This window comes from Metapseudomonas boanensis (genome assembly GCF_018704125.1).
In the GTDB taxonomy this organism is placed as follows: Bacteria; Pseudomonadota; Gammaproteobacteria; order Pseudomonadales; family Pseudomonadaceae; genus Metapseudomonas; species Metapseudomonas boanensis.
Genome location: NZ_JAGTIS010000016.1, coordinates 1 through 56,570, shown reverse-complemented (window position 1 = coordinate 56,570; position 56,570 = coordinate 1). Strand labels below are relative to the sequence as shown.

Here is a 56,570-nt window from a genome sequence, read left to right as displayed (position 1 = left end):
CCCACTTCAAACCGCCGCCTTGAAGTGGCGGGCGTAGCGCGGGCAGAGCTCGTCGCGCTTGAGCAGGATGAATACATCCGCTACTTGGAAATCAGGGTCCCAGCAGGGCTCGCCACAGATCTTCGCCCCCAGGCGCATGTAAGCCTTGAGCAACGGCGGCATTTCAGCAATCACGTTGCCCGGCAGCTCCAGCTCCGGCAGCGGATTCTTGGGCTCGGCACGCAAGTGTTCGGTGCGGAGATAGCGTTCGCGCAGACGCTGCATGATCGCCTGGACCTGGACGCCGCCATCCTGCATCGGGATGCTCGCGCACCCCATCAGGTAGCGATAGCCGCCTTCATTGAGGATTTCAGCCAATTCGCCCCAGAGCACCGCAATGGTGGCGCCATTGCGATAAGCCGGATCGACGCAGGTGCGACCGATCTCCAGCACCGGCCCTTGCAACTCGCCCAGGCCATCGAGGCGGAACTCCTCTTCACTGTAGAAGCGGCCCAGGTCGTGGGCGGCCCGATGGTCGAGCAGGCGGGTCGTGGCCACCAGCTCGCCGCTGTCCAGGTCGCGTACGCCGATGTGCAGGCAGTGTGGATCGTAGTCATCCATGTCGAGGCCGAACTCGGCACCGTTCAACTTGGCATCGAACTCCGCGCTGAACACGCGGTAGCGCAGCGACTGAGCCTCCCGCATGGCAGCGATATCCTTCAGGCGCTCGGCCTGCAGGCGACGTGGGCTTTTCCCGTTGGGTGCGACGCTGTCGCGGGTCATGGCGATCTGGGTCATGAATAAGCCTCCGTTGGCCGACTCGATCCCGGTTGCAGCCGGACGATCTTGTTGTGCAAGCTCAGGCTAGGTAGACCCGGTGTCACCCCCATGACGTTCGCATGATGCTTGTATGACAACCCCTTAGGAGCCCCCCATGCCCTGGCAACGCCTGTTCGAGATCACCGATCGCCAGCCCCTGAACCCGGTCCTGGATGATGCCTACGGCGAGTTGCTGGAACGCCTGGGCGAGGTGACGCCATTTGAGCTGGCCGTGCTGGGCGGTCGCCTGGCGGCAACACCTGGCATGGCTTTTCTCGCCGGTTACCAGGGTGCGCTACGGCTGCTCTGGCCCTCCGCACCGCAGAGCCTGGGCGCGTTGTGCGTGACCGAGAACCGCAGTGTGCGCCCGACGGACATGCAGACGCGGCTCGACGGCCTCAGCTTGAGTGGACGCAAGGACTTCGTGACCGCCGCCAATGCTGCTGACTGGCTGCTGGTGGCGGCGCGCGAGGAAGCCGTTGGCGAGTCACCTCGCCTGGCCCTGGTGGTGGTACGCAACGGTGCCCCTGGCGTACGCATCGAGCCGCTGAAGCCATTGCCGCTGATGCCGGAGGTGCCCCATGCACGCCTGCTTCTGGAAGGCGCCCATTGCGAGCGCCTGGCGGGCGACGGCTGGGATGCCTACGTGAAGCCCTTCCGCAGCCTTGAGGACCTCCACGTACTGGCCGCGCTCTGTGCGTGGCTACATGGCGTCGGCCGCGAATGCGCCTGGTCGCAGGCGCTGCAGCTGCGCCTTCTCGGCCTGCTGGCCGGAGCCGCTGAAGTCGCTCGGCAGTGCGCCAACATGCCCGCCATGCATGTGTTGCTTGCGTCGCTGTTCGCCCAGTTCCAGGCAATCAAGGGCGAACTGGACGCGGCGTTTGCCAGCGGACCTGAAGCATGGGCGAAGCTCTGGAAGCGCGACCAGGGTGTGCTGGACATCGCCAGCGGCCCGAGGGCGAAGCGGCTGGAGAAGGCGCTGTCGTCGTTAGGGCTCGGATGAGAGCTTGAGTTGCAGGATGGATGGATACCCATCTAGGGGCGATTGATGGGTCGTCCCCCGCTATCCGGTGCCTTGATCTGGATCAGCACTCGTCTTTCAGAAATGCCTTACATCTGCGCGTCGTTTTTTCATCTGAGGTTTCCATGCGCCGCGAGCCTATCGTGCTGTTCGACAACGGCACCCATCAATGCCTGATGTTCGACGATCTGGTCAGCGGCGAAGGCGTGCAATCCAACCAGTTCCTGATAACCGACAACGAGCAGTACCTGCTGCTCGACCCGGGCGGAGACCTGACCTACACGCCGCTGTCCCTTGAGCTTTCCAAGCACATCCCGGTGCAGGACCTCACCTTCATCTTCGCCTCACACCAGGACCCGGACATCATCGCCTCCCTGGCCAAATGGCTGCTGCATACCCGCGCCCGAGTGATCTGCTCCAAGCTCTGGGCGCGCTTCCTGCCGCACCTCACAGCCAACTACCTGGCCATCAGCCACGGCATCTCCACCTATGACCGGATCATCGCCCTCCCCGACCGTGGGGAATCGATCACACTGGGCAAATGCAAACTGAAGGCAGTACCGGCGCACTTCCTCCATTCGGTGGGCAACTTCCAGCTCTACGACCCGGTCAGCCGTATCCTCTTCTCCGGCGATATGGGGGCATCCCTGGTGGAAGACGCCACTCCCGTGCGCGACTTCGTCAACCATGTACCGAACATGGAGGGCTTTCACCGCCGCTATATGGCCAGCAACAAGATCTGCCGGCTCTGGGTCGATATGGTGCGAGGGATGGATGTGGAAATGATCGTCCCGCAACACGGTCGCCCCTTCGTGGGCCGCGAGATGATCAGCGCCTTCCTCTACTGGATCGAAAACCTCGAGTGCGGTATGGACCTGATGGGGCCTGAAGACTACCGCCTGCCGCGCTAGCTCCCCTGGTTCCCCCTGCACCGTGGGACGCTTCTGAGTCGTCCTGCATTGAAGTGATTCGCCATCCCCCTGCAATTCCAGGCCATTGCGCCCCGGTTCCACCCTGTGGAACCGGCTTTCGTTGTCCTCCTTACCCGCTCGCGGTTATCTGATGGCCAGCCGCGCCGGTGCCGACGCATCCGCGGCCTTGCCGGTACGCGCCCAGGGGCGCCTGGTCGGCAACATCGCCCTGCACTGGCCAAGGGATCAGGACAGTGTCGAGCGGGTACGCCAACGCCATCTGGTCGATCTGGCCGGAGCTATCGATCAATTGCAGCACAGCCTCGGCTGATACTTGGCCGAGACGCGTCAAAATTCGTTAGCCTTCACTAACTTCCCACCATTGAAAATCAGCCACTCACAATGCTTTAGCGTGCGAGTAAACAATCATTTCCTTGAAATTTGATCATCCGCGATTCCGCGTGGTGGAACTCAATTCAATTGCCCTTTATTCCCCCGAATCGACAATAGGCCACACCCGTTTATACGGCCTTTCCATCATTCAAGAAGAATAAGAAGGTGATGAAATGCGGATTGCGCAAAAGTGCCTCGCAGGCCTGGCCTGCTTGAGCGCCATAGGGCGTGCGAGTGCGGATGCATTCATCGGCGACAGCCGAACTTCCCTACGTTACAGCCAGTTCTACTGGAAAGAAAACAATGGAGACGGCGTAGGGCCGACGCGTAACGAATGGGTGCAGGCAGCCTTGTTCAACTTCAACTCTGGCTGGTATCGGGACGTACTGGGCTTCGACTACAGCTATGGCCTGGCGGACGATCTTTATGTCGGCAGCGAAGCCAACAATATCAGCGACCTGGAAGCCGACGATTCGGTGCAATCGCCCCACGGCATCGCCAAGCCGGTCGAAGCGTACCTGCGCGGTCGCCTAGCCGGAGAAGGCGGTGAACTGCAACTGGGGGCCGGCAAGAAGAGTCGTCGCTACGCGCAATACTTCGATGACCCCATATCACGCATCCTGCCTCCCTCGACCCTGGGCCTCGACCTCGACTACACACTTGGCGGGCTGGCACTGCGCTTCAGCCATATCAACGGCCTCAGTGCCCGCAACGAGTCGGGTTGGGTTATGCAATGCCCTGGGGTAGCCGCCTGCAGGTCGAATACTCCGAGTCGGAGGACTCCCTCAGGGTGGCCTCGGTCAAACTGCAGCACAGTATCCAACTGGCCCCCGGGGCAGTACCTCGATCTTTACGCCACCCAGGGTATGCAGGAGGACGCTGGCGATCGCTTCGAATACGAGGGTGTGCGCGGGCTTTACGAGGCTGAGAGTTCGCATGATGCGCGTTACCTCGACCTGTCGGCGAAATACCGTACGGACCATTTTCATGCCGGAATTACCTACAACAAAGTGCGTGGCGATGATTTTGATCGACTTTTCTTCAGCAAGGATCATGGAACCTGGAACAGCAGCGCCAAGTTGTTTTACTTCTTTGGACTGGAAGAAGAAGAAATGTTCAAACTGATGGGCGGAATGGACTTTTCCTTTTTCGGTCTTCCGCAACCAAGACTGGATACCCACTACGCATTCTCCGACCACGCCGCTGGTTATGACGAATTCTCACGCAGGAGTTCCAAAGCTTACTTCAGTACAACTTCGAGGGATATTTGAAAGGTCTGAACGTGGCGTGGCTGCACAACGAATTCCGCACCAAGGGCGAGCCGGACGGGATATCCCGCTTCAATACCTCATTCGGACCGGCGGGCATCATTACCCACAATGGCAATCGGATTTACCTGAATTACGTTTACCAGTTCTGATGTCAGGCGAAGGTAGATGCGGTGCTGCAGGTCGGCGGGCTCCGCTACGCTCAGCGCCAACCTTGTATCTACGAGAAGCTGCAGGCAGGTTGCACGATCGGCCGCCTCTCCCGTTAACGGGAGAGGCGGTAGGGGGAGGGATAAAGGGGCGTGAAGGCTGGAGATCCCGCCTTCAACGCGTATTGATCTGCTGCTGCAGGTTCAGCATCTGGGTCTGCAGGGCACTGATGTTACGGGTCATCTGCGCACGGAAGGCATCGAATTCTGCCGTGCTGGCGCCTTGGGCCTGGGCCGGGCGGTTGTCCAGTTGGCTACGCAGCACCAGCAGGTCCTGCTCGAGGCTCTTGATGGCCTGGTTCGGGTTGCCCTGCTTCTTCAGCACGTCCAGGTCGCTACCGAGGCCCTTTAGACGCTCGTCGAGTCTGGCCAGATCCCCCTGCGACGACTTGAGCCGGGACTGCTCTTCAGCCAGCGCCCTCAACTTGCCATCCACTTGGCCCGCGGCGCCTTGCTGGGCACGGAAGTCGGAAGCCAGTTGATCGACGCGCTTGCCCTGGTTACCGACTTGGGCGGCAACGTTCTGCTGTTGCTTGCTGAGCTCCACCACCTTGTTCTGCAACTGTCTGATCTGCAGCTTCAGCGACTCACTGCCGCTGGTGACGTTGGACTCGGTGGCGACCACCTTGCCGTTGATGTCCTGGATGCGACCGGCGGCCTCCTCGCTGATGCGAGCGAAGCTTTCCTGGGTGGCCACCAGCTGCTGCTCCATCAGGCTGATCTGCTGAAAGCTCCACCAGCCCAGGCCACCCAGGGCGATCACCAGGGCACCGATCAAGGCCCAGAGTGGGCCAGTGCTGGCGCTCTTCACCACCATCGGGCTGTTGGCGGGATGACCATAACTACTGGAACCCAGCGGCGCGGCTGCCGCTGGGTGATGGCCGAACTCGTCGCGATCATGGGCGTCAGTAGTCAGGCTGGGGATATCATCCACATCATCAAGGGCATCGTTACGCATGGGGGAACCTTCAGAGAAAAACGCAGAAACACGATTGAGCGGCAGTATACCGATTCGAAACCTGCCCATCAGCGTCGCGCCAAGCCAGTGCAAGACGCACCGCCTAGGGGCAGCGCTTTTAAATCGACCTCCGGATCGCCGCACGGTTCCGATCTCCGACAGGTGGTACGCCCCTTGCTAGCCACTTGCCGGTGCGGCCAGGGCACAGCGGGCCGACCTGAATGATTCCGACAAACCCTGCCCCTTCAGCAGAAGAGCGCAGCGTGCTTCAACCATAGGGGGAAGACGAGTGGAACTGACCAAGGCTGTCCTGGATTGCATGCAAGCACTGCGGCGTCAGCTACGAGACGAACAGTCCGTCGATATCCGCCTCAGCCAGCCTGACGCCATCCAATCGATGGTCAATGCCTGCGCTGAATCGCAACTGGAGGCCACCCGTGCACTGGGCGAGCGCCTCAGCACACTGACGGGCATCAGGCTCAAAGCGCCCCCACCGAGCGAGGAAGAACTGATCCGCAAGTACACCCAGTACGCCGGCCCGCTCCGCGGTTAGGCGCTGCCCATATGGCACTAAGGCTGCAGGGCTTTCCACCAGCCACAGAACTCATCCAGCGCGGTCCAGATGCTTACCTGCGGGTCATAGCCCAGGTGCTGCCGTGCGCGACTGATGTCGAGGGAGAAGTCCCGTGCCATAACCGCAACGCCAAGACGGAACAGCGAAGGTTCTGGCCGCCCCGGCAGCAACTTGCAGACGGTCTCGTTAAGCAGCGCGGCGCTGTATGCCACGCCGAACGGCAGATGCCGGGTGACCGGCGGAACGCCCAACTGACGCAGCACATAGTTGACCACGTCCCATAGGGGCACCGGCTTGCCATTGCTGATGTTGTAGGCCTTGCCGAGCGCAGGCGCCGCCGCCAGCAGGCCGCTGAGCAGGACGTCATTGAGGTTCTGCACGCTGGTGAAGTCGACCTTGTTCAGGCCATTGCCGATGATCGACAACCGCCCTTTGCGCTGCATGGCGATCAGCCTGGGGAAGATACTGGTATCCCCGGCGCCGGTGACGAAGCGCGGGCGGAAAGCCATGACCTCAAGGCCGAACTCCTCGGCGGCGAAGACTTTCTGCTCAGCCAGGTATTTAGTGGCGCCATAGTGGTCGGAGAACCGCTTGGGCACCTGCTCCTCTTTAAGGCCCACGTGGGACTTGCCATCGAAATAGATGGATGGCGACGACAGGTGCAGCAGGCGGCGAACCCGCTGCTTCAGGCACGCCTCGACGACGTTCTCGGTCACTTGAACGTTGGCCTGGTAGAACTGCGGGTATCTGCCCCACACGCCCACCGCGCCGGCACAATGCACCACGGCCTCGACATCCATGCAGAGCCGCTGCACCAATTCAGGATCGGACAAGTCGCCCTGCATGAACTCTGCGCCCCGCCGGACCAGATGTTCCGTCGCTTCAGCACGGCGGCCGTTGACCCGCACGCTCAGCCCTTGTTCGAGGGCGAAACGGGCAAAGCGCCCGCCAATGAAGCCACTCGCCCCTGTAACCAGAATCTTCATCGATCACTCCCAGGCTTTTATCATTGTGCTCGCGACTCTAGCAGCCACGTCGCGCCGCGAACGTGGCATCGCGAGCCAATCCTGCGACTCTGAACACCCCGCGCGAGCAATGTTCCGCACGCCTGGGTCGACGGGCAGTCATGCCGGACGTGGCACCAACCAGCGGCCTGCAGCCCTGGCCAGGTGGTCGGTAAGGATGCCGAGCAGATCGCCCCCATGCCGCCAATGGTGCCAATAGAGCGGCACATCGATGGGTTTGCCGGGCAGCAGTTCCCGCAACTCGCCACGGGCCAGTTCCGCGCTGACCTGCAGCTCCGGCACCAGGCCCCAGCCCAGGCCGCCTTCGGCCAGGCGCACGAACCCTTCCGAGGAAGGACACAGGTGGTGGATGAAGCTGCCCTCAACCCCCAATGACGCCAGATAACGGTGCTGCAGCAGATCGTCCGGCCCGAAGACAATGGCCGGTACGCGGGTCAGGGCTTCCGGTGTCACCCCCTGTGGAAAATGCCGCTCGATGAAGGCAGGGCTGGCCAGCGCGCGGTACCGCATGGCGCCCAGCATCAGGCTGCGTGCCCCGGCCACCGGTCGTTCGGCGGCACAGACACAGGCCGCCACCTCGCCTGCCCGCATGCGCTTGAGGCCGACCTCCTGATCCTCCACCACCAGATCAAGCAGAACCTGCTGCTCCGCACAGAAGTCACCTACCGCGTGGGCCCACCAGGTAGCCAGGCTGTCCGCATTCAGGGCAATGCGCAGGCGCTCCGGCGCCCCGCCCTCCTCCAGCGCAGGAACCTGGCGTTGAAGGTCACGCTCCAGCAGCCGCACCTGTTGCACATGGTTGAGTAGCCGCGTGCCCACCTCGGTGGGCGTGGGCGGCGTAGCGCGCACCAGCACCGGCTGGCCCACGCGTGCCTCGAGCAGCTTGATCCGCTGCGAAACGGCCGACTGCGATAGCCCCAGCAATTGAGCGGCACGCTCGAAACCACCCTGCTCCACCACGGCGGCCAGGGCAGCCAACAATTTGTAATCGAACAAATCAGTTTTCCTAATGGGAGATCAGCATGATTTGTTTTCCTTATACAGGGCAACGCCACACACTCGCCACATCCAACCTCATTCACGACAGGACATGCCCATGGCTGGCGAGACCTCTCTTTCAATCCTGATCCGCAGCATGGAGCCCCGGCTCAACCCCGGGGAATACGTCTACTGCACGCTGGAGGGGCCAGAACAGCTGCAAGGTAACCAGCCTGTCGGCAGCTTCCGGGAGCGCGAAGGGCTGACGGTGATCCTCCCTCGCGAAGACGCCGACCGCCTGGACCTGGCCTACGACTATGTCGCTGCCTGGATCACGCTGGAGGTCCATTCCTCGCTCAGCGCCGTGGGCCTGACGGCCGCCTTCGCCGCCGCCCTGGCCCAGGCGGGCATCAGCTGTAACGTGGTGGCGGGCTACTTCCACGACCATTTGTTCGTCGCCAGCCGCGATGCCGAGCGGGCGCTGTCCACGCTCCGCGCGCTCGCCGCCCACGCCCAACCGGAGTGATCGCCATGTGGCAAAGCTATATCAACGGCCTGCTGATGGCCGCCGGCCTGATCATTGCCATCGGCGCGCAAAATGCCTTCGTCCTGGCGCAGAGCCTGCGCCGTGAGCATCACCTGCCGGTAGCCGCACTTTGTGTGGTCTGTGATGCGCTGCTGGTCAGCGCCGGGGTCTTCGGCCTGGCCACGCTGCTGGCGCAGAACCCGCTGCTGCTGAACATCGCCCGCTGGGGTGGCGCCGCGTTCCTGCTGTGGTACGGCGTACAAGCGTTGCGTCGCGCCATCAGCCCCACCGCCTTGGGGCAAGGAGCCGAAACCGGCCCTCGCTCGCGCCGAGCCGTTCTTCTTGCAGCGCTGGCGGTGACCCTGCTCAACCCTCACGTTTATCTCGATACCGTCCTGCTCATTGGCTCGCTCGGGGCTCACCAGACGGTGCCAGGCGCCTACGCCCTGGGCGCGGCCAGCGCCTCGCTGGTGTGGTTCTTCGCCCTCGCCCTCGGTGCGGCCTGGCTCGCCCCCTGGCTGGCGCGCCCCGCCACCTGGCGAGTGCTCGACCTCACCGTTGCCCTGATGATGTTCGGCATGGCCGCCCAACTGATGCTCGGCCAGTAAGGCTCAAGACCGCGCCACGACCGTCTACTCGATGGCCGTGGAGCGGCCTTTTCCACACAGTTGCTGCGTGGATATGCCCCAGGTCGGGTGCTATGATCCGGGGCTTGCGGCAAAAAGGGGAGCAACCCCAGCCGCACCTTTCGGCCGACCGTGAACGGCCCCGCGCGAGACGCACCGACCTGACCTGAGTAGGAGATCCATCATGGCTTTCGAATTGCCGCCGCTGCCTTACGAGAAAAACGCCCTCGAGCCGCACCTGTCCGCCGAGACCCTGGAATACCACCACGGCAAACACCACAACGCCTACGTGGTCAACCTGAACAACCTGGTGCCGGGCACCGAGTTCGAAGGCAAGAGCCTGGAAGAGATCATCAAGACCTCCTCCGGCGGCATCTTCAACAACGCGGCTCAAATCTGGAACCACACCTTCTACTGGAACTGCCTGAGCCCGAACGGCGGCGGCCAACCCACTGGCGCCCTGGCTGATGCGATCAACGCAGCCTTCGGCTCCTTCGACAAGTTCAAGGAAGAGTTCACCAAGACCGCCATCGGCACCTTCGGCTCCGGCTGGGCCTGGCTGGTCAAGAAAGCCGACGGCTCCCTGGCCCTGGCCAGCACCATCGGCGCTGGCGTACCGCTGACCAGCGGCGACACCCCGCTGCTGACCTGCGACGTCTGGGAACACGCCTACTACATCGACTACCGCAACCTGCGTCCTAAGTACGTCGAGGCGTTCTGGAACCTGGTCAACTGGGACTTCGTAGCCAAGAACTACGCAGCCTGAGTCCAGCGTGACCCCTGAAGAAACCCGGCCTATGCCGGGTTTCTTCATATTTGGCATGCACAAATGGAAATTCACGCGCCAACCTCAAGCTAGGCGAGTATCGAACCGGCATGGCACAGGGAGACCAGTCGAGATAATGCGACACGTAGTGGCATTCTGACGCTTGCCCTTTGACGGCCACACCGTGTTTGCCAATACTCACAGCGGTCTGACGCCAGGCGGCATCGAACAAGGAATCTCCTTTTGAAGTTGGATCTCAAACACAGCTTGTCCATGAAGCTGTTGCGCGTGGTGCTGCTATCGGCCTTGGTGGTCGGAGTCGTATTGAGCTGCGCCCAGATCGTGTTCGATGCCTACAAGACTCGCCAAGCGGTAACCAGCGATGCCCACCGAATCCTCGGCATGTTTCGCGATCCCTCCACCCAGGCGGTGTACAGCCTGGATCGCGAGATGGGCATGCAGGTCATCGAAGGCCTGTTCCAACACGAATCGGTACGCCATGCCTCAATCGGCCATCCCAAGGAGCCGATGCTGGCGGAGAAGGAAAGGCCGCTGACGAACCTGCCGACCCGCTGGCTCACCGACCCCATCCTCGGCAAGGAACAGACCTATACAACCCAGTTGGTCGGGCGCAGCCCGTACAGCGAATACTACGGCGACCTCAGCATCACCCTGGATACAGCCCCCTACGGCCAGGACTTCGTCGCCAGTTCGGTGATCATCTTCATTTCCGGTGTATTGCGAGCCCTGGCCATGGGCCTGGTGCTCTACCTCGTCTACCACTGGCTCCTGACCAAGCCACTGTCGAAGATCATCGAGCATCTCACCAGCATCAACCCTGACCGCCCCAGCGAGCACAAGCTGCCGATGCTCAAGGGCAACGAAAAGAATGAAATCGGCCTGTGGATAAGCACGGCCAATGAGCTGCTGGCTTCCATTGAGCGAAATACCCACCTGCGCCGGGAAGCCGAGAACAGCCTGTTACGCATGGCCCAGTACGACTTCCTGACCGGATTGCCGAACCGCCAGCAATTGCAGCAGCAACTGGACCACATCCTCGAAGACGCCGGTCGCCTTCAACGCCGCGTCGCAGTGTTGTGCGTCGGCCTTGACGACTTCAAGGGCGTCAACGAGCAGTTCAGTTACCAGACCGGCGATCAGTTGCTGATCGCCCTCGCCGACCGGCTACGCGGCCACAGCGGCCGTCTCGGCGCCCTGGCCCGCCTAGGTGGCGACCAGTTCGCCCTGGTCCAGGCCGATATCGAGCAACCCTATGAAGCCGCCGAACTGGCGCAGAGCGTGCTCGACGACCTGGAAGTCCCTTTCTCACTCGAACAGCAGGAAGTCCGCCTGCGCGCCACCATCGGTATCACCCTCTTCCCCGAAGATGGCGACAGCACCGAGAAGCTGCTGCAGAAAGCCGAACAGACCATGACCCTGGCCAAGAGCCGCTCGCGCAACCGCTACCAGTTCTATATCGCCAGTGTGGACAGCGAAATGCGCCGCCGGCGCGAGCTGGAAAAAGACCTGCGCGAAGCCCTCAAGCGTGGCGAGATGCATCTCGTCTACCAACCCCAGGTGGACTATCGGGACCACCGCGTCGTCGGCGTCGAGGCACTGCTCCGCTGGCAGCACCCGCAACAAGGCCTCGTGCCGCCAGACCTGTTCATCCCCCTGGCCGAACAGAACGGCACCATCATCGCCATCGGTGAATGGGTGCTGGACCAAGCCTGCCGCCAATTGCGCGAATGGCACGACCAGGGCTTCAGCGAACTGCGCATGGCCATCAACCTGTCCACCGTGCAGTTGCACCACGCTGAATTGCCGCGTGTCGTGAACAACCTGCTACAGGTCTATCGTCTGCCACAACGCAGCCTGGAGTTGGAGGTCACCGAAACCGGCCTGATGGAAGACATCTCCACCGCCGCCCAACACCTGCTGAGCCTGCGCCGCTCCGGAGCGCTGATCGCGATCGATGACTTCGGGACTGGCTACTCCTCACTCAGCTACCTGAAGAGCCTGCCGCTGGACAAGATCAAAATCGACAAGAGCTTCGTCCAGGACGTGCTGGAAGACGAGGACGACGCCACCATCGTGCGCGCCATCATCCAGCTTGCCCGCAACCTGGGTATGCAAGTGATAGCCGAAGGTGTGGAGACGGCAGAGCAAGAGACCTACATCATCGCCCAGGGCTGTAACGAAGGTCAGGGCTACCTCTACAGCAAACCATTGCCCGCCCGCGAACTGACCCTCTACCTCAAGCAGGCCCGGCGCCTGTCCAACGCAGCTTCCAACCCCGCCACGCTATGAATGCTCCCTGACGGACAGTTCCATATGGGGGCGAACTCATTGGTCAAGCAGGCCACGGCCCTGCTCTACAGAAGCCCAGTCACCCGCAATAGATAAACAGTCACTACCGCGCCGCCCACGCAAAGCAGAGCGCCAAACAACGCCTGCCAGCGGAAGTGCCGGGCCAGCACATCCTCGCCATGACTGGACAGCAGGAATGGCTGCGCTTCGGCAGGACGGCGCAAATGGTTGAGTGCCGGCGCTGTGCTCGCGTGCCGATGGCGATCCTCCGCTTCCAACTGGGCCGCCAGACGTACGCGGTTCCATTCAGCTTCTCCGAGTTGGCCGTCTCCATCGCTGTCGAAACGCTGCAGCAGTCCGGAAAAGTCGCTCTTCCACTCGCGAATCACCGCGCCTTGCGCCACCGCCAGGTCCAGGCCCTTACGCCCACCACCACTCGTACGAAAATCACCAATGGCGTAAAGCGGCTCGCCTACGTGCAGGCGCTCCTCCGTATAACGGTACTCGCCCCCACTCGATAGCCAGGCGCCGCTGCCGAAAGCAGCGGCGCCCGCTCGAGGATGCCGCTGGCTGCCCTTCCAGACTTCACGAGTGGCCGGGCGCACCTCGGCCCCCCTCGGGTCGATCAGGCATTTGCCGGTTGCGTCGGCCAGGCATAGCCAGGCATCGCTCACACCGCTTTCCAGCACCCGCCAGCTCTTCCTCTTGCCGCTCTCGGAGTATTCCTCGATGCGAAAGCGCCACCAGAGGCACGGCTTGCCAGTCAGCGGCGCGAGCAAGGGGGCATCTCCCTGCTCATGGAGCACGCCATACAGCTCCACGTACCCTTGGGCAGCCGAACGGATCTTCGAGGTCGGGGTATCCAGCAACAAGCGGGCCTGTGCCAGTCGACGCAAGCACCACCAGCCACCCCCCGCGAATGCCCCCAGGCTGAAGCCAAGGCTGATAGTCAGGCCCGCGATATCCACAGGCGGACTCAACCGAACAGCGACTTGAGGTCGACGTCGGCCTTCTCGGCCTCGCTGAATTCCAGCAGTTCAGCGGCCTTGAAACCGAACAGACCGGCGATGATCACATCCGGGAACTGCTCGATGCGCACGTTATTGAGGTTGACCGCCTCGTTGTAAAGCTCACGGCGGTCGGCGATACCGTTCTCCAGTCCGCTGATGCGCTGTTGGAGGAACTGGAAACTTTCGTTCGCCTTGAGCTGTGGATAATTTTCCGCCAACGCGAACAACTGCCCGAGGCCCGCCCGCAGCCCACTCTCGGCCTGGCCAAGGGCACCGATATCACCCTTCTCGCGGGCACTGGCCACGGCGTTACGCGCGGCGATCACCCGCTCCAGGGTGGTGCGCTCATGCTGCATGTACTGCTTGCAGGTCTCCACCAGCTTCGGCAGTTCATCGTGGCGCTGCTTGAGCAGCACCTCGATGTTCGACCAAGCCTTGCCAACACCATGCTTCAAGCGCACCAGCGCGTTGTAGAGGATCACTGCGTAGGCGGCAGCGAGCAGCAACACCACGATCAGGGCAACACTGGTCAGACTCATGCAGGCTTCTCCTTGAACGCTGCGGGACCTGGGATTCGAGGCATTCTAAGGGCAAGCAGGACGCCGTGCAGAGTCCCGGTGCACAAGTGCTGATCTCGGCTCAAACCCAAGTCTTTCCAAAAATGAAAATCTTTCGCATTATGTTGCGGTTTTCACGTGCCCCCATATGGCCATCACCTCAGACGCAAAGGATCTCTCCATGATTCGCATGCCCCTGGCTACCGCCAGCCTGCTCGCTGTCGCCATCTCGCTCGCCGGCTGCGGTGACGACAAAGAGAAAGCCGCAGCTCCGCAAGCCGCCGCCCCAGCCGCTACCAGCAGCGCACCAGCCGCCGCCAATATCGACCAGGCCGAAGGCAAAAAGATCGTCAGCCACTACGCCGACCTGGCCCTGGCCGTGTTCACCGACGCCCACAGCACCGCGGTGAACCTGCAGAAAGCCGTCGACGCTCTGCTCGCTACCCCCAATGCTGGCACCCTGAACGCTGCTCGCGAAGCCTGGCTGGCTGCCCGCGTCCCGTACATGCAGAGCGAAGTGTTCCGCTTCGGCAACCCGGTTGTGGATGACTGGGAAGGCCAGCTGAATGCCTGGCCGCTGGACGAAGGACTGATCGACTACGTTGCGGGCGACTACCAGCATGCCCTTGGCAACCCGGGCGCTACCGCGAACATCATCGCCAACACTGAGATCCAGGTTGGCGAAGACAAGATCGACGTCACTGAAATCACTGGCGAAAAACTGGCCAGCCTCAACGAGTTGGGCGGCTCCGAAGCCAACGTCGCCACCGGCTACCACGCCATCGAGTTCCTCCTTTGGGGTCAGGACCTCAACGGCACCAAGCCCGGCGCGGGCAACCGCCCTGCCACCGACTACGTGGTCGGCAAAGGCGCTACTGGCGAGCACAACGAGCGTCGTCGTGCCTACCTGAAAGCCGCCACCGACCTGCTGGTCGCCGACGCTGAATACATGGTCGGCCAGTGGAAAACCGGCGTCGCCGACAACTACCGCGCCAAGCTGGAGGCCGAACCGGTCGAGTCCGGCCTGCGCAAGATGCTCTTCGGCATGGGCAGCCTGTCCCTCGGCGAATTGGCTGGCGAGCGCATGAAAGTCGCGCTGGAAGCCAACTCCACCGAAGACGAGCACGATTGCTTCAGCGACAACACCCACAACTCGCACTTCTACAACGGCAAGGGTATCCGCAACGTCTACCTGGGCGAGTACAAGAAGGTCGACGGAACCACCCTGAGCGGCCCGAGCCTGTCGTCCCTTGTCGCCAAGATCGACTCACCGACCGACACCACCCTGAAGGCCGACCTGGAAGCTACCGAAGGCAAGCTGCAGGCCCTGGTCGACAGCGCCAACAAGGACGTGCACTTCGACCAGTTGATCGCCGCCGACAATACCGCCGACCAGCAACTGGTGCGCGATGCCATCGCCGCCCTGGTCAAGCAGACCGGTGCCATCGAGCAGGCTTCGGCCAAGCTCGGCATCACCGACCTGAAGCCGGACAACGCCGATCACCAGTTCTGATCGACGCTGCGGTGACCAAAAGCGGATGCGGCTCAGTGCCGCATCCGCTTTTTTGTGCTCGAAGAAATGACCTCCCGCACCTGAGGGGCGAATTCACTTGCGAAAGGCCGCGCAGCGGCCCTGGCCGAGTTCTGAAGGGCAGCCCTGAAGGCTGATTCGCGGACAAAATCGCTCCCACAAGCCAGTCCTGGCACCTATAAGTAAACGCAAATCCCTCTTATTCAAATCCCCTCAGCCTGATAAGCTTGCGCGCCTGAATTTTCGCCGTCCGAGTCTCACCCATGCTCGTTCCACCGGCCCTTCGCCGCCTGTCGCCCCTGCTCCTGGTCATCGGCCTCAGCGCCTGCGACGACGCGCCGAAGTTCGCCCAGGCCGAACCAGGCGAAGCACTTTCCGGCGGCACGGCAACCGTCCGCCAGTTCGACCGCAATGCCTTCTCCATGCCCTCGGCCAATCTCTCGCCGACGCGCCGCCTGGACTTCAGCGTGGGCAACAGTTTCTTCCGCAATCCCTGGGTGATCGCACCCGCTACCACTATCGCCCGCGATGGCCTGGGACCGCTGTTCAACACCAACGCCTGCCAGAACTGCCACGTCAAGGACGGCCGCGGCCACCCGCCCGGACCAAACGCCGGCAATGCCGTTTCCATGCTGGTGCGCCTGTCGATCCCGGCAGATTCATCAGCGGAACACGCGCGGATGCTCGAGCGCCTCGGAGTGGTGCCCGAGCCGGTCTATGGCGGCCAGCTGCAGGACATGGCCAACCCCGGCGTATCGTCTGAGGGCAAGATTCGCATCGAGTACGAAAGCCTGCCGGTGAGCTTCGCCGACGGCACCCGCGTCGAGCTGCGCAAGCCGCGCCTCTCCATTACCCAGCTGGGCTACGGGCCCATGCAGCCGGATACGCTCTTCTCTGCCCGTATAGCTCCGCCGATGATCGGCCTGGGTCTGCTGGAAGCCATCCCCGAATCGGCCATCCTCGCCAATGCCGACCCCGAGGACCGCAACGGCGACGGCATTCATGGTCGCCCCAACCAGGTCTGGGACGATGCCGCAGGCAACACCGTACTCGGCCGCTTCGGCTGGAAGGCCGGCCAACCCAGCCTCAACCAGCAGAATGCCCACGCCTTCTCCGGCGACATGGGCCTGACAACTGCCCTGCTGCCCCGTGACGACTGCACACCTGCGCAGACGGATTGCCTGACGGCCGTGAATGGCGGCGAGCCCGAGGTCAGCGACAACATCCTCCGCCTGGTGCTGTTCTACAGCCGTAACCTCGCCGTGCCAGCACGACGTGATGTCGAAGCACCGCAAGTCCTGGAGGGTAAAGGCCTGTTCCACCAGGCGGGCTGCCAGGGCTGTCACACACCAAGCTTCACCACGGCGGCGGATGCTGCCGAGCCTGAACTGGCCAACCAGCTCATCCGCCCTTACAGCGATCTGCTCCTGCACGACATGGGCGAAGGTCTCGCCGATGGCCGTGACGAATTCCGGGCAGGAGGCCGCGACTGGCGGACGCCGCCTCTGTGGGGCGTCGGCCTCACCGAAACCGTCAATGGCCATACCCAGTTCCTCCATGACGGCCGCGCACGCAACCTGCTCGAGGCTATTCTCTGGCACGGAGGCGAGGCCGAAGCGGCCAGGCAGCAGGTCCTGCAATTCGATGCCAGGCAGCGCGCCGCGCTGCTGGCCTTCCTGAATTCCCTTTAAGGAGCCCCGCAATGTTCCGACCCAAACTGTTGCTCTCCAGCCTTGCCGCCCTCGCCCTCGGCGCCTGCGCGCCACAAGACCCACAGGCGCAGACCGCTGCCGCCCTGGCCAAGCAGGTGATCCTGCCGACTTACAGCCGCTGGGTGGAGGCGGACCAGCAGCTCGCTGCCAGCGCGCTGGCCTTCTGCTCCGGCAAGGAGGATCTGGATAAGGCTCGCGCGGACTTTCTCGCCGCGCAGAAGGCCTGGGCCGAACTGCAACCACTGATGATCGGCCCGCTGGCCGAGGGCAACCGCGCCTGGCAGGTGCTGTTCTGGCCGGACAAGAAAAACCTGGTTGGCCGTCAGGTCGAACAACTGATCAAGGCGCAGCCGCAAGTCGATGCGGCCGCCCTGGCGAAATCGAGCGTGGTAGTGCAGGGCCTGTCCGCCTACGAGTACATTCTGTTCGACAGCAACCTGGACATGGCCGACGGCGCCCAAAAGGCCCGCTATTGCCCGCTGCTACAGGCCATCGGCGAGCGCCAGAAGATCCTTGCCGAAGAGATCCTGGCGCGTTGGAACGCCAAAGACGGCATGCTCGAGCAACTCAGCACTTTCCCCAACACGCGCTACGCGGATTCCCACGAAGCCATCTCCGAGTTACTGCGAGTCCAGGTCACCGCCCTGGATACCCTGAAGAAGAAGCTTGGCACCCCGCTCGGCCGCCAGACCAAAGGCCTGCCGCAGCCGATGCAAGCCGAGGCCTGGCGCAGCCACAGCTCGCTGAGCAACCTGGCCGCCAGCCTGGACAGCGCCGAAAACCTCTGGCGCGGTGTCGACGGCCCAGGCATCCGCAGCCTGCTTGGAAGTGACCAGAAAGACCTGGCTGAACGCATCGACGCTGCTTACGCTGACGCCGAGAAGCAGCTGACCAGCCTGCAGAAGCCGCTCACCGACCTGCTCGCCGACGAAGCCGGACGCACACAGGTGAACGTTTTCTACGACAGCCTGGACAAGGTCCAGCGCCTGCACTCGGGCGACCTGGCCCGCGCCTTGGGCGTGCAACTCGGCTTCAATGCCAACGACGGTGACTGAGATGCTGCGCCGCCAGGTTCTCACTCTTGCCAGCCTGCTGCTGGGCGCTGTGACGCTCGGCGGCTGGACCTTGAGCCGCAAAGGCAGCTCGCCCTTGCTGCTCTCCGCCCGCGATGACGCCGATGGACATCACTACGTGGTGGGCTACCGGCTGGACGGCACTCAGGTCTTCGCCACCCGCGTCGCCCAGCGCTGCCACGACATCGTCGAGCATCCGAGCGAGCCGGTAGCACTTTTCGTCGCCCGTCGCCCGGGAACCGAGAGCTACCTGGTCGACCTGCGCGATGGGCGCCTGCTGCAGACCCTGCAATCGCAGCCGAACCGTCACTTCTACGGGCATGGGGTGTTCCACCGCAACGGCGAGTGGCTCTACGCTACCGAGAATGACACCACTGATCCTGGCCGCGGTGTACTCGGCCAGTACCGCTTCCAAGACGGGCAGCTTGTTCACAGCGGCGAACTCTCCACCCACGGTCTGGGGCCGCACCAGGTCGCCTGGCTGCCCGATGGGGAAACCCTGGTGGTAGCCAATGGCGGCATTCGCACTGAAGCCGAAAGCCGTGTCGAGATGAATCTCGATGCTATGGAGCCAAGCCTGGTGCTGATGCGCCGGGACGGCAGCCTGCTTTCCCGGGAAACCCTGCCGCAGCAGATGAACAGCATCCGCCACTTGGCAATCGGTGCCGACGGTACTGTCGTCGCGGGTCAGCAATACATGGGCGAGGCGAGCGACCATGCCGACCTGCTGGCCATCAAGCGGCCTGGGCAACCCTTCCTACCCTTCCCGCTCGGCGACGAGCAGCGCCTGGCGATGAACCAGTACACCGCCAGCGTGGCAATCCACGATGACCTGCGCCTGGTTGCATTGACGGCACCGCGCGGCAACCGTTTCTTCATCTGGGACCTGGACACCGGAGCCATTCGGCTAGATGCACCCTTGCCGGATTGCGCCGGGGTCGGCGCGGTCAGGGACGGTTTCGTCGTGACCTCGGGCCAGGGACGCTGCCGCCTCTATAATTGCCAAAGCGAAACGATTGCCGTCACCCCGCTTCAATTACCAGCCGGTCTCTGGGACAACCACCTGCACCTCGCCTGATCCACCAGGAAGTCCGCTGCCGGGGCTTCCTGGGACATCAAATCCGCACAAATGCCTCGCCTCGGAGCTGAAGCGGCATTCCTGGCCCGTCAATCAGAAAACACGAAGATCCACCTACACTGCCTGCATCGATCCTTCACGATCTCCGGCGATTATCGCCTTCAAGGCTGGCCAAACCCCCAATTCGCAACGTTCCGAAATTTCTTGGCTTTGACTTGAATTGGGACTAGGACTAAGGTGCAAACCTCGCCTATTCCCAGGCCTCATTTTGCCCTGCCAAGGAACCGGAATATGTTGCTCCGCCGCATGCTCATCATGCTGGGCGTGGTTGCCCTCGTGGTGCTCGCCCTCGCCGCCTACAAAGGATTCTCGATCTACAAGCAGGTCCAGACTTTTTCGGCCCCACAACCGCCGATCAACGTTTCCGCCGAGAAGTCGGTCGAAGTCCCCTGGCAAAGCCGCCTGCCGGCTATCGGCAGCCTCAGGGCCCTGCAAGGCGTAGACCTGACCGTGGAAGCCAGTGGCACCGTCCAGGACGTGCTGTTCCTGTCTGGCGAGAAGGTCAAGCAGGGACAACCCCTGATCCAGATGGACAGCGATGTCGAAAAGGCCAGCCTGGCCACGTCTGAAGCGGAACTTAGCCTGGCCCGTGTCGAGTTCGAACGCGGTCGCAGCCTGGTGAGCAGGCAGAACATTTCCAAGAGCGAGTTCGACCGCCTGGCGTCCGAACTGCAAGCGGCTACCGGAAAGGTCGGCCAACTCAAGGCCCTGCTCAGCAAGAAACGCATCGTCGCCCCCTTCACTGGCACCATCGGTATTCGCCAGGTTGATGTAGGCGACTTCCTCTCCTCTGGCACCATCATCGCCACCCTGCAGGACCTGAGCACCCTGTTCGTCGACTTCTACTTGCCGGAGCAGGCTGCTCCGCAGCTGGCCGTCGGGCAGAGGGTACGCATCAGCGTCGCAGCCTTCCCGGGCGAAGTCTTCGAAGGCGACATCGCCGCGATCAACCCGAAAGTGGAAGAGGCCACACGCAACCTGCAGGTCCGCGCGGTGCTGCAGAACCCGGACGGCAAACTGCTACCCGGCATGTTCGCCAACCTGGAAGTGCTGCTGCCCGGGGAACACCTGCGGATCGTGGTGCCGGAAAGCGCCATCACCTACACGCTCTATGGCAACTCGGTGTATGTGGTCGGCGAAGAGAAGGATGCCGAAGGCAAGTCGAGCCTTGTGGTCGAACGCCGCTTCATCGAAACCGGCGAACATCGCGATGGCCAGGTCGTCGTGCTCAAGGGACTGAAATCGGGCGAGCAGGTGGTCACCTCCGGCCAGCTCAAGCTGGACAACGGCTCTCACGTCGCCATCGTCCCTGACCAGAGCCTGCTGGCCAAACCTGACAATCAAGCCCGCGCCGAGCACTGACGGCTGCGCGCGAAGGAATTGCATATGGCTTTCACAGATCCTTTCATCCGTCGGCCTGTATTGGCGACCGTGGTCAGCCTGCTGATCGTGCTGCTGGGCATGCAGGCCTTCAGCAAGCTGGTGATCCGCCAGTACCCGCAGATGGAAAACGCCCTGATCACGGTAACCACGGCCTACCCCGGCGCCAACGCCGAGACCATCCAGGGCTATATCACCCAGCCGCTGCAACAGAGCCTGGCGAGCGCCGAAGGCATCGACTACATGACCTCGTCGAGCCAGCAGAACCTGTCGATCATCCAGATCTACGCCCGTATCGGCGCCAACTCCGACCGCCTCTTCACCGAGCTGCTGGCCAAGGCCAACGAGGTGAAGAACCAACTGCCGCAGGACGCCGAGGACCCGGTGCTGTCCAAGGAAGCCGCCGACTCCACGGCTCTGATGTACATCAGCTTCTACAGCGATCAGCTATCCAACCCGCAGATCACCGATTACCTGTCGCGGGTCATCCAGCCGAAGCTGGCCACCCTGCCGGGCATGGCCGAGGCGGAGATCCTCGGCAACCAGGTATTCGCCATGCGGCTCTGGCTGGACCCGGTGCGCATGGCTGCGTATGGCATCACTGCGAGCGACGTCAACGATGCCGTGCGCAAGTACAACTTCCTGTCCGCCGCTGGCGAGGTGAAGGGCCAATACGTGGTGACCAGCATCAACGCCGCCACCGACCTCAAGTCCCCCGAGGCTTTCGCGGCCATTCCGGTGAAGACGGAGGGCGACAGCCGCGTGCTGGTGCGTGACATCGCACGCGTGGAGATGGGCGCGGAGAATTACGACTCGATCAGCTCATTCGACGGCATTCCGTCCGTCTATATCGGCATCAAGGGTACGCCCAGCTCGAACCCCCTGGACGTGATCAAGCACGTGCGGGCGCTCATGCCGGAGCTGGAGGCTCAGCTGCCGCCGAATCTGAAGGTGTCCATCGCCTACGACGCCACCCGCTTCATCCAGGCCTCCATCGACGAGGTGGTGAAGACCCTGGCCGAAGCGGTGCTGATCGTCATCGTGGTCGTGTTCCTGTTCCTCGGCGCCTTCCGTTCCGTGCTGATCCCGGTGATCACCATCCCCCTGTCGATGATCGGCGTGCTCTTCTTCATGCAGTTGATGGGCTACTCGATCAACCTGCTGACGCTGCTGGCCATGGTGCTGGCTATCGGCCTGGTGGTGGACGACGCGATCGTGGTGGTGGAAAACATCCACCGACACATCGAGGAGGGCAAGACGCCGTTCGATGCCGCTATCGAAGGTGCACGGGAGATCGCCGTGCCGGTGGTCTCGATGACCATCACCCTGGCAGCGGTATACGCGCCAATCGGCTTCCTCGAAGGCCTGACTGGCGCGCTTTTTCGCGAGTTCGCCTTGACCCTGGCCGGTGCGGTGATCATCTCTGGCATTGTTGCGCTGACCCTTTCGCCGATGATGTGCTCCAAACTGCTGCGTCACGAAGAAAACCCCTCGGGGCTCGCACACCGCCTGGACATGATCTTCGAGCGCCTCAAGCACCGCTATCAGCGTGCGCTGCACAACACTCTCAACACACGCCCGGTGGTAGTGGTGTTCGCGGTGATCGTGCTCTGCCTAATCCCGGTGCTGCTGAAGTTCACCAAGAGCGAGCTGGCCCCGGACGAAGACCAAGGCATCGTCTTTCTCATGGCCAAGGCGCCGCAGCCGACCAACCTGGATTACCTGAACCGTTACACCGAGCAATTCGTGGAAATCTTCAAGGCCTTTCCCGAGTACTACTCCTCGTTCCAGATCAACGGGTTCGACGGCGTGCAAGCGGGAATCGGCGGTTTCCTGTTGAAACCCTGGGACGAACGCGAACGGACCCAGATGGAGCTGCTCCATGAGGTGCAGGGCAAGCTGAACGAGATTCCCGGCCTGCAGATCTTCGGCTTCAACCTGCCGTCGCTGCCGGGTACCGGCGAAGGCCTGCCCTTCCAATTCGTCATCAACACCCCCAACGACTACGAGTCGCTGCTGCAAGTGGCTGAACGCATCAAGCAACGCGCGCAGGAGTCCGGCAAGTTCGCCTTCCTCAACGTCGACCTGGCGTTCGACAAGCCGGAAGTGGTGGTCGAGATCGACCGTGAAAAGGCAGCGCAGATGGGCGTCTCGATGGAGGACCTGGGCTCGACCCTGGCGATCCTCCTCGGCGAAGGGGAAATCAACCGCTTCACCATCGATGGCCGTAGCTACAAGGTGATTGCCCAGGTGGAGCGCGCCTACCGCGACAACCCGGGCTGGCTGGGCAACTACTACGTCAAGAGCGAGAGTGGCGCCATGGTGCCACTGGCAACCCTGATCCGCGTGCATGACAGCGCGCGACCGACCAAGCTCAAGCAGTTCCAGCAGCTCAACTCGGCAATCATCGAAGGCTTCCCGATCGTCAGTATGGGCGAGGCCATCGACGCCGTATCCCAGATCGCGCGGGAAGAGGCTCCGCGCGGCTTTGCCTTCGACTTCGCAGGCGCCTCGCGACAGTACGTGCAGGAAGGCAGCGCGCTCTATGTCACCTTCGCACTGGCATTGGCGATCATTTTCCTGGTCCTGGCCGCACAATTCGAAAGCTTCCGCGACCCGCTGGTGATTCTGGTCACCGTGCCGCTGTCGATCTGCGGCGCGCTGATCCCACTCTTCCTCGGCGTATCAAGCATGAACATCTACACCCAGGTAGGTCTTGTGACGCTGATCGGCCTGATCAGCAAGCACGGCATCCTGATCGTGGAGTTCGCCAACCAGCTGCGTCGGGAGAAGGGGCTGAGCGCCAGGGAGGCCGTCGAGGAAGCCGCTGCCATTCGTCTGCGCCCAGTGCTGATGACCACCGCGGCTATGGTCTTCGGCATGGTGCCGTTGATCCTGGCTACCGGTGCGGGGGCGGTGAGCCGCTTCGACATCGGCCTGGTCATCGCCACCGGCATGTCGATCGGTACGCTGTTCACGCTCTTCGTCCTGCCATGCGTCTACACCCTGCTGGCGAAGAAGGATGGGCAGCCAGAAGTGGCCACAGCACTGGGCCACTGAAGCCCGGAGCACAAGAAAGCCCCGCAATGGAGTAATGCTGTTCACATAAGACAAAAACGCCGCTTTTCCTTCAGCAGGAGGGCGGCGTTTTTGGTTTTACACCATCACGAAGTTGTTTCTGTTGGGCAGGTATCTCTCGTAGGAGCGAGCTCTGCTCGCGAACCCGCCTCCTTCGCGAGCAGAGCTCGCTCCTACGGGGCCTTCAGCTTGGTAGCCCGGATGAAATCCGGGAAAAGTCCAACCGCTGCCCCCGGATTCATCCGGGCTACGAGGCGGCAGACTGCTCCGAAGGCCGATCACGCCCCTCCTCATATGCGCTGCCGCCAATGCCTAAGTGAACAGCATTAACGCAATGGCGGGGCTTTCTTGTAAATCCTCACGGTTCTTCCCGGAAACGCTGGATATCTCGCAGGGCGAGCCAGGAGGACTGGCTCATTCGCCAAGCAGGCCCACCGGCTTGCTTACTCTCCCCGCGCTCCTCAACAAGTGATCCGATGGCGAAGAGCGCCGGCTCCAATACCCCGTGCTGCTCCTCCCAAGCTACCTACGCGGACTGTCCGCCAGCCAGCAGACTGCCGTTACTGGGCCCGCAAGCTTTGGGACAGGCCGAACATCAACAGCACCAAGTTCTGATCTGGCTGCTGCGTCTGGGCTTTCGATCGCATATTAGGCGGCAACGGACAATAGCCCAGACCGTTGACGCTGACCACGGAAGGCGACGGCTCTTGCCAGGCGGCCGCCGCCAGGGAGGCCACCCCCAAGGCACCGACAAGGAACAATGCTCGTGTGACTTCTAACTTCATGATCGCAACCCCTTGATAGCGCTGCCAAACGCTGCTCAGTAAACCTAGATCAGCCGCCTTGAATTAGCCCTTTCGCGTGACGAACGGTGCGCCACGAAATCGGTCGGACGACTGGAAAAAGCCATCGGAGGGGACACTGGAGGCTCTATTTCGGCCTTTGGCATTCGCGCCACTCGAACCTGCCCCGCCGACGAACGGACGGACGGCATCCATGCAGCACCCACTTCACAAGGAGCTACCGCTCCGCGTTGACGGGTATTGGTACACGCAATGGGGAACCTGCATCGCAACGCTGTGCGACGCCTGAACAGTAGATATCCCCCAAAGAGAGCCGCGACTCTAATTAGCCGCGAGTGAAGAAAAAGTCGAACCCAGGTGAAAAATCCGTCAAGGCGTGTGCTGGGCGCGACCGTCCAAATCTACCTTGAAGCGGCAACCGGAGGGATGCATATCCGACAAGCTGACTGTCCAACCCTGGCTGTCACAGATGCGCTGAACCAGCGAAAGCCCTAGCCCGAGGCCGTCTCCGCGCCGTTCGTCACCTCGCACGAAAGGACGGAACATTGCCTCACGACTCTCGGCAGGAATGCCCACGCCACTGTCCTCGACCACGAAACTACCATCCTGCAGCGCAAGACGAATTGTTCCAGTATCCGTGTAATGCAACGCGTTTCGCAGAAGATTGCCCAGCACCGACCTCAGGAAAGCCGCGTTGTAGCGACCTTCCTGCAGGACACCCGGCAGGTACTCGAAACGAAGGCCCTTTTGCTCGATGGCACTCCGCCACTGGGCGACGAGTTCGTCAGCCACCGTGCTCAAGCTGGCCTGGGGAGCCAGGTTGATTTCTTCGCGTTGGGCTCTGGCGAGCATGAGGAAAGTCTGCACTAGGTCCCTCATCTCCTGTGTGGCACGGGCAATGCGCTGTACTTGCGCCTGGGCGCGCGGGTCAAGGTGCGGATTCTCTTCCAGCAGTTCGCAGGAGCTGGCGAGCACCATCAATGGCGTACGCAGTTCATGGCTGACATCGCTAGTGAACAGCCGCTCACGGGTCAGGACTTCATGCAGGCGCCCCAAGGTGTCGTCAAAGGCACGCGCCAGCTGACCAACCTCATCGTCGGCGTAATCAGGCGCCAGCGGAGGCGCCAGGCCGAGCAGCTGATCGCGATGGCGCACCTGCCGCGCGAGGCGAACTACGGGCTCAATGACCTTGCGCGCCAGCAGCCAGCCCAGCAACGCGGACAACATGACGCTGAGTCCGAAGCCCACCATCACCACGCGGTAGAGTACCTGCTCGCGCGCCTCGAAATCGCTTTGGTCCTGCAGCAGGATGTAGCGTCGCCCTTCGATCTCACGAATCAGGGCGTGGTAGGAACGCTCATCCTCGAAAACCTCATGGAAACCTGGCGCAAGTGCATCCAACTCAGGAGGGATGAGTTGTCCCCATTGGCCATCGCTGGTGAAGAAACGGGTATCACTGTCGAGGCTGGGAACCCGCCCCTTGGCGATGTTCTGCGCCAAGACTCGATGCAACTCGTTGCTCAGATCGCGGGAGATCAATTGCTCCTCGATCAGGTGCACCACCTCGATGATGCCGATCGCGAAGGCTCCACCCACCAGCGCTGTCATCAGCACGAAGGCGATGACAATGCGTCGTGCCAGGCTTTGCCTAAACTCCATCGGCCGACTCCGCCAGGCGGTACCCCAGGCCGTGCTGGGTATGCAGCAAAGGGTTGCTGAAAGGCTTGTCGATCACCTGGCGCAATTGATGGATGTGACTGCGCAAGCTGTCGCTGTCCGGGCAGTCATCGCCCCACAGGGCCTCTTCCAGCGCTTCGCGGCGGACCAGGTGCGGGCTTTTCTGCATCAATACCGCGAGGAGCTTGAGGCCGATAGGGTTGAGCTTCAAGGCCTTGCCACCACGGCTGACCTCGAGGGTGTCGAGGTCATAACAGAGATCAGCCACCTGCAGAGTGCGCTTGCCGCCGCCCTGGGAACGGCGCAATACCGCCTCGATACGCGCGGCTAGCTCGGAGAGCGCAAAGGGCTTGAGCAAGTAGTCATCGGCCCCAGATTTGAATCCCTGCAGGCGGTCATCCAGGGAGTCCCGGGCAGTCAGGAAGATCACTGGCGTATCTCGCCGGGCCTCCTCACGCAGTCGCCGGCAAAGGCTGTAGCCATCCAGTCCCGGCAACATGATGTCGAGCACGATCAGGTCATAATGCTCGCTGGTGGCCAGATGGAGACCGGAAAGCCCATCACGGGCGCAGTCGACGACATACCCCTTGAGCTCCAGGTAGTCGACCATGTTGGCCAGAATGTCGTGGTTGTCCTCGACAAGCAGAATCCGCATCAGATTGTCTCCATACCCCAAAGCACGGAAGGTCCAGTTGGGACCTTAAGCGCCCTGGGTCGATTTTGCACCCTGAGTTCGCCTCAGGGATGGCACTTTGCACCAATCATAAAAAAGCCCCGCACAGGTGCGGGGCTTTTTCAGACCGGATGGCCGGGTGGCTTACATCATGCCGCCCATGCCGCCCATGCCGCCCATGTCCGGCATGGCCGGAGCACCTTTGTCGTCAGCCACTTCAGCAACCATGGCTTCGGTGGTGACCATCAGGCCGCCGATGGAGGCGGCGGCTTGCAGTGCGGAGCGGGTGACCTTGGCCGGGTCGAGAATACCCATCTCGATCATGTCGCCGTAGATACCGGTAGCGGCGTTGAAGCCGTAGTTGCCGGAACCTTGCTTGACCTTGTCGACGACCACGCTCGGCTCGTCACCAGCGTTGGCAACGATCTGGCGCAGCGGAGCTTCGACAGCACGACGCAGCAGGGCGATACCGACGTTCTGGTCTTCGTTGTCGCCTTTCAGGCCTTCGATGGCCTGTAGAGCGCGTACCAGGGCAACACCACCGCCAGGAACCACGCCTTCTTCAACCGCAGCACGGGTAGCGTGCAGGGCGTCTTCAACGCGGGCCTTCTTCTCTTTCATCTCGACTTCGGTAGCCGCACCAACCTTGATCACGGCAACACCGCCGGCCAGCTTGGCCAGGCGCTCTTGCAGCTTCTCGCGGTCGTAGTCGGAGGTGGTTTCCTCGACTTGCTTGCGGATCTGCGCAACGCGGGCTTCGATGTCCGCCTGGGCGCCAGCGCCGTCGATGATGGTGGTGTTTTCCTTGCTCAGCACAACGCGCTTGGCGTTACCCAGGTGCTCCAGGGAGGCGCTTTCCAGGCTCAGGCCGACTTCTTCGGAAATCACGGTACCGCCGGTCAGGATGGCGATGTCCTGCAGCATGGCCTTGCGGCGGTCGCCGAAGCCCGGAGCCTTTACGGCTGCGACTTTGACGATGCCACGCATGTTGTTGACAACCAGGGTGGCCAGGGCTTCGCCTTCCACATCTTCGGCGACGATCAGCAGCGGACGGCCAGCTTTCGCAACGGCTTCCAGCACCGGCAGCATTTCGCGGATGTTGGAGATCTTCTTGTCTACCAGCAGGATCAGCGGGCCGTCGAGTTCGGCGACCATGGTGTCCGGCTTGTTGATGAAGTAGGGGGACAGGTAGCCGCGGTCGAACTGCATGCCTTCTACGACGGACAGTTCGTTTTCCAGGCCGGAACCTTCTTCAACGGTGATCACGCCTTCCTTGCCGACTTTTTCCATGGCTTCGGCAATGATGTCGCCGATGGAGTCATCGGAGTTGGCGGAGATGGTGCCTACCTGGGCGATGGCCTTGGTGTCAGTGCACGGTTTGGCCAATTCTTTCAGCTGGGCAACGATGGCGATGGTGGCCTTGTCGATGCCGCGCTTCAGGTCCATCGGGTTCATGCCGGCGGCAACGGCCTTCAAGCCTTCGTTGACGATGGCCTGAGCCAGAACGGTAGCGGTAGTGGTGCCGTCACCGGCAGCATCGTTGGCCTTGGAGGCAACGTCTTTCACCAGCTGGGCGCCCATGTTCTCGAACTTGTCTTTCAGCTCGATTTCCTTGGCAACGGAAACGCCGTCCTTGGTGATGGTTGGAGCGCCGAAGCTCTTGTCCAGCACAACGTTACGGCCTTTCGGGCCCAGAGTAGCCTTGACGGCATCGGCCAGGACGTTAACGCCGACCAGCATCTTCTTGCGAGCGGAGTCGCCGAATTTGACTTCTTTAGCAGCCATGTTGATTGATCCTCAATTCTTGGAAATTAAACGGAGATTCGCGGAACTCAGGCTTCGACGACGGCGAGGATTTCACTTTCGCCCATCACCAGCAGTTCTTCGCCATCGACCTTGATGGTGTTGCTGCCGGAGTACGGACCAAACACCACTTGATCACCGACCTTGACGGCCAGCGGACGCACTTCGCCGTTGTCCAGCAGGCGACCGGTGCCAACAGCGACGACTTCGCCACGGTTCGGCTTCTCGGCGGCCGAGCCCGGCAGCACGATGCCGCCGGCGGTTTTGGTCTCTTCTTCGCTGCGACGGATCACGACGCGGTCATGCAGAGGACGAAGCTTCATTGTCGATCTCTCCCAATAGTGTTGTTTCTTTCGACCGATGTAGACACCGGCGGGTTGGTAATGTCCGGCGAGGCCGGTTGCAGCGCGCAGAGCACGCCGCTGAAATCAGACCTGCCGATCAGGCAGGAACCTTGCGGTGACCCATACATAGGGGCAGCTGGAGGTATTTCAAGGGGCTATCACAAAAAATTTCAGCAGTGCCTTAGCGATCACGGCGTTCGTACTCGCCCTCGATCACATTCGGCCGAGTCTGCCCGCTGCGGGCAGACAGATCATCGGCAAAGGCACGCTGGCGCATGGCCTGGGCCTCTACGCGCTGGCGCAGGCGACGGATGAACAGGCGACGGGTGAAAGGGATCAGGCAAAGCAGCCCGATGATGTCACTGATGAACCCTGGCAGCAGTAGCAAGCCACCTCCAACTGCGATCAGCAGGCCTTCGAGCATTTCCTGCTCGGGTACTTCGCCGCGCGCCAACCGCTCACGGGCACGCCAGGCGGTTGCGACCCCCGCCACGCGCAGCAGGACGCTGCCGAGCAACGCCGTACCAATCACCAGCAACAGCGTCGGTAGCACGCCGATGGCGCTACCGACCTTGATCAGGACAGCCAATTCGATCAGCGGGAATAGCAGGAACAGGAACAGTACAGCGCGCATCAGGGGTTTCCTTGGCGGAAGATCAGCTTCCAGACAGTGGATAGATGAAGTCGCCAGCCGATCAATTCAAGGCTGGGCGCCGCCACTGGTCGGCCAGGTGGTCGCGCGAGCCAGCTGCACCAAGGCCTGACGGACTGCGCCTGGGTTGTTACAGGATGTTGGGAAGGGCAGCCAATGCAAAATCTGACCTATCCGTAGGTGGAATCCTTCAGTATCAATACCCACCATTTCCGCCTCAGGCTCGGGCGGCAGGCCGGCCAGTTCGACGTAATGGGCAATGGCCACGGCATGATCGCTGTTCATGTGTTCCAGCATGCCGACCTCAACCTCGCCAGCGAAGTCGTTGGCCAGGACTAGCTCGTCGAGCCAGTGAATCGTGCCGAAACCGCCGATATATCGCGCGCGTATCGGCTCCAGCACCCAGAAGTCGAAGTCATGGGTGCGGTGGTAATCAATAGCCTGAGGGAAATAGCGGTAGTAGCGAGCTGCAGCCAAATCGACCTCGGCCGGCTCGGTGATCTGCCGCGCCTCCGCCAGCAGGGTCAGGCGCCCAGCCGCCTGGACGTCGTCGGCACCGCGCTCCCCCACCAGCAGCGAGCATTTCGCGTCTTGCTGCAGGTTATGGGTGTGCTGGGCGATGCGGCTGATGAGGATCAGGGGGCGGCCCGCCGCGTCAAGGCAATAGGGCACCACCGATCCGAAAGGAAAGCCTGGCATGGCCTTGGAGTGGGTCGAGAGCACTCCGCGGTATTCCTTGAGCAGCAATTCTCGGGCATGCTTTGCGCCTTTCACGCTCACCTTCTGACTCCTCGCAAAGAATCCGTCGAAAACGGACGGGCGCCCAGAATAGCGGTTTATGGCGCCAGCGGGGCAAAGCGACCGTTATTCGAGGGGATTTCACATGCAACTGAAAGACAAGGTCATCATCATCACCGGTGGTTGCCAGGGCCTCGGCCGCGCCATGGGTGAGTATCTGGCGGCCAAAGGCGCCAAGCTGGCCCTTGTTGACCTGAACCAGGAGAAGCTCGACGAAGCCGTGGCCGCCTGCAAGGCTGCCGGTGGCGACGCCCGTGCCTATCTGTGCAACGTGGCCAATGAAGAGCAGGTGACCCACATGGTCGCCCAGGTGGCCGAAGACTTCGGAGCCATCAACGGCCTGGTGAACAACGCCGGCATCCTGCGCGACGGCCTGACCATCAAGATCAAGGACGGCGAGATGACCAAGATGAGCCTGGCCCAGTGGCAGGCCGTCATTGACGTCAACCTGACCGGTGTTTTCCTCTGCACCCGTGAAGTCGCCGCCAAAATGATCGAACTGAACAACGAAGGCGCGATCATCAACATTTCCTCCATCTCCCGCGCCGGCAACATGGGCCAGGCAAACTACTCCGCCGCCAAAGCCGGTGTCGCTGCCGACACCGTGGTCTGGGCCAAGGAGCTGGCACGCTACGGCATCCGCGTGGCTGGCGTGGCGCCGGGCTTCATCGAGACCGACATGGTCGCCAGCATGAAGCCGGAAGCCCTGGAAAAGATGACTTCGGGCATCCCGCTCAAGCGTCTTGGCAAGCCAATGGAGATTGCCCATTCGGTGGCCTACATCCTGGAGAACGACTACTACACAGGTCGTGTCCTGGAGCTAGACGGCGGCCTGCGCCTGTAAGGTCCGCCCAGCATGAAAAAGCCCCGAAGCAGCGGGGCTTTTTCATGGGTGACAGTCAACTGGAGGGGGATCACGTTTCATCGATCCACCAGCGTACTTTCTCGAAGCGCCGCCTGGTAACTAAAAAAGCGCCATCCACCCTGCTGCTGCCTCAACAGGACGGTGACATCACCAGCCCACTCCGAAGCCCACGGTGTAGCGGGTCTCGTCGATATCCCCATCGGCGCCGCTGACCTGGTCCTTCTCCGCCTTCATGTTCAGCGACGCCCAATCGGTCAGCTTGTAACGCAGGCCAACTTCGGCATCCAGCGAGTAATCCGCGGTGTTGTCCAGCGGCCGGCCGACTTCGCCGGTGGAGAACATCTCCACCGTCTTGCCGATCAGGTAGCGGTTGTAGTCCCACTTCACGCTCAAGGAATAGAAGCTTTCCTTCTCGCCGTCGTCGAACAGGTAGTCGCTGCGGTTGACCAACGAGGCCAGGGAGAATGCCCCCAGTTCATCGTCCCAGAACTGATAACCGGGCCCGGTACCCACGGTGCGTTGACGGGAAAGGTCTTCAATCTTGTCGCGCTTGTACTCACCACGACCCTGCCAGAAAAACTTGTCGGTAATAAAACGGTCCAGCGCATACTCGGTTTCCCAGTTGTCCGTAGTTTTCACGTCATTCTGGAACTCGCGGTTGTACTCGCCGCTCGCATTGTGCCGCCAGCGACCATGGCGGGCCTTGGTCTTGAAGTCGATGTCGTAATCGTCGGTGTCCTTTTCCGCACGCTTGTAGTCAAGGGAAACACCGACGTTACCGGTCCAGGTCAGGTCCTCCACGAACGGCTTGGGTTTCATGATCTGGTCGATGCTGGCCAGCTCCACCGTCTTGGGCTCCTCACCATTGGCGAGAATGACCTTGCCGGGCCCAGCCGGCTTGAGCGCCTTGGCGCGTTCGCCCTCGAAGTCCCCCTGCTTGATCAGCAGCTCACGCTCGCTTTCCAGGGTGGCGACCTTTTTCCAGTCCAGCGGGATGGTGCCGCCGTAGTCCGTCTCGAGCACCAGCTTGCCGCCGTCGAAGACTCGAATGGTGCCGGTGAGGCGATCGCCATTCTTGAGCCAGACGGTATCTGCAAACGAGGCAGTGGAGGTGGCACACAGGGCCAGATAAAGAATCGATCTAGACAACATAAGCGACTACAGGATTTCCGGGTTGCAAAAACGGCCGGGCATTATCCATTTGACCGCCGACAGAGCAAGGACTGACCGGCAGCCGCCGCCCGAGTTCAATTGGATCGACCAATGCCCTCGAATCGAGCCTCCGCAGAATCGCTCACCAGCCGACACCAACACCGATCAGGTAATGCCGGTCGGACGCGGTGTCCCCCAGGCCGCGCACCTGGTCCAGCTCGTAGAGCAGCGAAAGCCGTGCCCAGTCGTTGAGCCGGTACCGAAGGCCGAACTCGCTGTCGAGCACATAGTCGACTTCCTCGATACGCGGCAGCTGAAGTTGCGCCTTGGAATAAAGCTCGAAGCGCGTCCCCCAGACCAGCCGCTTGAAATCCCACTCGAGGGAATAGGCGTTGAAATCCAGATCGCCCTGGACGCTGTCGAGCTGAAAGCGGGTGAGTTGGGCGATCAGGTCGAAACGGCCCAGCTCGTCGTCCCAGAAGCGATAACCCGGCCCCAGGCCGTATGAACGCTGGCGGGTGAAAAACTCGAACTCATCCTCCTGCTGGTCCAGGCTGGCGCGTGCGAACCAATGGCGCGTGAAGAAACGGTCGAGGTCGTACTCCAGCTCCCAGTTATCTTCCGTGCGGCTGCCGTTCTTGGTTTCATTCTCCAGCTGACCGCTGAGCACATGACGCCAACGCCCATGCTCAACACGCGTGTCGCCCTTGAGCTTCCATTCATCCTTGCTATCGGTGTTGCGCTCCATGTCGAGCTTGGCGTCCAGATTGCCTTCCCAGATCCGGTCCTTCACCAGCGGTCGCGGCGGCACCATCTGCCGGACACTGGCCAGCGGCACCGTTTCGCTGCTCCCGTTCTGCAGGCGCACCATTCCCTTGCCCGCCGCTTTCAAGCTGCGGCTATGCTGGCTGTCGAGGCCGCTGCGCTTGATCAGCAGTGGTTTCTCCGAACTTAGGGTGTCGATATCCTTCCAGTCGATCAGCACTCGGCCGGCATAGCGGGTCTTCAGCGCCAGCTTGCCGCCATCCAGGAGCAGGATTTCACCGGTCAGGCGATCCCCATTGTTCAGCCAGACCGTATCTGCCCAGATTGGAAATGCAGCACCCAGCAGGAAAATCGCACTCAGGCTTCGTAGCAGCATGATCGGAACGAACAAGAAAGAAGTGGCGGCTGAGCATGCATGGCCAAACGTGTCAACGGCAAGCGCAGAGGCCCGGCGCGAGGCCCTTTACCTGACCCTGGCACAAGTGCCGGAAGGCAGGGTGGTCACATACGGCCAACTAGCCGAACTGGCCGGACTTGGGCGCGCTGCGCGCTGGGTTGGCCGTACGCTGAGCCAGTTACCCCAGGAAACGCGCCTGCCCTGGCATAGGGTGCTGGCTGCTGGCGGACGTCTAAGCCTGGCCATAGGGACGCCTTCAGGGATCGAACAGCGGGCACGATTGCGCGCCGAAGGTGTCAGTATCCAGAACGATAGGGTGGACATGCGTCGGCACGGCTGGCATCCCATGCCACCCAAGGGTTAGAGTGCGCCCTGCTTTTTATCTCCATCGAACGGGTTGAGGCCAAGAACCGCCACATGCACCGTACTACGCTTTCCGGACCACACCGCTAATGCCCCATCGCTCCTGGCGCGACGCCATCGCCGCCTATGCCAGCCCGGCCACCTTGTCCCTGCTGTTGCTCGGTTTCGCCGCTGGCCTGCCCTACATGCTGGTGTTCTCGACCCTTTCCGTCTGGCTGCGTGAGGCCGGTGTCTCCCGCGAGACCATCGGATTCGCCAGCCTGATCGGGTTGGCATACGCCTTCAAGTGGATCTGGTCGCCACTGCTCGACCAATGGCGCCTGCCCTTGCTCGGCCGTCTTGGCCGCCGTCGCTCCTGGCTGGTGCTATCGCAAGGTCTGGTCGCTATCGGGCTGGTGGGCATGGCGCTGTGCGACCCACAGACCAACCTGACCTGGTTGATCGCACTGGCGGTGCTGGTTGCGTTTGCATCCGCCACCCAGGACATCGCCATCGACGCCTATCGTCTGGAGATTGCCGAAGACAACCGCCAAGCGGCCCTCGCCGCAAGCTACATGACTGGCTACCGCATCTCCGCACTGCTTGCCACCGCGGGCGCTCTGTATTTCGCCGAATGGTTCGGCTCCACCACCCAGGTCTATGCGTACAGCGCCTGGGCAGGAACCTACCTGCTCTTCGCCCTGCTGATGCTGCCTGGGCTGATCACCAGCCTGTGGATGCGCGAACCTGCCATCGACATGCCGGTACAGAGCAACAACTCGCGCTTCAGGCTCAAGCACCAGCTGTCATCGGTCCTCATTCTGCTGGTGATGCTGATTTCCTTCCCGGCCATGATCACCGGCCTGCTCGATCGCGCTTGGCCGCGAGCGGCCCTCTATGCCCTGTTCCTGCTGACCTGCCTGTCGCCCTGGGGCCTTCGCCAGATACTGCCGGTGCGCGAACTGCTCAGCCAGCAACGCCGCCAGCTGCTGGTGGCGGCGCGGGGCAAGGTGATTCCCAATTTCGATTTCGTCCACCAAGCGGTGTCGATCATTGTCCTGATCGTTATCCTGGTGACCGTCGCGGCAGCAGCAAAGGCCTACTCCACAGGCGCCTGGCCCCGCGGGACGCTGTTCGTCCTGATCACCCTGGCCTGCTTTTCTCCGCCCGGCCGCCTGCTGATGGCACCGGTCCTGACGCCGATCAGCGAATTCGTGCAGCGCTACCGCTGGCAGGCCTTGTTACTGCTGGGACTTATCGCCACCTACCGGATGTCCGACACGGTGATGGGCGTCATGGCCAACGTCTTCTACATCGACCAGGGTTTTTCCAAGGAGCAGATCGCCAGCGTCAGCAAGCTTTTCGGCCTGATCATGACACTGCTCGGAGCAGGCGCCGGCGGCCTGCTCATCGTGCGCTTCGGCATCCTACCTATCCTGTTCATCGGTGGCGTCGCCTCGGCGGCGACCAACCTCATGTTCGTCGCCCTCAGCGACATGGGTGCACACCTGAACATGCTGATCCTGACCATCTCTTGCGACAACTTCAGCGCAGGACTGGCCACATCGGCCTTCGTCGCCTACCTGTCCAGCCTCACCAACCTGAAGTTCTCGGCCACCCAGTACGCGCTGCTCAGCTCTATCATGCTGCTGCTGCCACGACTGATCGGCGGCTATTCAGGTGTCATGGTGGAGAGCACCGGCTACCACAACTTCTTCATGATCACAGCTCTGCTCGGCATCCCGACCCTACTGCTGATCGCTATCCAATGGGGCCGCAGCCGACAACAGCCCCGCGAGAATGGATCGCCAACGGCCCCGACTGCGCCGAGGTCGACCGAGCAGCCATGAATAAGGTTGGCGCCTTATGCGCTTGTATTCAGGGGAGCCCCGTGGCGGAAGGTGCACGAAGTAGCCAGCGTGATTACGCGCCGGCTTTTAAATTGGCGGTGGTCGACCAGGTCGAAAAAGGCGCAATGAGCAACAAGGAAGCTCAGGCCCGTTATGGCATCAGTCATCAGGATCGACCGGTGGCCCAGTTCGTGCGACAGGTGCGGATGCGCCAGTCGCGCCTGGAGACGCGAAAGCTGCATTTCCTGTTGCAGAACCAGGCGGAGCCAGGTCTGCGGGTGGGGCGGGATCACCAATTTGTTGGTTGGCGCAGAGCGCAGCAAAGCCCAACAAACCTTCCTATCCGAGCCCAGGGCTGAGTTTCACCCTGCTGTGCAGGGTCAGCACCAATCCCCTTCCACTCAACACCCCGGCACTCCGAATCACCTCAGTTTGCCCGGCCCCTCCCCCCAGATTGGCGGAATGCCACCAGCGCAATCCAGCAGCCACGCCCCTGGCAGGCAATCGACGCTAAGCAATTGATCGGCCATCAAAAAAATCTTCGAAGCAGGGTTGACACAGGGCCACGACCCTAGAATAATGCGCGCCACTCGGCTACGTAGCTCAGCTGGTTAGAGCATAGCATTCATAATGCTGGGGTCCGGGGTTCAAGTCCCTGCGTAGCCACCATATAAAACAAGGGTTTACCGAAAGGTAAGCCCTTTTTTATTTGGACGGCAGACTACAAACAGACTACAGCCCGACTACATCCCCTCCCCTGGCGTCTCATTTGAGACGCGCCCAAAGAAAAGCCCCGCTTCCGCGAGGCTCCGTCTAGGTCCCACTTCCAACTAGCCATGCGCAACCAACGGCTCAATGTCGTGCTCAATTTCATCACCATTGGCGGCATAGGCTGTAGCTAGCGCGTACTCGGATTGAAGGTTCATCCAGAACTGCGCGGACGTATCGAAGTAGCGCCCAAGGCGAATAGCAATATCAGCAGTGATACCCCGACGCTCGCGGGCAATGTCATTAATGGTCGGAGCCGATACGTGCAAGGCGCGAGCAAGTGCGGCCGGGGTTATTTCGAGTGGCACGAGGAACTCCTCGCGCAGTATCTCGCCCGGATGGATAGGCCGCATGCCATTCACAATCATGTGCACCTCCTCAGTGGTAATCGACGATCTCGACATCTACTGGACCAGCATCAGTCCAAACAAAGCAGAGTCGCCATTGATCATTGATCCTGATGCTGTGTTGCCCTGCTCTATCGTGGCTCAACGGCTCAAGCCGGTTACCAGGAGGAGAGCGGAGATCTCGCAGCTCAGTCGCCGCATTCAGCATGGCAAGCTTGCGCGTGGCCACAGTCAGGATGTTTCCCCAGCGTCGAGACTGTCCCGTCTCGAACAGGTGCCGGGTGTCCTCGCATTTGAAGCTCAGGATCACGCCTTAATCCTTAACGTTAAGCGTTAAGCGTTAACGCGCTGTAAGCATACTCTAGTCGATTGAGTCGTCAACCTGCAGCCACGGATGATGGATAACCATCCACGGTGTGCCCACTCTGTGCCAGGGGTGACAGGGGTGACAGGCGCAATGCCGACTCCAGGTGATCAGGCGACAGATGCGCATAGCGCATGGTCATGGTGATCGATGAGTGCCAGAGGATCCGCTGCAGACTGAGGATGTCCCCGCCTCCCATCATGTAGTGGCTGGCGAAGGTGTGTCGGAGGATGTGGGTCAGCTGACCCGGCGTCTCGAAGCCACAGCGCTTGTAGGCACTACGGAACGCTGCCCGGCAGGACATGAACAGGCGGCCTATCCCCGGCATGCCTAGCTTTAGGGCGATCTCCTCCACATCGGCCGGGATTGGCACCGACCTTGACTGGCGATTCTTGGTGCGGTGCAAATGCGCTTTGCCACCAAAGATAGCGCTCCGTTGCAGGGACTCGGCCTCATCCCATCGCGCACCAGTCGCCAAGCAGATCAACGCCACCGGATAGGTGTGGTTGTTCGTCGAGTTGCGGCACTCCTCAAGAAGCCGCTCGATCTGGTCCAGGGCGATGAACGACAGTTCAACCTGGTCGGTCTTGATCTGCCTAACCTTGGCGATGGGGTTCACGCCATACCACGCGCCAGGGCGGACCAGCTTTGAGAACACGGCCTACAGATAACGCTGCTCATGGTTCACCGTGTGCGGCGATACATCCTTGAGGCGTGACCGCCGATATATTGCCCAGGCCAAGGTGTCGAAGTCGGAGCCGCAGGGATCATTGAGCCGCTCCACCACGGCCTGGGTTCGTGCCAGCCTTGCCTGTGGCAAAGCCTTTCTTACGGACACGACGCCCTGAGCTGGCATCCTCATAGAAGTCAGCCGTCCAGGTTTTTCCATCCTTGCGCACCGTCCTACCGCCCTACCCCACCTCACTGCCCGTTCCGTCAGCAGGCGCTGGATGTGCTTGTAGATATCACGCTCACTCGCCTCCTAGACGGCGTAACCGACACGGACAGCACTAGGAAATTATTCGAGGTATCGGGTGGCGCAGAAGAAAGGGGTGCCGTGCCCCGGTACTGGGCAGATATGGAGGCTAATGAGTAGGGCCGTCGCCTGAATGTCAGACGCTTCCGAATGAGTAGCACGAGTGTACGGGGACTGCTGTACGCCCGGGAGCGCAACACATGGGCGCTTCGCCGGTTTGTGTAGCAGCCTCCTTATGCCGCGACTTGCATTGGGAGATCGTATGCTGCGCCCCCATGACCGCCGACCGCCACGTCGCACCGTGTCGGAATGGCCTCGTGGATCCGCCAACGGCGCAGGCCGCGATTCTCTGGATGGGTACAGTGGCACAGGATCCGATAGAGGCCGAATTCGATGCTCACCCCAACCAGCCCTCCCCCTTGAATGCAAGAGGGCATTGGGAATTGGAATTCGGGCAGGGTCAGAGCGCTGCCAGCACGCCTTCCCTTACAACCCGGGTGGTGTCGACGCCGAAGTCGGCCCTACCCTCTTGCTGCAGGAAGCTTTCAACAGCCTGCTCCAATCGCTTGGCGTTGTCTTCGTCCAGCCAGCGGTAGCGCAGCAGCAGGGCGAGGCTGAGGATGGCGGCGAGCGGGTTGGCGCGGCCACTACCCGTGATATCGGGAGCGCTACCGTGGACGGGTTCGGCGAGGGCGATGCCCTGGCCCCAGTTGAGCGATGGGGCCAGGGCCAGGCCGCCGCTCCAGTGGCAGGCAAGGTCGGAGAGGATGTCGCCAAACAGGTTGGTAGTAACTATAAGGTCGAAGGCTTCGGGCTGTTGCACCAACTGCAGAGCAGCGAGGTCGACCAAGCGTTCGTCGAGCTGGGCGGCCCAGCCCTCCCCTTCCAGCACTTCCAGGCAGGTATCGCGGAACAGGCCGCAGGTGAGCGGCAGGATGTTGGCTTTGTGGACCAGGGTGATGCGCCGGGCGTTACGCGCCTTGGCGACCTCCAGTGTACGCAGCGCCAGGGCCTTGCAGGCGTCACGGGTGATCACCCGTTCGGCTATGGCAACGCCATCGGCTTCGAGGTGTTCGCGGCCGCTGTAGAGGCCTTCGCAGTTCTCCCGCAGGATGATCAGGTCCACACCTTGCTTGGCGGAGACGACGGGCCAGCTGCGTACCGGGCGCAGGTTGACGTCGAGTTGCAGCGCCTGGCGCATTTGCAGGATGGCGCTGCGATAGCCATTCACCCGCTGGCTGGGCGATGAAACGGCACCAAAGAGGCCAGCGCCACAGTCGCGCAGGGCTTGCAGAGTTGCCTCGGGGACCGCGGCACCGTGGCGCTGGAAGCAGTCCCAGCCCGCCTCGGCCTTGACGGTTTTCAGGTTCGGCAGGAGCTTTTCCAGTACCTCCACCGCAACGGGCACCACTTCACGGCCGATGCCATCGCCGGAAATTACGACAAGCTTGTGCATAACTTCACCTGTGCGTGGGGCAAGCCACCGGCAACCGGCCAGCGAAAATCCGCCCCATCTGTGTTGATGGTAAGCCTCTGAGCACTCGCCCAACAGCATGGGCGAGCAATCCGCAAGCTAGGCGATACCGACCCGAACTTATCCTGCGTAGCGCCGGCCGCTATAAACGAAACACCCCGAACGAGTCGGGGTGCTTCTTTAGCATTGGGCTAGAACCCTTGCCTGGGCGCGAAGTGGTTCGCTCAGCCTACCGCGCTCACCGTGGCCGCCACGTCGGCGTCAACCTTGGGCGCCAGGTTGAGTGTCTTGTACAGCAGGGCCAGCAGCACGAGGAACGCCGGGCCGATGTAGAGGGCGATGCGGGTTTCCTCGAAGAAGGCCATCAGCACCACCACCAGCGCCAGGAAGGCCAGCGCGAGGTAGGAGCTCAGCGGGAACAGCCACATGCGGAACTGCAGCTTGCCCTGCTCGGCCGGGCTCAGGCCGCGACGGAATTTCATCTGCGCCAGCAGGATCATGGCCCAGGTCCAGATCGCACCGAAGGTGGCGATGGAGGTCACCCAGACGAATACTTTTTCGGGCACCAGGTAGTTCAGCAGCACGCCGAGCAGCAGGGCGAAGATGGACAGCAGCAGCGCGTTGCGCGGCACGCCGTTGCTCGAGGTCTTGGAGAAGGGCTTCGGCGCCTGGCCGTGCTGGGCGAGGCTGTAGAGCATGCGTCCGGTGCTGAAGATGCCACCGTTGCAGGAGCTCAGCGCCGCGGTGATGACGACGAAGTTGATGATGCCGGCAGCAGTCTTGATGCCGAGGCGCTCGAAGGTCATCACGAAGGGGCTGCCCTGGGTCCCGATTTCACTCCAGGGATAGATGGACATGATCACGAACAGGGCACCGACGTAAAACAGCAGGATGCGCCAGAATACCGAGTTGATCGCACTGGGGATGGTCTTATGCGGGTTGCGTGCCTCACCCGCCGTGAGGCCGATCATCTCTACACCGAGGTAGGCGAACATCACCATCTGCAACGACATCAGCACACCCTGGATGCCGTTGGGCATGAAGCCGCCATGACTCCACAGGTTGCTGATGCCGGTGGCGATGCCGCCGTTACCGATGCCGAACCAGATCATCCCGAGGCCGGCCAGAACCATGGCGATGATGGTGACGATCTTGATCAGCGCGAACCAGAACTCGAACTCGCCAAAGGCGCGCACGGTGATCAGGTTGATGGTACCCATGCTCGCGAGGGCCAGCAGCGCCCAGACCCAGCGGTCCACGTCGGGGAACCAGATCTGCATGTAAATGGCAACGGCGGTGATCTCCGCGACGCAGGTCACCAGCCACAGGAACCAGTAGTTCCAGCCGGTAAGGAAGCCGGCCATTGGGCCGAGATAGTCCTGGGCGTAGCGGCTGAAGGAGCCGGCGACCGGATTGTGCACAGCCATCTCACCGAGGGCGCGCATGATCACAAGGATGGCGAGGCCGCCGATGATGTAGGAGAGCATGATGGCCGGACCGGCCATCTGGATGGCCTTGGCGGAGCCGAGAAAGAGGCCTACGCCGATGCAAGCGCCGAGGGCCATGAGGCGGATATGTCGTTCACCCAAACCACGTTGAAGTTCATGTTCGCTGTTAGACATGAAGAACCTCTTATTTTTTTAGTAGGACAGACACGCGCCGAGCGGTAACCCGGCAGGTGCGTGTGCGCATGGCTCCGTGGTACGGGGCCAAAGCTATAAAACCGTTCAGGTGGCGAGGCGGAACAAGGCGGGTCTTGACCGCTGCTCCCGAACGACGGGCTTTGTATAGAGGGCCGGCAGGGGTAGCAACCCGACAATTGGCTTACGATGTAAAACAGGTAAATCTTCCGTATCAATGACATTTGGCGAGACAAACGACTACAAATCATCTATACGGCAGGATTAGTCAATCAATCAAAAGGGTTCTTATAGTTAAAACAGAATGTGAAAATAACTTTCTGACCGTTTAACCAGCTTTTTGTAGGGCTTTGGGATCGGGCCAATAATGGATCAGGACGCGGAGCACATCCGGCAGGAAGGTAAGCAACTATGCACAGGACCCAATCGCTGCGATCAGCAGCACCCCAGAGGAAAGGATGGCGTGACTATTTCGCGCGCTGGCGGGTACCGAGCAGCAGGCCGGCGAAGATCATCGCACCACCAACCCAGTGGTAAGCCTGCAGCGCCTCACCGAGGATGAAGTACCCAAGCAGTGCAGTGAATACCGGCATCAGGTAGTTGGTCAGCGTGGCCTTGGCCACGCCAAGGACGGCGATGCCCTGGTTCCAGAGGAGGTAGGCGATTAGCGAAGCGAAAACACCCGTATAGCCGATGGCAGCAAGGTTGCTCAGATTCGGGTCGAAGTGCGCGCCGCCAGCCTGTTCCAGCAGGTAGAACGGCAACAGCAGCGGTACGCCAACAAGCACCAGCATGCCAAGGAACGCCAACGGTGGAATACCGTGGAAGTAGCTGGACCAGCGCCGCTGCAACAGCGTGTAGAGCGCCCAGTCGAGCACAGCGAGCAGCATCAGGAGGTCGCCGGGGTTGAAGCTGAGGCTGGCCAGGGACGCCAGGCTGCCCTGACCAATCAGCACCAGCAACCCGAGGATCGCGACGGCCATCCCCAGCCAGGCGCGGCGCGATGGCCACTCGTTCAGCAACAGCCCGGCACCGATGAAGGTGGCCAGCGGCAGGCAGGTATTGAGCAACGTGAGGTTGATCGCCACCGTGGTACGGGCGGCAAAGTAAAGCAGAACACTGTAGGTGCTGATGCCGAGAGCAGCGACGAGCAATAGGCGCCAGCCGGCGCGGCGCAGTTCGGCCCGGTGCTGCCAGAGCGGCCGAGCGACGAAGGGCAGAAGGATGACCAGCGCCAGGCTCCAGCGCCAGAAGGCCAGGGCAAACGGTGGGATTGCGTCGTGGAAGGCGCGGGCTACCAGAGCGTTGCCTGCCCAGCAAAGGCACGCCAGGAGCAATCCGGCCCAGGCCAGGCCTACAGCGCCCTGGCCCGGACGTTGCGCCATGGGTCAGGCCTGCCCGAGCGGACGCAGGCGGTACTGCGGGGGCAGCTGTTCCATGCCGCTCACGGTGACATTGAGGTTTTTCCAGCGGCCGTCCTTGATGCCGTAGATGCAGCCATGCACTGAAAGGCTCTGCCCACGGTGCCAGGCGTTCTGCACGATGCTGGTGTGGCTGACGTTAGCCACCTGCTGGATGACGTTGAGTTCGCAGAGACGGTCGACGCGCTCTTCTTCACTTTCGAACAGGGCCAAGTGATCACGCTGGTCATAGTAGAGATCGCGAATGGTGCGCAGCCATCCGTCGATCAGACCGAGCTGGGCGTCGCGCATGGCAGCGCGTACGCCACCGCAGCCATAGTGGCCGGTCACCAGGATGTGCTTCACCTTGAGCACGTCGACCGCGTACTGGATCACCGACAGACAGTTCAAGTCAGTGTGCAGTACCACGTTGGCAACGTTGCGGTGAACGAAGAGATCGCCCGGCAACAGGCCGACGATTTCGTTGGCGGGGACGCGCGCATCGGAGCAGCCGATCCAGAGGTATTCGGGCACCTGCTGCTTGGCAAGTTTTTCGAAGAAGTCCGGCTCACGCTGTGTGATCTCCTCAGCCCAGCGCGCGTTGTTGTCGAACAGCTGTTGCAGGTCGCTCATCGGTTCTTCTCCTCTTTCGGCCGGCGCACCTTACGGAGCGCAAAGGGCTTTGGCAATGGCCCAGGATGCACGCAAACGCATCAGTCAAGCAGTGTGCAGGCCATCACCAGGGCATCTTCACGGCCGCCGACGGCTGGGTAGTATCCACGGCGTCGGCCAATTTCATTGAAGCCATAGCGTTCGTAAAGGCGGTAGGCGGGCTGGTTGCTGGCCCGCACTTCAAGGAAGCATTCGCCAGCTTCCAACTCGCGGGCCCGGCGCATCAAGTGTTCCAGCAGGCGCAAGCCGAGGCCACGGCCCTGGCTTTCCGGCTTCACGGTGATGTTCAGCAGGTGGGCTTCGCCTACGATGACGTTGATCACACCATGGCCAATTTGCTGGCTGCCTTCAAACATCAACCAGCAATCATAGGATTTCAGGCTGTCGATGAAGATACCGCGGGTCCAGGGGTGGCTGAAGGCGGCGTACTCGATCTTCAGTACAGCATCGAGGTCCGCCTCGGTCATAGGGCGGAAGGAAACGGCGTCGGTCATTCGGTGTTCTTCCAGCGACGCATGATGCGGCGCATGGCTTGCCAGAGTTCAGCCTTGCGCTGGGGCTCGTCCATCAATTGCTCGAGGCCCGGCAGCGCCCAGGCAGCACCCAGGCCTTCGACCTGCAGTTCGAGGTTGACGGCTTCTGAGTCCGCCTCGCCGGCGAAGCGAATGGCCGGCTGCCCGACCAGCCACAGGCAGGCGCATTCGCCCTGCTCTTCCTGGCGGGCAGCAACAAAGCCTTGAACGAAATCACGGGCGGCATCGGGCCCTTGGTCCATATTGCCGCGACTGAGCAAGGGCCAGCGCACCGGTTCGCCGATCAGCTGCGGACTGTCGGGCAGGCCGGCAGCGCGCAGCAGGTCCTTGAGCAGCAGATAGGCCGGATCGCGGCTCTGGAAGGCCTCGCCAGTGGGCAACTCGACCAGCAGCAGACAGTTACCTGCGCGCAGCAGTTGCAGGGAGAAACGCGGCGGCGGCACCACTTCGGCTTTGGCTGGTGGCGCATCGGCCGCGGCGCTGGGCTCCGCCTCAGGCTGCACAGCCTGACGCTGCGTGCTGCCAGGGCGCGGCACCTCGATCTTCGGGCGAGCCTCGGCCGCCGGCGCGGCTTGCGCAGCCGGGACCTCGCTCGGGGCCGGGGTGTCTTCGAGCAGCACTGCCGGAGCTGCGTCGAGCAGCTCCAGGCGGGAGGGGGCGGCGAACGGCAGCGCCACGCGTGGTAGCCAGGTGGCTACCTGCATGGCGCTGAGGTAAGCGCGACGGCGGAGTTCAGCGATCAAACGTCAGCAACCTGTGGATGGGCCTTGCGCACGCCTGCCTGCATCAGGTTCAGCGCGTTGAGGTAGGCCTTGGCGGAAGCAACCACTATATCGGTATCCGCGCCATTGCCGTTGACGATACGACCGCCTTTTTCCAGGCGAACGGTTACTTCGCCCTGGGAATCAGTCCCCTGGGTGATGGCGTTGACCGAGTACAACTGCAGGGTGGACTCCGAGCCGGCCAAAGCTTCGATGGCTTTGAAGGTGGCGTCGACGGGGCCGGAACCTTCAGCGCTGGAGCCCTGCTCCACGCCATCGATGCTCAGCACAAGCTTGGCCTGCGGCACTTCACCGGTCTTGGAGGCAACCTCCAGGTAGACCAGCTTGAAGTGTTCCGGCGCCTCTTCTCCGAGGGTGTCGGAGACCAGCGCCTGGAGGTCTTCGTCGAAGATCTCGTGCTTCTTGTCCGCCAGTTCCTTGAAGCGGGCAAAAGCGGCGTTCAGCTCGGCCTCGCTGCCCAGCTGGATGCCCAGCTCGTCAAGGCGGGTGCGGAAAGCGTTACGCCCGGAGTGCTTGCCGAGCACCATCTTGTTGGTGTTCCAGCCCACCGACTGGGCGGACATGATTTCGTAGGTCTCGCGGTGCTTGAGCACGCCGTCTTGGTGGATGCCCGATTCGTGGGCGAAGGCATTGGCGCCGACGATGGCCTTGTTCGGTTGAACCGGGAAGCCGGTAATGCCGGATACCATGCGCGAGGTGCTGAGGATGTGCGGGGTGTCGATGTTGGTGTAGACGCCGAGTACGTCCTGGCGTGTCTTGATGGCCATGACGATTTCTTCCAGCGCCGCATTGCCGGCACGCTCGCCAAGGCCGTTGATGGTGCATTCCACCTGCCGCGCCCCTACGGCGACGGCGGCCAGGGAGTTGGCTACGGCCAGGCCCAGGTCGTTGTGGCAGTGCACCGAGAACACGGCCTTGTCGGCGTTGGGAATGCGCTGCAGCAGTTGGCGGATGGTCTCCGCGTACTGGTGCGGAATGGCGTAGCCCACGGTGTCCGGGATGTTGATAGTGCGGGCACCGGCATCGATGGCAGCCTCGATGATGCGGCAAAGGAAGTCGATTTCCGAGCGGCCGGCGTCCTCGCAGGAGAACTCGACGTCCTCGCACAGGTTGCGTGCCCGCTTCACCGCGCGTACTGCCTGCTCCACCACCTGGTCCGGTTGCATACGCAGCTTGTACTGCATGTGGATGGGGCTGGTGGCGATGAAGGTATGGATACGCCCGGAGTTGGCGCCGGCCAAGGCCTCGGCAGCTCGGTCGATGTCGGCGTCCATGGCCCGCGAGAGGCTGCACACCGTGCTGTCCTTGATGCTGTCAGCGATCGCCTTGACCGCCTCGAAGTCGCCCGGACTGGCGATGGCGAAGCCAGCCTCGATCACGTCGACCCGCAGACGCTCAAGGGCCTTGGCGATGCGCAGCTTCTCTTCTTTGGTCATGGAAGCGCCGGGGCTCTGCTCGCCGTCCCGCAGGGTGGTATCGAAAATGATGACGCGATCGTTGCTGCTCATGCTCCGCTCCTCAAGACGCGAGCAGGCGTGTAGCCCGCTCAGGCTGGCGGCACCCCCCACTCGTGACGATGGGTGCTCAACGGCCGGATTGTCGCGTGAATTCCCGCGAACGGGAAGGCCGGTGAGCCTTGTCGGCCGGTCAACGGGTGCCGAATAGGTAGAGGTTGCCGTGCAGGCGCACCTCGCCATCGGTGTGGTAGATGAAAACCTCCGTCTGCCGATGACCCGGTTGGTCGCCATGCACCTGATTGGAACTGGCCAGGGTGAACTGAGCATTTGAGAAGCGAGCAGACGTCAGCCCCAGACGCAGGGCTGTCGCATTGAAAGCGGCGCCGTCGCCGTCAAATCCGCTGTCGATGTCGATCTTGACCACATCCAGCTGTACGCCGTCGAAACTGAAAGTGCCACGGATGTTGTCGATAACGATGAAGCCTGCACCGTTGGCTGACTGGAAGGCGATACGCGTACCGCACCCGCCCGGGCAGCGGGTCTGTTCGGGGTTGGCGGCGAAATTGATATCCGAGCTGAGACTCAAACCGTCACGACCTGTGATGCCCTGCAACTCGCCTTCATCCATCGCACGAAGCTCCGCCCAGGCAGGTTGTGCGCCCCACACCAGGCAGGCAATTGCCCATGACCACAACCGCGGGTAATGCCGCTCTCAACGCTGGCGAAAAAGGCCGATCAGGTGCTCGGCGATGGTGCTCCGGATGATGTCGATCTCTAGCCGCGAGATGCGCCCCAGATGGTGTGGATCGATGCGGTGCAGGTGCAGCGACGGCATGCGAGCTTCGTATTCGCGTAGATCCCCTTTCACCAGCACCGGCAGGAATTGCTCACCGCGTGCCTGATAGCGCTGGATGAGCATCTTCAGCCCCTCCTGGAAAGGCAATTCGAAGGACGGGCTCAGTGGATGTCCCCCGGGAATCTTCATGTAGAGTCCGCTGCTGCCAAGAACCTCCCCGGGCAGGATGTGAACACCGGTCGGTTTTACGGACTCAGCAGGAATCTCGTTGAAGGTGTCGTGCCAGGCCCGCTCGTCCGGCAGGATGGTGATGCTGCCGTGCGCCTCCTCGGGTACCACGAAGCTGTAGTTGCTGTAGAGCTTTTCCACATACCCGGAATAGACGCACAGGCGGTTTTCGAAACGCAACAGAAAAGCAATCGCTTCCTGGCGGTTGGTGATGGCATCCAGATTCCAGTCGAGGTCGGTCTGGCGCTCCAACTCGGCCCAACGGGCATCGGCTGAAAGGGCGTAATTCGGAGTCATGTCGCCTGCTGATCAATCACAATCCAACTGGCAAGGCAGAAAACATGCCAGGCATTTCAAACAGCTGATTCAGGGATGCGGCTTATCTGGTACCAATTGGCAGCCCGAGGCCAGTCGCAAACTGACCAAAATCGTCAGTCCCTCGACAGACTATTGGCCTCTGATCGGCAGAGGCTGAAATGCCACTGGCATCCTGAAGTACAATCGCCTCTTTTTTCAGCGAAACCGGCCAATTGATGATCGATCCCAAGCGCGTATTGCGCGCCCTTGCCGAACACTGGACGTTGCTTGAGCCGCTCTGCGAGCGCTTCGACGCTGGCACTCTGAGCCTGGTGGAGCTGCGTGTCCAGCTCGCCGGCCAGTTGCCGGAGGGTACGCCCACCGACATCACCGCCTTGCTCGACCTCTGGGTGCGCCTGGATATCCTGGTGCCAGTGGCCAAAAGCCCCAACCGCTTCGAGCTGAACGCGCAGATTCACGACTTCCTCGCCTACCTGCGGCGCGAACACCGCCTGGGGCTGTGCCTGGAGATCGAGGCCTACCTGCGCCACCTGGAGCGCCTCGCTGGCTATATTCAGGAAGCATTCGAGATCCGCGACGGCAACGACCTGGCGCGCCAGTTGCGCCTACTCGACATGCGCGTGCGCGACGTATTGAAGAAGCTCGACAACGACGAGCAGGCGCTGGTCGCCGTGGCCGATCGGGCCAAGACCAGCGACCGGCAGATTCCCCTGCGCCAGCGTTATGCCGAGGTGCTGGCTACCTGGGATGAATACGTCGAGCCGATGATCCAGCTGGTCGCTGCCGATGGCGCCTTCGAACAAGGCGTACGCCGCGTCGAACAGGTGCTACTGCGCCTCCTGGGCGAACAGCAACGTCTTGGCCAACTGGTCGACGACGACCTGCTGCTGCGGACTCACGCTCGCATCCTGGAGATGCAGACCAGCGCCCAGCTGACCCTGCGCAAGGCCCGCGAGCTGCTGCTGCCGCTGCGTGAGGAAGCCCGCCGGCACAACGCGGTGACCCGTGGCGCAGCCCTGGCGCTGTCGGTGATCCGCAAGAAAGGCCTGGACGCCGTTCCGCAAGCCGCCCTACCGCTGTTTACCCGGCCGCAGAGTACCTTCCTCGGCAGCGCTTCTCAGGTCGAGGCCTACGTCTACGCCCTGGCGCGCTTCCAGCCCAAGCCTGCGCACTTCCCGAAATCCGGCGGCCCACGCAAGGCCAGCGCACCGCGGGCACCGAAAACCGCCCGGGAAATGCTCGACCGCTGTGAGCAGGCCCTGCCGCTGCCGGACCTGATGGTCTGGCTGCTTGAACAGGAGCCGGAAGGTGCCACCGACGAGCTGCTCTACTGGTTCTCGCGCCTATCACGCGACGCGCGCTTCCAGCGCGAACGCCTGGAACGCCGTGACTACCTGACCGCCGAGCACCAGGTCAGCCTGAGCTCCTACGCCCTGATCAAAAGCCAATCTTCGGCCGAGAAGACCTCTGCATGAATATCGACCTGAAAGAAATGACCCAGCTGGCGCCGATCTTCCGCGAGCTGTTCAAGGGCTATCACCTCTCCCGCAGTGAGCCGGAGTGCTACGCCCAGCTGTCCACCCAGCAGGACCAGTACCGCGCCCTGTTCAAGGCGCTCGGCTTCGAACTGGTGTGCGACCCTCGTGGCTTCTACTACTTCGTGCCCGAGCAGATGGGTGCCCAGGTGAACAAGACCGCCCAGCGCCTGGCGCTGTTCACCTTCATCCTCGTCGAGCACCTGGCTGACCAGGGCCGCGATCCGCTGTCCGTGCTCGATGGCGGCAGCATTGGCCGCGACGAACTGCCATCGCTGCTGGACAAGTACCGCGACCTGTTCCATCAGGCCGAAGTCACCACCCATGAAGAGTTGGAAGAAAAAATCATCCGCCGCCTGACGCAGCTTGGTTTCGCCGAGGACAGCAACGGCGTGTATCGTTTCCTGCCACCGATGCACCGTTTCCTCGATGTGTGCCTGTCGGTGCAACACGACCGCGACCTGGCTGCCAGCCTGCACAGCACTGACCTCGAGCTGCACGCTCCGGTACTGCTGGACGATGACAGCGGCGACACGATCATCCCGATGGACATCCCTGACACCTTGGACTCCGACGAGTCCGAAGAAGACGCCATGGCCCGTGCCATGGCCGAAGAACGCGCAGCCCAGGAGGTGGACGCATGAGCCAGGAACGCTACGGCATCCGCCGCTTCGCCCTGCTGAATACGGCGGGTTACAGCCTCGGCCTGTTCCCACTGGAAACCCCGCTGTCGATCTATGGCGCCAACAACCTGGGTAAATCCGCCTCGATCAATGCCCTGCAGTTCCCGATCCTTGCGCGCATGTCGGACATGAGCTTCGGCAAGTACAGCCTGGAGCAGTCGCGCAAGTTTTACTTCGCCACCGACACCAGCTACATCCTCGTCGAAGTGGTCCTGCCCCATGGACCGCACGTGATCGGCGTGGCCGGTCGCGGCCCGGGCGGCGGATTCGGCCACCAGTTCTTCGCCTACCGCGGCGAGCTGGACCTGGACCACTACCAGCAGGGCGGCACCTGCCTGCGCCAACGCGAACTGTTCAACAACCTCGAGCGCGAAGGCATCAAAGCCTATGAGCTGAAGCCGGACGAACTGCGCCGCCTGCTGGTCGGCGGCCATACCTCGATCCCGCTTGATCTCACCCTGATCCCGCTGCGCTCCACCAGCGAACAGAGCCTGAAGACCTTCCGCTCGCTGTTCATCAACCTGCTACACATGCGCGAGATCACTGCCGCCAAGCTCAAGCAGCTGTTCCTCGACGCCTTCGAGCACAGCCTGCGCTCCGGCAGCGTCGATTACATAGCCGCGTGCGAGGAAGCCTTCCGCGATGTGCGCCGCATGGAGCAGGACTACCAGGCCCTGGTCGCCGCCGGCCCGTTGGTGGAGGCCTTGGCAAATGGCGTTACCCAGCGCGAAGTGCTGCGCGGCAAGCTGCACCGCATTTCCCCGCTGCTGGATTCCCTGCTGGGCACCTGGCAGGATTATTCCGCCGCTCGCCGTGAGGAACTGGTCATCCAGGCCGAGCATTACCGGAGCGAGCAGGACGGTCTGCAGAACGAACAGCGCGGCGGCACCCAGGAGCTGATGCGCCTGGAGCGCGCCATCACCGAATGCCAGCGCTGGCTGGGCGAACTGGCGGTATTGAAGAACCGCTTCGCGCTGGTGGATGACGTCAAGGTCCTGGAGCAGCAACTGCTCGCCGCCAAGGACGCCCACGACGAACTGGCCGGCGCCCTGGCCCAATCGCGGCAGTTCTCCGCCGAAGATCTGGACGAGCGCTTGCGCGACCTCGAGAAACGCCTCAAGGCGGTCAAGCAGCAGCTCGACCATGCCGACAACAACAGCTACTCGCGCCTGCGTGAAGAGTTCTCCCAGGCCGATGTCGACCGCCTGATGCGCCTGTTCAACGGCCAGCTGTTCAGCCTGCCGCTGGGCGAGAAAGGCATCCAGCTCGATGATGGCGAAACCTGGGTGAAAACCCTGGAAGCCGTGCTCGACAGCTTCAAGGGCAGCCAGTTCGAGGTACCCGGCCTTTCCATCGACCTTTCCCACATCGAGCCGCCCGCGCTACAGGCTTTGGCCGACCGTGCCGCGCTGCGCGACCAGAAGGACCGTCTGGAGCGCGAGCTCAAGCAGCTCAAGACCCAACAGGCCGTCGCCGCCGACCGCGCTGCAAGCAAAGCCCAGGCCGAGCAGTTCTATCAAGCAGTGCTGGATGCGCAGAAGGCCCTGGAAGACTACCGCCGCAGCGAAACCCTGTGCGCAGAAGAGCCGGCCAAGCTGGAAGAACTGGCGCAATTGGAGGCCACCCAGGACGAGCTGAAGCGATCCAGCGACGCCTTCACCGAACGCGTCCAGCAGCTCTCCGCCAAGCTTCAGCTGGTAGGCCGTCAGTTGGCAGACCTGGAAGCCAAGGAGCGTACCTTGGAAGACGCCTTGCGCCGTCGCCAACTGCTGCCCGCCAACCTGCCGTTCGGCAAACCGTTCATGGACCCGGTGGACGACAGCCTGGATAACCTGCTACCGCTGCTGAACGACTATCAGGACACCTGGCAGGCGCTACAGCGCATCGACGGACAGATCGAAGCGCTCTACGCCCAGGTACGCCTCAAGGGTGTAGCCAAGTTCGACAGCGAAGACGACACCGAACGCCGCCTCCAACTGCTGATCAACGCCTACGCACACCGCCAGGACGAGGCCATGACTTTAGCCAAGGCACGTCGCGCAGCCGTGACCGATATCGCCCGGACCCTGCGCAATATCCGCAGCGACTACGACAACCTGGAACACCAGCTGGCGCTGTTCAACCGCGAGATCAACAAGCGCCAGGTTTCCAACCTCTCGAGCTTCCGCATCGTCCTCGCGCCGAACAAGGAAGCACTGCGCCATATCGACCAGATCATTCACAGCGCAGGCCAGTACGAAGAGGGCGAAACCCTTTCGGTGTTCGACCTGACGCAAACAGCTGATCAGGATGCGAAGAACGAAGAGGCCAAGGAATATCTGGCGCGCCTGGTGGCAGCCAACCAGAACCAGCTAGGCCTGAAGGATCTTTTCGAGCTGGCGTTCGAAATCACCAAGGTGCACGGTCAGCCGGTCATCCATACGGACATCGATGGCGCTGCCTCCAACGGCACCACCATGACCATCAAGGCGCTGACCAACATGTATCTGCTGCTGCACCTGATGGACCGTGAGCAGGCCGGTCGCATCCGCCTACCTTACTATCTCGACGAAGCGGCTGACATCGACGAACGCAACCAGCAGGCATTGATCGAAACCAGCCAGCAGCTCGGCTTCACGCCGATCCTCGCCTCGGTCAAGCCGCAGGTATCGGCCAATGTCGCCATCGATCTTGAAGGCGGCAGTGGGCCGAACGGCATCTACATCGACGAAGCCGACTGGAAGTTCATCAAGCGCCGCGAGACGGTGAAAGCGACGACTGAAGAAACCGAGCCCGCTGCCGAGCCTGCCTGACAGTTAGGGAACTAAACAAGAAGGGCCGCATCAGCGGCCCTTCTTATTGAATGGAATTACTGGGCCAAGGGAATCTTCGGCGCCCAGGTCAACCACTCATCCTCTGCCTTATCATGCAGGGCAAAGGTCTGGCCAGGTAGCGCCGGGTTACCCATCTGCGCCTCGTTCGGCGTCGCGAAGGCGATCCCGCCCTCAATCAGGGCTTCGAGCGATTCGGTATGCACCTTCACTCCCTTGAACAAGCCTGCGTCCACGCCAATACCGCTGGCATGCCAGAATCGGCTGCCACTATGCACCAGAGGCGCGAAGCGAGGCTCGATCAACACGCGGATCAGCACGCGGTCAGCGGACTTACCCAGTTCGTAGGCCAGCACTTTGCCTACCGGCACTTCGCGATAACTGACAATTACCCCAGGCTTCAGAGAACCCAGGCGCGGCGCGCTGAGGACGATCTGTAGCCCCTCCTCGCTGGCCTGGCCGTCCGGCCTTTGCGGTAGCGCAGTGAAACGAGTCTTGGGAGCGCCCGGCCGCTCAGCCGGCTGGACCTCTAGGTACTGTCCGCTCACCAGTGTGTCCAGATTGGCAGTCCGTAGAAGCCCCAACTCAGGCTTGACGACCCAGAACTGAGTCCCCGTCCGGGCGATCCGGTCCGCCGCCTGAGTGATACGCGCCTTGATCAGGACGCCAGAAAGGTCCTCGCTGAGGGTCACCTGCTCAACCTCGCCTACATCCAGCCCCTTGTAACGAACTGGGGTGCCCGCCTTGACACCATTGGACTGGTCCATAGCGATCTCGACCATGGTTCCTTTGACCAACGCCTGGGCCTCATCTGAATAAAGCGAGAACCGCCGGGGGCGAGTTACCGGCTTGGCCTTGGGATCTGGCGTCGTGAAGGTAATGCCTCCGGCCAGGAGGGTCTGAAGCGACTCGCTCTTCACCTCGACGCCTGACAAACCACCCTTGAGCGTTACGCCGCTGGAGTTCCAGAAGCGCGTGGACTCGTTCACCAGCTTGGAAAACTCCGGTTCGATGTGAACCCCGATGACCACGCGCTGCTGGTCACGCGATAGCTGATAGCTCTGTACGCTACCCACGCGAATCTGGCGGAACAACACTGGACTGCCGACCTCCAGCGAACCAAGGCGGTCGCTGGTAAGGACAAGGTGCAGGCCCGGCGCGTCGGTATTCAGCGGCGGCGCCTTGGGCCGGACCTGGAACTCACGAGTCGGTGCTCCCTCCTTGGCGAAGCGCACTGCGATGTAGTTGCCTTTCACCAAGGCCTCGATACCGGTGATACCTGCCAGGGAGATGGACGGTTTGACCGTCCAGAACTCCGTACCCTCCACCAGGAAATCCTCAGTGCGAGGCTCCATGGTCAGCTCGGCAGTCGCTCCGGTAAAGTCCTTGTCCATATCGAGCTTCTTCAAACTCCCCACTTGTACCCCGTTGTACATCACCGGAGTGGAGCCCGGATTCAGGCCACTGACATCATGCATCCGCAGGGTAACGCGCAGACCTGCCTCCGCCGCTTCGAAACCCTCATACAACCGGAAGGGGATGCTTGGGTCGGTCGGCGGGCTGTCCTGTCGATGCTCGGGGGTGGCAAATGCAATGCCGCCAGCGACCATGCTCAGAACCGACTCTGTACGGATCCTCACACCGCTCAGTCCTGCTGACACATCCAATCCACTGGCGTTCCAGAACCGGGTGTGCTTGCGCACCAGCTCTGCGTATGGGGCCTCAATGTGGATCTTGATTTCAACGGTGCGCTGGTCTTCGGCCAACTGGTAGTTCTTCACCTGACCGACCTGGATCTGCCGGTAGTAAACCGGACTGCCCTGCTCAAGCGAGCCCAGACGGTCGGCCTTGAGCGTCAGGTGCAGACCGGGCAGCGAATCGGATAGTGGCGGTGGTTCCGCCAAGGCGGTAAAACGTCGCTCCCGCTCACCCTTTTGCGGATCGATCGCGATGTAGATGCCTGAAACCAGGGTTTCAAGGCCCGTCACACCCGCCAGAGAAACGCGCGGCCGAACCAGCCAGAAGCGCGTTTCCTTGCTGAGATAAGGCTCGGCCTCCTTGAGCACCTCAACAGTCGCCACGACCCCTTTGATGTCAGAGCTGACGTGCAGATCTGTGACCTTGCCCACCTGGATGCCCTTGTACATCAGCTGGGTTTTCCCTACCTGGATACCTTCGCCGTTCTCGAAGCGAATCTGAATCTCGATGCCAGCCTCGCTCATAGCCTTCCAGGCCAACCAGAGGCCGATGAGCAGGGCTACCAGCGGCAGCACCCAGATCCCCGACCAATTCGAGGTCTTGCGTGTTTTTGGCGTTGGCAGCTCAGGCATTCTCGTCTTCCACTTCGGTGTTGTCCCAGATCAACCTGGGGTCGAAAGTCACGGCCGCGATCATGGTAATCACCACGACGCTGCCAAAGGCCGCCGCCCCCAGATTGGCTTCGATGCTGGCCAGGTTGCCGAAGCTCACCAGCGCCACGAGGATGGCGATGACGAAAATATCCAGCATCGACCAGCGACCGATCCATTCAATAAAGCGATACATCAGAATTCTTTGCCTAGGAGACATCGGCAGGTGCCGCTGCACTGAGTAAAGCAGCATTGCAATACCAACCAGCTTGAACGTAGGTACAAGGATGCTAGCAATGAATACAACCAGAGCAATTGGGATCATGTCGGCGTGAATCAACTCGATTACCCCACCCATGATCGTGGACGGAGCCCCAGTGCCGAAGAAGTTGATCGTCATGATCGGCAGGACGTTGGCTGGGACATAGAGGATAGTGGCCGTGATCAGCAGTGCCCAGGTACGTACGAGGCTGTCGGGGCGCCGTGCGTACAAGCGAGCGCCGCAGCGGCGACAGGTCTGCCCCTCCTCTGGCTGCGGACGGTTCAGCTGGTGGCATTCGTCGCAAACGAGAATACCGGCATCAATGGCTCGCATGAGCCCCTCCCTCCGAGTCAAGTTCATCCCAAACCTGGTGGGACGACATAGTGACCTCCAGCCAGACCTGCGAGAGCAAGAGCGCGATGAAACAGGCCAACCCAACACCTAGATGCAGGTCTGCAAGATCGATCAACTTCACGATGGATACCAGGATGCCCATCAGGTAGACCTCAAGCATCCCCCACTCACGCAAGTGGTGGTACAGACGGTAGATCTGCATCCCTATCTCACGTCCCTTGCGATAGCGAATGCACAACAGGACAACGAGCTGGCAGAGCAACTTGACCAGGGGAATCAACATGCTGCACAGGAACACCAGTACGGCCACACTACCCATTCCGGTTTGATAGAGACCGACCACCCCAGTCCACACGGTGTCTTGCGTGGTTTGCCCTAGCAGGTTTAGTTCCATGATTGGCAGGAAATTGGCGGGGACGTAGAGCAGCAAGGCCGTCAGCACCAGTGCCAGTGCTCTGCGCACCATGTTCGAGCGGTGCACGACCAGTTCATAGCCGCAGCGGGGACAACAGGCTTTCTGCTCTTCAACGAGGTCAGCACGCCGCATCAACAGATCGCACTCATGGCAGGCAATCAGATCGTGCAGGGGATAGTCCGCTAAAACACAGTCATCGGCCTGTTCTGGCATATGGGGAAAGCTCTGAGAGTCACCGGGTTATTCTAGACGAGCAGCAGTCACACTGACGCAAATGATCGCTACCGACGAAGCACCATTCTTTTCAACGCCCAAAGGCAAACCCCCGACACGCCTGGGCGTATCGGGGGTTTGGGATAGGAGCTTGACGATGACCTACTCTCACATGGAGAAGCTCCACACTACCATCGGCGATGCGTCGTTTCACTACTGAGTTCGGGATGGG

51 protein-coding genes, 1 tRNA gene, 1 rRNA gene and 2 pseudogenes are annotated in these 56,570 nt (G+C 61.7%); 24 read left to right on the top strand and 31 right to left on the bottom strand.

Annotated features, from left to right (window positions below; genetic code table 11):
• Positions 1–6: 6 nt before the first annotated feature.
• Positions 7–777: an L-ornithine N(alpha)-acyltransferase gene (gene olsB, locus J7302_RS22135; RefSeq protein ID WP_215379760.1), complete on the bottom strand. Its 771-nt coding sequence runs from the start codon at positions 775–777 to the stop codon at positions 7–9.
• A gap of 136 nt (positions 778–913) precedes the next feature.
• Here olsB and J7302_RS22130 point away from each other — a divergent pair, with 136 nt between their 5' ends.
• From J7302_RS22130 to J7302_RS26680, 5 genes and pseudogenes are all read left to right on the top strand, one after another.
• Positions 914–1,801 (top strand): acyl-CoA dehydrogenase family protein, encoded by an 888-nt coding sequence (locus tag J7302_RS22130; RefSeq protein ID WP_215379756.1) that lies wholly within the window; start codon positions 914–916, stop codon positions 1,799–1,801.
• A gap of 143 nt (positions 1,802–1,944) precedes the next feature.
• On the top strand, positions 1,945–2,730 hold the full coding sequence (locus J7302_RS22125; RefSeq protein WP_215379752.1) for an oxygen-binding di-iron domain-containing protein: 786 nt from the start codon (positions 1,945–1,947) through the stop codon (positions 2,728–2,730).
• Between the two features lie 178 nt (positions 2,731–2,908).
• Positions 2,909–3,061 (top strand): annotated as a pseudogene (locus J7302_RS22120) (IclR family transcriptional regulator); the annotation flags it as partial.
• Between the two features lie 235 nt (positions 3,062–3,296).
• Positions 3,297–4,394 (top strand): OprD family porin, encoded by a 1,098-nt coding sequence (locus J7302_RS22115; protein WP_251702198.1) that lies wholly within the window; start codon positions 3,297–3,299, stop codon positions 4,392–4,394.
• Complete coding sequence (locus tag J7302_RS26680) at positions 4,391–4,543, top strand: hypothetical protein (protein ID WP_251702197.1); 153 nt, start codon at positions 4,391–4,393, stop codon at positions 4,541–4,543. The genes J7302_RS22115 and J7302_RS26680 overlap by 4 nt, the downstream gene beginning before the upstream one ends.
• Positions 4,544–4,715: 172 nt before the next feature.
• Here the strand turns inward: J7302_RS26680 and J7302_RS22110 are convergent, their stop codons facing one another.
• Entirely contained in the window at positions 4,716–5,558 is an 843-nt protein-coding gene (locus J7302_RS22110) for an ATPase (protein ID WP_215379749.1), read from the bottom strand.
• A 289-nt stretch (positions 5,559–5,847) separates the two neighbouring features.
• Between J7302_RS22110 and J7302_RS22105 the strand changes: the two genes are divergently transcribed.
• Positions 5,848–6,111 (top strand): hypothetical protein, encoded by a 264-nt coding sequence (locus tag J7302_RS22105; RefSeq protein ID WP_215379747.1) that lies wholly within the window; start codon positions 5,848–5,850, stop codon positions 6,109–6,111.
• A gap of 17 nt (positions 6,112–6,128) precedes the next feature.
• On the opposite strand, the gene J7302_RS22100 is transcribed toward J7302_RS22105, so the two are convergent.
• Together J7302_RS22100 and J7302_RS22095 are read right to left on the bottom strand one after the other, a co-directional pair.
• Positions 6,129–7,118, bottom strand: coding sequence for an NAD-dependent epimerase/dehydratase family protein (locus J7302_RS22100; RefSeq protein ID WP_215379745.1), 990 nt, complete (start codon positions 7,116–7,118; stop codon positions 6,129–6,131).
• 138 nt (positions 7,119–7,256) lie between these two features.
• Positions 7,257–8,153 carry a LysR family transcriptional regulator ArgP gene (locus J7302_RS22095; RefSeq protein ID WP_215379741.1) on the bottom strand — a complete coding sequence of 299 codons (897 nt, stop codon included), beginning with the start codon at positions 8,151–8,153 and terminating at the stop codon, positions 7,257–7,259.
• 100 nt (positions 8,154–8,253) lie between these two features.
• On the opposite strand from J7302_RS22095, the gene J7302_RS22090 reads away from it, so the two are divergent.
• The 4 genes from J7302_RS22090 (at position 8,254) to J7302_RS22075 (ending at position 12,363) form a co-directional block, all read left to right on the top strand.
• Positions 8,254–8,661 carry an ACT domain-containing protein gene (locus J7302_RS22090; protein ID WP_215379739.1) on the top strand — a complete coding sequence of 136 codons (408 nt, stop codon included), beginning with the start codon at positions 8,254–8,256 and terminating at the stop codon, positions 8,659–8,661.
• Between the two features lie 5 nt (positions 8,662–8,666).
• Complete coding sequence (locus tag J7302_RS22085) at positions 8,667–9,269, top strand: LysE/ArgO family amino acid transporter (RefSeq protein WP_215379736.1); 603 nt, start codon at positions 8,667–8,669, stop codon at positions 9,267–9,269.
• Between the two features lie 202 nt (positions 9,270–9,471).
• Entirely contained in the window at positions 9,472–10,053 is a 582-nt protein-coding gene (gene sodB / locus J7302_RS22080) for a superoxide dismutase [Fe] (protein ID WP_215379733.1), read from the top strand.
• Positions 10,054–10,296: 243 nt separating this feature from the next.
• Positions 10,297–12,363, top strand: a complete 2,067-nt coding sequence (locus J7302_RS22075) for a putative bifunctional diguanylate cyclase/phosphodiesterase (protein ID WP_215379730.1) — start codon at positions 10,297–10,299, stop codon at positions 12,361–12,363.
• A 65-nt stretch (positions 12,364–12,428) separates the two neighbouring features.
• Here the strand turns inward: J7302_RS22075 and J7302_RS22070 are convergent, their stop codons facing one another.
• Entirely contained in the window at positions 12,429–13,331 is a 903-nt protein-coding gene (locus J7302_RS22070) for a GIDE domain-containing protein (RefSeq protein ID WP_394359106.1), read from the bottom strand.
• A gap of 8 nt (positions 13,332–13,339) precedes the next feature.
• Entirely contained in the window at positions 13,340–13,912 is a 573-nt protein-coding gene (locus J7302_RS22065; RefSeq protein WP_215379727.1) for a LemA family protein, read from the bottom strand.
• A gap of 199 nt (positions 13,913–14,111) precedes the next feature.
• Here J7302_RS22065 and J7302_RS22060 point away from each other — a divergent pair, with 199 nt between their 5' ends.
• The 6 genes from J7302_RS22060 to J7302_RS22035 all read left to right on the top strand — a co-directional run bounded on the left by J7302_RS22060 (position 14,112) and on the right by J7302_RS22035 (position 23,824).
• Positions 14,112–15,443 carry an imelysin family protein gene (locus J7302_RS22060; protein ID WP_215379725.1) on the top strand — a complete coding sequence of 444 codons (1,332 nt, stop codon included), beginning with the start codon at positions 14,112–14,114 and terminating at the stop codon, positions 15,441–15,443.
• 281 nt (positions 15,444–15,724) lie between these two features.
• Positions 15,725–17,152, top strand: a complete 1,428-nt coding sequence (locus tag J7302_RS22055; RefSeq protein ID WP_215379722.1) for a di-heme oxidoreductase family protein — start codon at positions 15,725–15,727, stop codon at positions 17,150–17,152.
• A gap of 11 nt (positions 17,153–17,163) precedes the next feature.
• Positions 17,164–18,228, top strand: coding sequence for an imelysin family protein (locus tag J7302_RS22050; RefSeq protein WP_215379720.1), 1,065 nt, complete (start codon positions 17,164–17,166; stop codon positions 18,226–18,228).
• Position 18,229: 1 nt separating this feature from the next.
• A complete protein-coding gene (locus J7302_RS22045; RefSeq protein WP_215379718.1) occupies positions 18,230–19,324 on the top strand; it encodes a DUF1513 domain-containing protein in 1,095 nt (364 codons plus the stop codon).
• A 291-nt stretch (positions 19,325–19,615) separates the two neighbouring features.
• Positions 19,616–20,746, top strand: a complete 1,131-nt coding sequence (locus J7302_RS22040) for an efflux RND transporter periplasmic adaptor subunit (RefSeq protein WP_215379716.1) — start codon at positions 19,616–19,618, stop codon at positions 20,744–20,746.
• Positions 20,747–20,770: 24 nt separating this feature from the next.
• Complete coding sequence (locus tag J7302_RS22035) at positions 20,771–23,824, top strand: multidrug efflux RND transporter permease subunit (protein WP_215379714.1); 3,054 nt, start codon at positions 20,771–20,773, stop codon at positions 23,822–23,824.
• A 578-nt stretch (positions 23,825–24,402) separates the two neighbouring features.
• On the opposite strand, the gene J7302_RS22030 is transcribed toward J7302_RS22035, so the two are convergent.
• From J7302_RS22030 to J7302_RS22000, 7 genes are all read right to left on the bottom strand, one after another.
• Positions 24,403–24,627 (bottom strand): hypothetical protein, encoded by a 225-nt coding sequence (locus tag J7302_RS22030; RefSeq protein WP_215379712.1) that lies wholly within the window; start codon positions 24,625–24,627, stop codon positions 24,403–24,405.
• Between the two features lie 387 nt (positions 24,628–25,014).
• Positions 25,015–26,304 carry a sensor histidine kinase gene (locus J7302_RS22025; RefSeq protein WP_215379710.1) on the bottom strand — a complete coding sequence of 430 codons (1,290 nt, stop codon included), beginning with the start codon at positions 26,302–26,304 and terminating at the stop codon, positions 25,015–25,017.
• Complete coding sequence (locus J7302_RS22020; protein ID WP_215379707.1) at positions 26,294–26,977, bottom strand: response regulator transcription factor; 684 nt, start codon at positions 26,975–26,977, stop codon at positions 26,294–26,296. The genes J7302_RS22025 and J7302_RS22020 overlap by 11 nt, the downstream gene beginning before the upstream one ends.
• Before the next feature lie 162 nt (positions 26,978–27,139).
• The gene (gene groL, locus J7302_RS22015; RefSeq protein WP_215379705.1) at positions 27,140–28,780 is read right to left on the bottom strand and encodes a chaperonin GroEL; all 1,641 of its coding nucleotides are present in this window, start codon (positions 28,778–28,780) and stop codon (positions 27,140–27,142) included.
• A 47-nt stretch (positions 28,781–28,827) separates the two neighbouring features.
• The gene (locus J7302_RS22010; protein ID WP_028628402.1) at positions 28,828–29,121 is read right to left on the bottom strand and encodes a co-chaperone GroES; all 294 of its coding nucleotides are present in this window, start codon (positions 29,119–29,121) and stop codon (positions 28,828–28,830) included.
• A 202-nt stretch (positions 29,122–29,323) separates the two neighbouring features.
• Positions 29,324–29,776, bottom strand: a complete 453-nt coding sequence (locus J7302_RS22005) for an FxsA family protein (protein WP_215379702.1) — start codon at positions 29,774–29,776, stop codon at positions 29,324–29,326.
• Positions 29,777–29,842: 66 nt separating this feature from the next.
• Positions 29,843–30,574 carry a HugZ family pyridoxamine 5'-phosphate oxidase gene (locus tag J7302_RS22000; protein WP_215379700.1) on the bottom strand — a complete coding sequence of 244 codons (732 nt, stop codon included), beginning with the start codon at positions 30,572–30,574 and terminating at the stop codon, positions 29,843–29,845.
• 103 nt (positions 30,575–30,677) lie between these two features.
• On the opposite strand from J7302_RS22000, the gene J7302_RS21995 reads away from it, so the two are divergent.
• Positions 30,678–31,436, top strand: a complete 759-nt coding sequence (locus J7302_RS21995; protein ID WP_215379697.1) for an SDR family oxidoreductase — start codon at positions 30,678–30,680, stop codon at positions 31,434–31,436.
• Between the two features lie 168 nt (positions 31,437–31,604).
• Here the strand turns inward: J7302_RS21995 and J7302_RS21990 are convergent, their stop codons facing one another.
• Entirely contained in the window at positions 31,605–32,609 is a 1,005-nt protein-coding gene (locus J7302_RS21990) for a DUF481 domain-containing protein (RefSeq protein ID WP_215379694.1), read from the bottom strand.
• Positions 32,610–32,751: 142 nt separating this feature from the next.
• A complete protein-coding gene (locus J7302_RS21985) occupies positions 32,752–33,750 on the bottom strand; it encodes a DUF481 domain-containing protein (protein WP_215379692.1) in 999 nt (332 codons plus the stop codon).
• Between J7302_RS21985 and J7302_RS21980 the strand changes: the two genes are divergently transcribed.
• The 4 genes from J7302_RS21980 (at position 33,749) to J7302_RS21965 (ending at position 36,632) form a co-directional block, all read left to right on the top strand.
• The gene (locus J7302_RS21980; RefSeq protein ID WP_215379690.1) at positions 33,749–34,135 is read left to right on the top strand and encodes an MGMT family protein; all 387 of its coding nucleotides are present in this window, start codon (positions 33,749–33,751) and stop codon (positions 34,133–34,135) included. The genes J7302_RS21985 and J7302_RS21980 overlap by 2 nt on opposite strands.
• 88 nt (positions 34,136–34,223) lie before the next feature.
• Positions 34,224–35,963 carry an AmpG family muropeptide MFS transporter gene (locus J7302_RS21975; protein ID WP_215379687.1) on the top strand — a complete coding sequence of 580 codons (1,740 nt, stop codon included), beginning with the start codon at positions 34,224–34,226 and terminating at the stop codon, positions 35,961–35,963.
• Complete coding sequence (locus tag J7302_RS21970; RefSeq protein ID WP_215379685.1) at positions 35,960–36,322, top strand: hypothetical protein; 363 nt, start codon at positions 35,960–35,962, stop codon at positions 36,320–36,322. The genes J7302_RS21975 and J7302_RS21970 overlap by 4 nt, the downstream gene beginning before the upstream one ends.
• Positions 36,323–36,555: 233 nt before the next feature.
• Positions 36,556–36,632, top strand: a tRNA-Met gene (locus J7302_RS21965).
• Between the two features lie 161 nt (positions 36,633–36,793).
• On the opposite strand, the gene J7302_RS21960 is transcribed toward J7302_RS21965, so the two are convergent.
• From J7302_RS21960 to J7302_RS21905, 12 genes and pseudogenes are all read right to left on the bottom strand, one after another.
• A complete protein-coding gene (locus J7302_RS21960; RefSeq protein ID WP_215379683.1) occupies positions 36,794–37,099 on the bottom strand; it encodes a HigA family addiction module antitoxin in 306 nt (101 codons plus the stop codon).
• A gap of 10 nt (positions 37,100–37,109) precedes the next feature.
• On the bottom strand, positions 37,110–37,388 hold the full coding sequence (locus J7302_RS21955) for a type II toxin-antitoxin system RelE/ParE family toxin (RefSeq protein ID WP_215379679.1): 279 nt from the start codon (positions 37,386–37,388) through the stop codon (positions 37,110–37,112).
• A 67-nt stretch (positions 37,389–37,455) separates the two neighbouring features.
• Positions 37,456–38,341 (bottom strand): annotated as a pseudogene (locus tag J7302_RS21950) (phage integrase).
• Between the two features lie 537 nt (positions 38,342–38,878).
• Complete coding sequence (locus J7302_RS21945) at positions 38,879–39,874, bottom strand: isocitrate/isopropylmalate family dehydrogenase (protein ID WP_215379676.1); 996 nt, start codon at positions 39,872–39,874, stop codon at positions 38,879–38,881.
• Positions 39,875–40,116: 242 nt separating this feature from the next.
• Positions 40,117–41,514 (bottom strand): amino acid permease, encoded by a 1,398-nt coding sequence (locus J7302_RS21940; protein WP_215379673.1) that lies wholly within the window; start codon positions 41,512–41,514, stop codon positions 40,117–40,119.
• A 485-nt stretch (positions 41,515–41,999) separates the two neighbouring features.
• Positions 42,000–42,917 carry a DMT family transporter gene (locus J7302_RS21935; RefSeq protein WP_215379671.1) on the bottom strand — a complete coding sequence of 306 codons (918 nt, stop codon included), beginning with the start codon at positions 42,915–42,917 and terminating at the stop codon, positions 42,000–42,002.
• Positions 42,918–42,920: 3 nt separating this feature from the next.
• Positions 42,921–43,565, bottom strand: a complete 645-nt coding sequence (gene can, locus J7302_RS21930; protein ID WP_215379669.1) for a carbonate dehydratase — start codon at positions 43,563–43,565, stop codon at positions 42,921–42,923.
• Positions 43,566–43,645: 80 nt separating this feature from the next.
• Complete coding sequence (gene rimI / locus J7302_RS21925) at positions 43,646–44,098, bottom strand: ribosomal protein S18-alanine N-acetyltransferase (protein ID WP_215379667.1); 453 nt, start codon at positions 44,096–44,098, stop codon at positions 43,646–43,648.
• Entirely contained in the window at positions 44,095–44,880 is a 786-nt protein-coding gene (locus tag J7302_RS21920; RefSeq protein ID WP_215379665.1) for an energy transducer TonB, read from the bottom strand. Before J7302_RS21920 ends, rimI begins: the two co-directional genes overlap by 4 nt.
• Positions 44,877–46,427 carry a 2-isopropylmalate synthase gene (locus tag J7302_RS21915; RefSeq protein ID WP_215379662.1) on the bottom strand — a complete coding sequence of 517 codons (1,551 nt, stop codon included), beginning with the start codon at positions 46,425–46,427 and terminating at the stop codon, positions 44,877–44,879. Before J7302_RS21915 ends, J7302_RS21920 begins: the two co-directional genes overlap by 4 nt.
• Before the next feature lie 139 nt (positions 46,428–46,566).
• On the bottom strand, positions 46,567–47,004 hold the full coding sequence (locus J7302_RS21910) for a hypothetical protein (RefSeq protein WP_251702196.1): 438 nt from the start codon (positions 47,002–47,004) through the stop codon (positions 46,567–46,569).
• Between the two features lie 84 nt (positions 47,005–47,088).
• Positions 47,089–47,697, bottom strand: a complete 609-nt coding sequence (locus J7302_RS21905; protein WP_215379656.1) for a hypothetical protein — start codon at positions 47,695–47,697, stop codon at positions 47,089–47,091.
• A gap of 236 nt (positions 47,698–47,933) precedes the next feature.
• On the opposite strand from J7302_RS21905, the gene mksB reads away from it, so the two are divergent.
• Genes mksB through mksF form a run of 3 tightly spaced genes read left to right on the top strand, consistent with a single transcriptional unit; the run spans position 47,934 to position 52,728 of the window.
• Positions 47,934–49,193, top strand: a complete 1,260-nt coding sequence (gene mksB / locus J7302_RS21900) for an Mks condensin complex protein MksB (protein ID WP_215379654.1) — start codon at positions 47,934–47,936, stop codon at positions 49,191–49,193.
• Entirely contained in the window at positions 49,190–49,897 is a 708-nt protein-coding gene (gene mksE / locus J7302_RS21895) for an Mks condensin complex protein MksE (RefSeq protein ID WP_215379651.1), read from the top strand. The genes mksB and mksE overlap by 4 nt, the downstream gene beginning before the upstream one ends.
• Positions 49,894–52,728 carry an Mks condensin complex protein MksF gene (gene mksF, locus J7302_RS21890; protein WP_215379649.1) on the top strand — a complete coding sequence of 945 codons (2,835 nt, stop codon included), beginning with the start codon at positions 49,894–49,896 and terminating at the stop codon, positions 52,726–52,728. The genes mksE and mksF overlap by 4 nt, the downstream gene beginning before the upstream one ends.
• 56 nt (positions 52,729–52,784) lie before the next feature.
• Here mksF and J7302_RS21885 read toward each other — a convergent pair whose 3' ends face one another.
• From J7302_RS21885 to rrf, 4 genes are all read right to left on the bottom strand, one after another.
• Positions 52,785–55,076, bottom strand: coding sequence for a PqiB family protein (locus J7302_RS21885; RefSeq protein WP_215379646.1), 2,292 nt, complete (start codon positions 55,074–55,076; stop codon positions 52,785–52,787).
• On the bottom strand, positions 55,069–55,689 hold the full coding sequence (locus J7302_RS21880) for a paraquat-inducible protein A (RefSeq protein ID WP_215379644.1): 621 nt from the start codon (positions 55,687–55,689) through the stop codon (positions 55,069–55,071). The genes J7302_RS21885 and J7302_RS21880 overlap by 8 nt, the downstream gene beginning before the upstream one ends.
• Complete coding sequence (locus tag J7302_RS21875) at positions 55,676–56,338, bottom strand: paraquat-inducible protein A (protein WP_215379641.1); 663 nt, start codon at positions 56,336–56,338, stop codon at positions 55,676–55,678. Before J7302_RS21875 ends, J7302_RS21880 begins: the two co-directional genes overlap by 14 nt.
• 149 nt (positions 56,339–56,487) lie before the next feature.
• Positions 56,488–56,570: ribosomal RNA gene (gene rrf / locus J7302_RS27165) — 5S ribosomal RNA — on the bottom strand; the annotation flags it as partial.

Bases quoted from the DNA above. Each gene is read 5' to 3' on its own strand.
- J7302_RS22020 (WP_215379707.1), bottom strand. From the start codon at position 26,977: ATGCGGATTCTGCTTGTCGAGGACAACCACGACATTCTGGCCAACATG.
- mksB (WP_215379654.1), top strand. From the start codon at position 47,934: ATGATCGATCCCAAGCGCGTATTGCGCGCCCTTGCCGAACACTGGACG.
- groL (WP_215379705.1), bottom strand. From the start codon at position 28,780: ATGGCTGCTAAAGAAGTCAAATTCGGCGACTCCGCTCGCAAGAAGATG.
- J7302_RS22125 (WP_215379752.1), top strand. From the start codon at position 1,945: ATGCGCCGCGAGCCTATCGTGCTGTTCGACAACGGCACCCATCAATGC.
- J7302_RS22005 (WP_215379702.1), bottom strand. From the start codon at position 29,776: ATGCGCGCTGTACTGTTCCTGTTCCTGCTATTCCCGCTGATCGAATTG.
- J7302_RS22060 (WP_215379725.1), top strand. From the start codon at position 14,112: ATGATTCGCATGCCCCTGGCTACCGCCAGCCTGCTCGCTGTCGCCATC.
- rimI (WP_215379667.1), bottom strand. From the start codon at position 44,098: ATGACCGACGCCGTTTCCTTCCGCCCTATGACCGAGGCGGACCTCGAT.
- olsB (WP_215379760.1), bottom strand. From the start codon at position 777: ATGACCCAGATCGCCATGACCCGCGACAGCGTCGCACCCAACGGGAAA.
- J7302_RS21990 (WP_215379694.1), bottom strand. From the start codon at position 32,609: ATGTTGTCTAGATCGATTCTTTATCTGGCCCTGTGTGCCACCTCCACT.
- J7302_RS21980 (WP_215379690.1), top strand. From the start codon at position 33,749: ATGATCGGAACGAACAAGAAAGAAGTGGCGGCTGAGCATGCATGGCCA.
- J7302_RS22085 (WP_215379736.1), top strand. From the start codon at position 8,667: ATGTGGCAAAGCTATATCAACGGCCTGCTGATGGCCGCCGGCCTGATC.
- J7302_RS22040 (WP_215379716.1), top strand. From the start codon at position 19,616: ATGTTGCTCCGCCGCATGCTCATCATGCTGGGCGTGGTTGCCCTCGTG.
- J7302_RS22010 (WP_028628402.1), bottom strand. From the start codon at position 29,121: ATGAAGCTTCGTCCTCTGCATGACCGCGTCGTGATCCGTCGCAGCGAA.
- can (WP_215379669.1), bottom strand. From the start codon at position 43,565: ATGAGCGACCTGCAACAGCTGTTCGACAACAACGCGCGCTGGGCTGAG.
- J7302_RS21985 (WP_215379692.1), bottom strand. From the start codon at position 33,750: ATGCTGCTACGAAGCCTGAGTGCGATTTTCCTGCTGGGTGCTGCATTT.
- J7302_RS21910 (WP_251702196.1), bottom strand. From the start codon at position 47,004: ATGGATGAAGGCGAGTTGCAGGGCATCACAGGTCGTGACGGTTTGAGT.
- J7302_RS21885 (WP_215379646.1), bottom strand. From the start codon at position 55,076: ATGCCTGAGCTGCCAACGCCAAAAACACGCAAGACCTCGAATTGGTCG.
- J7302_RS22050 (WP_215379720.1), top strand. From the start codon at position 17,164: ATGTTCCGACCCAAACTGTTGCTCTCCAGCCTTGCCGCCCTCGCCCTC.
- mksE (WP_215379651.1), top strand. From the start codon at position 49,190: ATGAATATCGACCTGAAAGAAATGACCCAGCTGGCGCCGATCTTCCGC.
- J7302_RS21875 (WP_215379641.1), bottom strand. From the start codon at position 56,338: ATGCCAGAACAGGCCGATGACTGTGTTTTAGCGGACTATCCCCTGCAC.
- J7302_RS22090 (WP_215379739.1), top strand. From the start codon at position 8,254: ATGGCTGGCGAGACCTCTCTTTCAATCCTGATCCGCAGCATGGAGCCC.
- J7302_RS21935 (WP_215379671.1), bottom strand. From the start codon at position 42,917: ATGGCGCAACGTCCGGGCCAGGGCGCTGTAGGCCTGGCCTGGGCCGGA.
- J7302_RS21915 (WP_215379662.1), bottom strand. From the start codon at position 46,427: ATGAGCAGCAACGATCGCGTCATCATTTTCGATACCACCCTGCGGGAC.
- J7302_RS22055 (WP_215379722.1), top strand. From the start codon at position 15,725: ATGCTCGTTCCACCGGCCCTTCGCCGCCTGTCGCCCCTGCTCCTGGTC.
- J7302_RS22025 (WP_215379710.1), bottom strand. From the start codon at position 26,304: ATGGAGTTTAGGCAAAGCCTGGCACGACGCATTGTCATCGCCTTCGTG.
- J7302_RS21960 (WP_215379683.1), bottom strand. From the start codon at position 37,099: ATGATTGTGAATGGCATGCGGCCTATCCATCCGGGCGAGATACTGCGC.
- J7302_RS22045 (WP_215379718.1), top strand. From the start codon at position 18,230: ATGCTGCGCCGCCAGGTTCTCACTCTTGCCAGCCTGCTGCTGGGCGCT.
- J7302_RS22110 (WP_215379749.1), bottom strand. From the start codon at position 5,558: ATGCGTAACGATGCCCTTGATGATGTGGATGATATCCCCAGCCTGACT.
- J7302_RS22035 (WP_215379714.1), top strand. From the start codon at position 20,771: ATGGCTTTCACAGATCCTTTCATCCGTCGGCCTGTATTGGCGACCGTG.
- J7302_RS22100 (WP_215379745.1), bottom strand. From the start codon at position 7,118: ATGAAGATTCTGGTTACAGGGGCGAGTGGCTTCATTGGCGGGCGCTTT.
- J7302_RS22115 (WP_251702198.1), top strand. From the start codon at position 3,297: ATGCGGATTGCGCAAAAGTGCCTCGCAGGCCTGGCCTGCTTGAGCGCC.
- J7302_RS21975 (WP_215379687.1), top strand. From the start codon at position 34,224: ATGCCCCATCGCTCCTGGCGCGACGCCATCGCCGCCTATGCCAGCCCG.
- J7302_RS21945 (WP_215379676.1), bottom strand. From the start codon at position 39,874: ATGCACAAGCTTGTCGTAATTTCCGGCGATGGCATCGGCCGTGAAGTG.
- J7302_RS22030 (WP_215379712.1), bottom strand. From the start codon at position 24,627: ATGAAGTTAGAAGTCACACGAGCATTGTTCCTTGTCGGTGCCTTGGGG.
- mksF (WP_215379649.1), top strand. From the start codon at position 49,894: ATGAGCCAGGAACGCTACGGCATCCGCCGCTTCGCCCTGCTGAATACG.
- J7302_RS22065 (WP_215379727.1), bottom strand. From the start codon at position 13,912: ATGAGTCTGACCAGTGTTGCCCTGATCGTGGTGTTGCTGCTCGCTGCC.
- J7302_RS21970 (WP_215379685.1), top strand. From the start codon at position 35,960: ATGAATAAGGTTGGCGCCTTATGCGCTTGTATTCAGGGGAGCCCCGTG.
- J7302_RS21940 (WP_215379673.1), bottom strand. From the start codon at position 41,514: ATGTCTAACAGCGAACATGAACTTCAACGTGGTTTGGGTGAACGACAT.
- J7302_RS22130 (WP_215379756.1), top strand. From the start codon at position 914: ATGCCCTGGCAACGCCTGTTCGAGATCACCGATCGCCAGCCCCTGAAC.
- J7302_RS21905 (WP_215379656.1), bottom strand. From the start codon at position 47,697: ATGACTCCGAATTACGCCCTTTCAGCCGATGCCCGTTGGGCCGAGTTG.
- J7302_RS21880 (WP_215379644.1), bottom strand. From the start codon at position 55,689: ATGCGAGCCATTGATGCCGGTATTCTCGTTTGCGACGAATGCCACCAG.
- sodB (WP_215379733.1), top strand. From the start codon at position 9,472: ATGGCTTTCGAATTGCCGCCGCTGCCTTACGAGAAAAACGCCCTCGAG.
- J7302_RS21995 (WP_215379697.1), top strand. From the start codon at position 30,678: ATGCAACTGAAAGACAAGGTCATCATCATCACCGGTGGTTGCCAGGGC.